Below are 53304 nucleotides of genomic sequence, written 5' to 3'. Positions count from 1 at the left end.
CGCGAAGCCGGCGCCGGCCCCGAGCACATGGTACGCATGACCTGGTACGTGACGGACCGCGACGAATACAGCCGACGGCTGGCTGAACTCGGTCCTGTGTACCGCGAAGCCATGGGGCGCAATTTCCCGGCGATGACCTGCGTGCAGGTGGCTGCGCTGGTAGAGCACCGTGCCAAGGTCGAGATCGAGGTGACGGCGGTCATTCCCGACTGACCGGAGCTCGAGGCGGGCACATACGCCCTCTGCTCTGCGCTGGCGCGTTTCTGGCCGGAACCCCAGACTGAATTTCACTGGCCGGCAGAACAATAAAAAAGCCCTCGCGAAGAGGGCTTTTTATTTGGATTCATCGACCAAAGAAAAAAGGCCCTTTGAAATTCAAAGGGCCTTTTAAATTGGTTGCGCGAGCAAGATTTGAACTTGCGACCTTTGGGTTATGAGCCCAACGAGCTACCAGGCTGCTCCATCGCGCGGCAAGATGGAATTATACCTTATTCAGCAGCGCCTTGCTCGGCATCTGCTTCTTTAATTTCAGGACGGTCGACCAGTTCGACCAGAGCCATCGGAGCGTTGTCGCCCACGCGGAAACCCATTTTCAGGATGCGCGTGTAGCCGCCCGGACGTGCCGCGAAACGCGGGCCCAGATCGGCGAAGAGCTTGACGACGCTGTCGCGGCTGCGCAGGCGGTCGAAAGCCAGGCGCTTGTTTGCAAGCGTGGGCTTCTTGGCGAGCGTGATCATCGGTTCGATGACGCGGCGCAGTTCCTTGGCCTTGGGGACCGTGGTCTTGATGACTTCGTGCTCGATGAGCGAGTTCATCATGTTCTGCAGCATCGCAAGGCGGTGCGAGCTGGTGCGGTTGAGTTTGCGGAGTCCGTGTCCGTGACGCATGGTGCTTTTCCTTTACTTTATTAAACAGGCAGCCGTATCAGGTACTGCCCGGGCACGAGCCCTCATGGGCTCAATTTAAAAATCAACGCTTGTCGAGGCCGGCCGGCGGCCAGCTTTCAAGCTTCATACCCAAGGTCAGGCCGCGCGAGGCAAGCACTTCCTTGATTTCGTTGAGCGACTTGCGACCCAGGTTCGGGGTCTTGAGCAGCTCGTTCTCGGTGCGCTGGATCAGGTCACCGATGTAGTAGATGTTTTCGGCCTTCAGGCAGTTGGCCGAACGCACGGTGAGTTCGAGCTCGTCGACAGGGCGCAGCAGGATCGGGTCGAATTGCTGTGCGCTGCGCGGTGCAGGTGCATCGAATGCAGCCAGTTCGCCGCCTTCGAGCTGTGCAAACACGGCCAGTTGCTCGACCAGGATTTTAGCCGAGGCGCGCACGGCGTCTTCGGCGGTGATCGCACCGTTGGTTTCGATCTCGACCAGCAGCTTGTCCAAGTCGGTACGCTGTTCGACGCGAGCGCTTTCGACGGTGTAGCTCACGCGCTTCACGGGCGAGAACGAAGCGTCCAGAACGATACGGCCAATCGACTTGGTCGGCTCGTCGGCGTAGCGGCGCATCGTGCCGGGCACGTAGCCGCGACCCTTTTCAACCTTGATCTGCATGTCGAGCTTGCCGCCCTGCGACAGGTGCGCGATCACGTGGTCGGGGTTGATGATCTCGACGTCGTGCGGGGTCTGGATGTCAGACGCCAGGACCGGGCCTTCGCCGTCCTTGCGCAGGCTCAACGTGACTTCGTCGCGGTTGTGGAGCTTGAACACCACGCCCTTGAGATTCAGCAGGATGTTGACGACATCTTCCTGCACGCCGTCGATCGACGAGTACTCATGCAGAACGCCGGCGATCGTGACTTCAGTGGCCGAATAACCGACCATCGACGACAGCAGAACGCGACGCAGCGCGTTGCCGAGCGTGTGGCCGTAGCCGCGCTCGAAAGGCTCGAGCGTGACCTTGGCCTTGTTGGCGGCAAGTTGCTCGACCTGAATGGTCTTGGGTTTCAGCAGGGTGGTTTGCATGCAGACTTCCTCTCAATACCCCCGGCTCGTTACACCGGTAAGGCTGGTGAAGCACCCATCGGAAGTGCCTCCCGATGGGAACAAAAAAATCAAATTCGGGCCGCGAAGGGCGGCCCGTTATCGTCTGTTTAGCGCGAGTACAGTTCGACGATCAACGATTCGTTGATGTCGGCTGCGAATTCGTCGCGATCGGGCACCTTCTTGAAGGTACCTTCGGCCTTGTCGGCGTTCACTTCGACCCAAGCCGGAATACCGACTTGTTGGGCGAGCTGGAGTGCTTCGGCAATGCGGGTCTGCTTCTTCGACTTGTCGCGCACGGCGATCACGTCGCCGGTCTTGACCAGGTACGACGGAATGTTGACCGACTGGCCGTTCACCGTGATCGCCTTGTGCGACACGAGCTGGCGTGCTTCGGCGCGCGTCGAGCCGAAGCCCATGCGGTAGACCACGTTGTCCAGGCGCGACTCGAGGATGAACAGCAGGTTGGCGCCGGTGTTGCCACGGCGACGGTCGGCTTCCTCGAAGTAACGGCGGAACTGCTTCTCGAGCACGCCGTACATGCGCTTGACCTTCTGCTTTTCACGCAGTTGCAGGCCGTAGTCAGACGTGCGCTGACCCGAAGTGCGGCCGTGCTGGCCGGGCTTGGAGTCGAACTTGGCCTTGTCTTGAATCGAGCGACGGGCGCTCTTCAGGAACAGGTCGGTGCCTTCGCGGCGGGAAAGTTTGGCCTTGGGGCCGAGGTAGCGTGCCACGTGGTTTCCTTTGTGTCATCTGCCGCAGTTGCCTGCGGGAGCCATCGGCGAAAATGCGGATGGCGGTGGGCTTAGTTAAAAAACAAATGCGCAGCCGCTCAAGAGCCGGCTGCGCCTTGCGGACTGACGATCAGATGCGGCGACGCTTCTGGGGACGGCAGCCGTTGTGCGGAACGGGCGTCACGTCGGCAATGGAATTGATCCGGATGCCGAGCGCAGCCAGTGCGCGCACCGACGATTCGCGACCGGGGCCGGGGCCCTTGATCTCGACGTCGAGGTTCTTGATACCTTGTTCGACAGCAGCACGGCCGGCCACTTCGGAAGCCACCTGCGCAGCGAACGGCGTCGACTTGCGCGAGCCCTTGAAGCCCTGGCCACCCGACGAAGCCCACGACAGGGCATTGCCCTGGCGATCGGTGATCGTGATGATGGTGTTGTTGAACGAGGCATGCACGTGGGCGATACCGTCCGCAACGTTCTTGCGAACCTTCTTGCGAACGCGCTGTGCGGCGTTGTTTGCAGGTGCTTTAGCCATGCTGGTCTATCCTTATTTCTTCAGGGACTGCGCAGCCTTGCGCGGACCCTTGCGGGTGCGGGCATTGGTGCGCGTGCGCTGGCCGCGCATCGGCAGGCCGCGACGGTGACGGAAGCCGCGATAGCAGCCGATGTCCATCAAACGCTTGATGTTCATCGTCGTCTCGCGACGCAGATCGCCTTCGATGGTGAACAAGGCGATCTGGTCGCGGATCTTTTCGAGATCGGCGTCAGTCAGGTCCTTGATCTTCTTCGAATATTCGATGCCGCTCGCTTCGCAGATTTGACGGGCGCGCGTGCGACCGATGCCGAAGATGGCGGTCAGGCCGATTTCAGCGTGCTTGTGCGGCGGAATGTTGATGCCAGCAATACGTGCCATGTGCGTCCTCTAATACTCTTCAATCAACCCTGGCGCTGCTTGTGGCGCGGGTCGGTGCAAATCACACGCACCACACCTTTACGGCGGATGACCTTGCAATTACGGCAGATGGTTTTGACCGAAGCCGAAACTCTCATTTCATTCTCCTAAAACTGTTTAACGTGGCGGTACACCGCCCACACCCAATATTCTCAATACTGAAACTCACGGCCCTACGATGTCTTGAAGTTGGCCTTCTTCAGCAGCGATTCGTACTGCTGGGACATCATGTAGTTTTGCACCTGGGCCATGAAGTCCATCGTGACGACCACGATGATCAGCAGGGAGGTACCACCGAAGTAGAACGGGACGTTGTACTTCAGGATCAGGAACTCGGGCAGCAGGCAGACGAAGGTGATGTACACCGCGCCGGCCAACGTCAGGCGAACCAGAATCTTGTCGATATAGCGAGCGGTCTGGTCACCCGGGCGAATGCCAGGAATGAAAGCACCACTCTTCTTCAGGTTGTCGGCCGTTTCCTTGCTGTTGAACACGAGTGCCGTGTAGAAGAAGCAGAAGAAAACGATCGCGGCAGCGTACAGCAGCACGTAGATCGGCTCGCCCGGGCGCAGTGCGCTGGCAATGTCCTTGATCCAGCGGAAACCGCCTTCACCGGTGCTGAACCAGCCGACCACCGTTGCGGGCAGCAGGATGATCGACGAGGCGAAGATCGGCGGAATCACACCGGCCATGTTCAGCTTCAAGGGCAGGTGCGACGACTGGCCGCCATAGACCTTGTTGCCGACCTGGCGCCGCGCATAGTTCACGAGGATCTTGCGCTGGCCGCGTTCGACGAACACCACGAAGTAGGTGACCAGCACCACGATCGCGATGATGAAGAGCGCGATGATCGGATTCATCGCACCGGTCGTCACCAGCGACGCAAGGCCGCCAATGGCGCTCGGCAGACCGGCCGCGATACCTGCAAAGATCAGGATCGAGATACCGTTGCCCAAGCCGCGCTCGGTGATCTGCTCGCCGAGCCACATCAGGAACATCGAACCCGCCGTCAGGCTCACCATCGCGGTCAGGCGGAAGCCGAAACCGGGGGAGTTCACCAGGCCGGCCGACGACTCGAGCGCCACTGCGATGCTGAACGACTGGAACAAGGCCAGGCCGAGTGCGCCATAGCGCGTGTACTGCGTGATCTTGCGACGGCCAGCCTCGCCTTCCTTCTTCAATTGCTCGAAGGTAGGAACCACGTAGGTCATCAACTGCATGATGATCGACGCCGAGATGTACGGCATGATCCCCAACGCGAACACGGTGAAGCGCGACAGCGCCCCGCCCGAGAACATGTTGAACAGGCTCAGAATGCCGCCCTGCTGGCCCTGGAACAACGCAGCCAGCTGGTCCGGGTTGATGCCCGGCACAGGAATGTGCGCGCCGATCCGATAGACCACGAGCGCGAGCAGCAAAAAGACGAGCCGGCGGCGGAGGTCGCCGAACTTGCCTGTTTTTGCGATCGTTGCCGCGTTAGTTGCCACGAAGAACTTCTTTCAGTCCAGTGTGATCAGGCGATGCTGCCGCCGGCTGCTTCGATCGCAGCCTTGGCACCAGCGGTTGCGCCCACGCCCGTCAGCTTGACGGCCTTGGTGAGTTCACCGGTCTTGACGATCTTGACGACCTTGGCGAGCTGGCCCACGAGGCCGGCTTGCTTGAGCGCCAGGATGTCCACTTCGGCCAGGCCGAGCTGCTCGAGGGCAGTCAGCGTGACTTCGGCGTTGAACTTCAGCAGGTGCGACTTGAAGCCACGCTTCGGCAGGCGACGCTGCAGCGGCATTTGACCGCCTTCGAAGCCGACCTTGTGGAAACCGCCTGCGCGCGACTTCTGACCCTTGTGACCGCGACCTGCGGTCTTGCCGATACCGGAGCCGATACCGCGGCCAACACGGCGCTTGGCGTGCTTGGCGCCGGCTGCCGGCTTGATGCCATTGAGTTCCATATCAGTCTCTCTTACAGAACTTTGACCAGATAACTGATCTTGTTGATCATGCCGCGCACCGCCGGGGTGTCTTGCAGCTCGCTCACGCTGTTGAGCTTGCGCAGGCCGAGGCCACGCACGGTCGCGCGATGCGATTCCTTGGTGCCAATCGGGCTCTTGACCAATTGCACCTTGAGGGTTTGTTGTTGCGTCGTCATTTGAATGCTTCCTTCAGCCTTGCGAGAGCTTGCGCTCAGGCGAAGATTTCTTCGACGGTCAGGCCGCGCTTGGCAGCCACTTCGGACGCGGTCGTCGAGTTCTTCAACCCGTCGAGCGTGGCGCGAACCATGTTGTAGGGGTTCGACGAACCATGGCTCTTGGCCACGATGTCGGTAATGCCCATGACTTCGAACACGGCGCGCATCGGGCCGCCGGCGATGATGCCGGTACCCTTCGGGGCCGGGATCATGACCACCGAGGCAGCGCCCCAATGGCCCGTCACGCGGTGATGCAGCGTGCCGTTCTTGATCGAGATCTTGGCCAGGTTGCGGCGAGCTTCTTCCATCGCCTTTTGCACGGCAGCAGGCACTTCCTTCGACTTGCCCTTGCCCATGCCGACGCGGCCTTCGCCGTCGCCCACGACGGTGAGTGCTGCGAAACCGAGGATACGACCACCCTTCACCACCTTGGTGACGCGGTTGATCGCGATCATCTTCTCGCGCAAACCGTCTTCAGGGCCTTCGTTCTGCGTTCTTGCTTGAATCTTTGCCATTTTGAATCTCGTGTCCGGTTAGAACTGCAGACCGGCTTCGCGAGCCGCATCGGCCAGCGCCTTGACGCGGCCGTGGTACGCAAAACCTGCGCGGTCGAAGGCGACCTTCTCGACGCCGGCAGCCTTCGCCTTTTCAGCGATGCGCTTGCCGATGGCCGTTGCAGCGGCGGCATTGCCACCCTTGCCCGAGCCGCCGAGTGCAGCGCGCACTTCGGCTTCGGCCGTCGATGCGGTGGCGATCACCTTGGTGCCGTCGTCGGAGATGACGGTGGCATAGATGTGCAGGTTGGTGCGATTCACCGTCAGGCGAGCCACGCCCTGCGTCGCGATGCGAATGCGGGTCTGGCGCGAGCGGCGAAGACGCTGTGCTTTTTTGGTCAACATCATTTTGCTGCCCCTTACTTCTTCTTGGTCTCTTTGATCACGATCTTCTCGTCCGAATAACGGATGCCCTTGCCCTTGTAAGGCTCAGGCGGACGAACAGCGCGGATCTCAGCGGCGATTTGACCAACGCGCTGACGGTCAGCACCCTTGATCACGATTTCGGTCGGGGTCGCGGTGGCCACCGTAATGCCTTGCGGCATGTCGATGTTGACCGGGTGCGAGTAACCGACTTGCAGGTTCAACTTGTTGTTGGACGCTGCAGCCTTGTAGCCGACGCCGACCAGGTTGAGCTTCTTCTCGAAGCCCTTGGTCACGCCAACCACCATGTTGTTCACCAGCTGACGGATCGTGCCGCTCATTGCGTTCGCTTCACGCGATTCGTTGGCGGGTTCGAAGTTCAGCTTGCCGTCATTGCTGACGATCTTGACCAGTGCATTGCGTGCAAGGTTGAGCGTGCCGCCCGTGCCCTTGACGCTGATCTGGTCTTCCTTGATCGACACATCCACGCCTGCGGGGATGGTGATCGGCATTTTTCCTACTCGGGACATTTCAGTTACTCCTCGATGTCTCGGTTAGGCGACGTAGCACAGCACTTCGCCACCGACACCGGTAGCGCGCGCCTTGCGGTCGGTCATCACGCCCTTGGGGGTCGTGACGATCGCAACACCGAGGCCGTTCTGGACTTGCGGAATGGAAGCACTGGCCTTGTAGACACGCAGGCCGGGACGGCTCACGCGCTCGATGCGCTCGATGACCGGACGGCCAGCGTAGTACTTCAGGGTAATGACGAGTTCGGACTTGCCGGCTTCGGTCTTCACTTCGAAGCCGTCGATGTAGCCTTCGTCCTTCAGGACCTGTGCAATCGCAGCCTTCACCTTGGAAGACGGGATCGACACAGTGGGCTTCGCCACCATCTGCGCGTTACGGATACGCGTCAGCAGGTCGGCAATGGGATCACTCATGCTCATGTTGTTTGCTCCTGCCTGGCTTACCAGCTGGCCTTGGTGACACCGGGGATGTCGCCATTGAAAGCCAGTTCGCGGATCTTGGCGCGGGCCAGACCGAATTGACGGAAGGTGCCACGGGGGCGACCGGTGATTTCGCAACGGTTGCGCTGACGCGTGGGGTTCGCGTTGCGCGGGAGCTTTTGCAGGCCCAGGCGGGCAGCAGCGCGCTCTTCGTCGCTCTTCTTCAGGTCGTTGGAAATTGCCTTCAGTTCCGCGTGCTTCGCAGCGTACTTGGCGACCAGCTTGTCGCGCTTGAGTTCGCGTTGGATCAGAGATTGTTTAGCCACGGTTCGCCTCAGTTCTTGAACGGGAAACGGAAACCAGCGAGAAGCGCCTTGGCTTCTTCATCGGTCTTGGCCGTCGTCGTGATGCTGATGTTGAGACCGCGCAGGGCATCGACCTTGTCGTATTCGATCTCAGGGAAAATGATCTGTTCCTTGACGCCGATGTTGTAGTTGCCACGGCCGTCGAACGCACGGCCGGAGATACCGCGGAAGTCGCGAACACGCGGCAGCGCGATGGTCACGAAACGGTCCAGGAACTCATACATCTGCACGCCACGCAGCGTGACCATGCAGCCGATCGGCTGGTTTTCGCGGATCTTGAAACCGGCGATAGCCTTCTTCGACTTGGTGACCACGGGCTTCTGGCCGGCGATCTTGGTCAGGTCGGCGACAGCGTTGTCGAGAACCTTCTTGTCGGCGACAGCTTCACCCACGCCCATGTTGAGCGTGATCTTGGTGAGGCGGGGGACCTGCATCGGCGACTTGTAGCCGAACTTTTCCGTCAGGTCTTTCGCGATCTTTTCGCGATAGTGTTGTTGGAGACGTGCCATGTGAGTACCTCTTAGGCGAACTTGATTTCGTCGCCGCTGGACTTGAAGACGCGAACAGCCACGCGCTTGCCGTCAGCACCCTGGGTGATCTTGATGCCCACGCGATCGGCCTTGCCGGTCGCGGCATTGAAGATCGCCACGTTGGATTGGTGGATGGGCATGGTCTTCTCGACGATGCCGCCGGTCGTACCCTTGAGGGGGTTCGGCTTGGCGTGCTTCTTGACGATGTTCACGCCCTCGACGACGAGGTGCGAATCGTCCTTGCGCAGCGAGACGACGCCGCGCTTGCCTTTGTCGCGCCCGGCCAACACGATGACCTGGTCGCCTTTGCGAATCTTGTTCATGGCGTTGTTGTCCTTACAGAACTTCGGGGGCCAGCGACACGATCTTCATGAACTTTTCGGTGCGCAGCTCGCGCGTCACCGGTCCGAAGATGCGGGTGCCGATCGGCTCCAGCTTGGCGTTGAGCAACACAGCTGCGTTGCCATCGAATTTGACGAGGGAACCGTCGGCGCGACGGATGCCCTTGGCGGTGCGGACCACCACTGCGCTGTAGATCTCGCCCTTCTTGACGCGACCACGCGGAGCGGCTTCCTTGATGCTGACCTTGATGACGTCGCCCACGCTGGCATAACGCCGCTTGGAGCCACCGAGCACCTTGATACACAGGACGGACTTCGCGCCTGTGTTGTCGGCCACTTCGAGCCGGGATTCAGTTTGGATCATTGCTAGTAGTTCCCAACTTGTACCGATGCGCCTCCAGGAGGGAGACGCTGCGGTCAGTCTTGGGCCCGTCGTCTGCACCTCGAACCACTCGAGGCACTTCCGCTTTGGGCTGAAAGCTTCGCCTTTTTGAAGCGAAGCCAGCGATTGTGGCACGCAGGCAAAAGGCTGTCAACAGCCTTCTGGCCCGGAAATGCGCTGGAACTAGACTTGGCGGCGTGCGCACCTTTATTCCAGCCCCTCAGGAAACCACGTCGCCCGGGCGTCGCCGGCTGCTGCTGGCTGGCGCAGCCGCCGCCTTTATGGGCTCGGGACTCTGTGGCTGCGGGAGCCCGGTGGTGCCGGTGCCAGGGGCGGGAAGGCTGCGCCGCATTGCGGAAGCCCACTGGCCGCACCGGCTGAATATACAGGGCACAACCGCGGGCGGCCTTTCGGGCATCGACTACGACGCAGATGGAAGCGAGTACTTGCTCCTATGTGATGACCGATCTGACTTGAGCCCCGCACGTTTCTATACCGCCTCCTGGCGCCCGCCCTGGACGCAGGCGCCAGCGCCGGGAGATGTGGTGCAGCTGCAACGACCCGGCGGAGGCTCTTGGCCTGACCGGCGCCGCGCCGAGCCGGGCACCCCGGTGGCAGACCCCGAATCGCTGCGCCTGCGGCCAGGGACCGGCACCCTTCTCTGGGTGAGCGAAGGGGACGTGTTGCGCGGGTTCGGCCCAAGCTTTTATGAATCGGCGCGCGATGGTCGCCTGCTGCGCGAATTCGCGCTCCCGGCCATGTTCACTCCCGATCCGGCCCGGCAGCGCGGTCCGCGCGACAACCTGGGTTTCGAAGGCCTCGCAGTGACGCCGGACGGCCGCCATGCCTGGCTTGCGATGGAGAACGCCCTGGTCCAGGACGGCCCGGTGCCCACCACCCAGGCGGCCGGGGGCCCATGCCGCCTGACTCAGGTCGACCTGGAAACCGGCCACACCGTTCGCCAGATCGCCTACGTTCCCGACCCGATTCCTCTGCGGCCGCTCCTTCCCGGCAGCCATGCCGACAACGGCATCAGCGAGATCCTGATGCTCGACAACGATCGCATGCTGGTGCTCGAGCGCGCCTACGCCACTGGCGCCGGAAACTCGCTGCGCCTCTACGAGATCGAAACCCGCGACGCGACCGATGTGCTGAATACCGGCGTGCTCGCGGCAGGCAGCCACCGACCCGCCGCGAAAACGCTGGTTGCCGACTTCGCCTCGCTCGGCCTTTCGCGACTGGACAACACCGAAGGCCTTTGCTGGGGCCCGGCATTGCCGGGCGGCAAGCGCATGTTGGTCGTGGTGAGCGACGACAATTTCAACCCGCTGCAGACAACCCAGTTCGCGGCATTCGAATACACCGACCGACCATGACCATCGCAGTCACTTTCCTGCCCCGCACCGCGCCGGCACCGCTTCCTCCCGTTGCCTTCATCGGCGGCGGCAACATGGCCAGCGCCATCATCGGCGGCCTCATCAAGCAGGGCACGCCCGCCGACGCGTTCGAGGTGGTCGAACCCTTCGAAGAGGCCCGCCAGAAGCTGGCGCAATCCTTCGGCATCACCGCGCAGGCCGAGGCGAGCGAGGCTCTCTCGCGCTGCGCCGTGGTGGTGTGGGCGGTCAAGCCGCAGACCTTTGCGGAAGCCGCCCGCCCGGTGCGCGCCTTTGCCGAAGACGCCTTGCACTTGAGCGTCGCCGCGGGCATTCCGTCGGGCAGCATCGCACGCTGGCTCGGCAGCGAGCGCGTGGTGCGCGCCATGCCCAACACGCCCGCGCTGGTCGGACAGGGCATGACAGGCCTCTACGCACGGGCCGGCGTGGACGCCGCCGACCGGGCACTGGTCGCGCAACTGCTGGCCCCGACCGGCGAACTGCTCTGGGTCGACGACGAAGCCGCGCTGGACGCAGTCACGGCCATGTCCGGCTCGGGCCCTGCCTATGTGTTCTATTTCATCGAGGCGATGGCCGAGGCCGGCGTCGAGATGGGCCTTTCGTCCGACCAGGCCCTGCGGCTGGCGATCGGCACCTTCACCGGCGCCTCGGCGCTGGCGCACAGCGCCACCGAGCCGCCCTCGGTGCTGCGCGAGCGCGTGACGTCGAAGGGCGGAACCACCTATGCGGCTCTCACGTCGCTCGAGGGCGCCGACGTCAAGGCAAAGTTCAAGACCGCCATTCGCGCGGCCCAGCAACGCGCCGCTGAACTGGGCGAAGAATTCGGCAAGGCCTGAGCGGCCCCGCTTCACGATCGCTCTATCTCAGCGCATAACCGGCCGCGATGCCGGCGAACACGGTGAACCCCAGCCAGTGGTTCAGCCGGAAGGCCTTGAAGCAGCCGTCGCGGGTGCGGTCGCGAATCAGCCGCCAGTGCCAGCCCGCCTGCACCGCGGCAATGGCAATGGCGGCGAAAAACACCACGCCGAGCCCCCGGCTGGCGCCAGCCCAGGCCCAGACGGCCAGGAACAGGCCATAACTCGCCATGACCGCGGCCACGTCGAAGCGGCCGAAGGTGATGGCCGAGGTCTTCATGCCGATCTTGAGGTCGTCGTCACGGTCGACCATGGCGTATTCGGTGTCGTAGGCCAGCACCCAGAACAGGTTGCCGGCAAGCAGCCAAGCGGCGAATACCGGCACAGTGGATTGCACCGCCGCAAACGCCATCGGAATGCCAAAGCTGAAGGCAATGCCGAGCACCGCCTGAGGAACAGAAACGAAGCGCTTGGCGAACGGATAGACCAGCGTGATGGCCAGCGCTGCGAACGACCACAGCACCGTCACCCGATTGGTCGTGAGCACCAGCGCAAAGGCCAGCAACGCCAGCACCGCGCCGAGCACCAGCGCCTCCCTGACCGAGACCGCACCGCTGGTCACCGGCCGCTGCGCAGTTCGTTTCACATGGCGGTCGAAGTCGCGATCCGCCACGTCGTTGACACAGCAGCCCGCGCTGCGCATCAGGATGGTGCCCAGCACGAACACGGCCAGCAGGTGCCAGCCCGGCCACCCCTCGGCCGCAAACCAGAGAGCACCCAGCGTCGGCCAGAGCAGCAGCAGCCAACCGGCGGGGCGGTTCCAGCGAATCAGGTCGAGATAAAGCGCAAAACGGCGGGCAAGCATGCGGCGGGCAAAAAAAGAGCGGCCATTGTGCCGCTCTCGGGGTCCGGGTTCGCGCCCGCTCAGTCTTCGAGCAGCGAACGCAGCATCCACGCGGTCTGGTCGTGCACCGTGCAGCGCGCGGTCAGCATGTCGGCCGTCGGGTCGTCGCCGGCCTCTTCCGCCACCGGAATGAACTCGCGCGCGATGCGGGACACGGTTTCGTGGCCCTTCACCAAAATGCGCACCATCTCCATTGCCTTGGGCGGGGTCTGCGGCACATCCGGCACGGTGGCGATCTTGCTGAACTCGGCATAGGAGCCCGGCGCATAGTGACCCAGCGCGCGAATGCGCTCGGCAATGATGTCGGTCGCGCCCCAGAGCTCGGTGTACTGCGTCATGAACATGGCGTGCAGCGAGTTGAAGTGCGGCCCCGTCACGTTCCAGTGAAAGTTGTGCGTGGTGAGGTAGAGCGTGTAGGTGTCGGCCAGCACGCGGCTCAGGCCCTCGGCAATGGCGGCACGGTCCTGGCGCTCGATGCCGATGTTGATGATCGGCGCATTGCGGCTGCCCGACTCCTGGGCCACCAGGGCGTCTCCCTTCTTGGGCACCTTGCCCGATGAAGAGGACGACGACGCTTTCTTCGAATCCTTTGCCATGGCGTGAAACTCTTTCTTCAAGTTTTAGGGACACCGTTATTTTGAAAGCCGACCCGCGGCTTCGCAACAGCGTCACTCTATCCCAGCGATGAATGAATTCGAATGGCCTCCACGTAGGCCAAGTTCGCGAGTTTGCTCTCTCCTGCGGCAGCCTTATGACAGCCGCTTGACGCCCGGCAGCTCGCACGCATAAATGGCATTGCGCAACGCGGCGATGGCCTCGTAGCGCGTGAAGGTGCGGCGCCAGGCCAGCACCACGCGCCGCGTGGGCGGGTCGCGGTCCTGCGCGTCGCGCACCGGCAGGTAGCGCACCATCTGCTCGGGCTCCTTGCGTCCCTTGACCTTGGGCTTGAGCGCTTCGGCCGGCACCGAGAGGCGCGGCACCAGCGTCACGCCCATGCCGGACGCCACCATGTGCTTGATGGTTTCGAGCGACGAGCCCTCGAAGCTTTTTCGAATGCCCTCGGCATTGCTCGAGAAGCGGGCGAACTCGGGGCACACCTCCAGTACATGGTCGCGGAAGCAATGGCCGGTGCCCAGCAGCAGCATGGTTTCGTTCTGCAGCTCGTCGGAGGTCACCGATTCCCGGTCCGCGAACTTGTGCTTCACGGGCAGCGCCGCCATGAACGGCTCGTCGTAGAGCGGTGCCATGGCCAGGCCCGTATCGGGAAACGGCTCGGCCATGATCGCGCAGTCGATCTCGCCGGCTCGCAGCATTTCGAGCAGCTTGGCGGTGAAATTCTCCTGCAGCACCAGCGGCATCTGCGGCGTGCGCGCAATCACCTGGCGCACCAGATCGGGCAGCAGGTACGGGCCGATGGTGTAGATCACCCCCAGGTTCAGGGGCCCGGCCAGCGGGTCTTTTCCGCGCTTGGCAATTTCCTTGATGCTGGCGGCCTGGTCGAGCACGCTTTGCGCCTGCTGCACGATCTGCTCGCCCAGCGGCGTAACGGTTACTTCGCCCGCGCTGCGCTCGAAGAGCTTGACCTCGAGCTCGTCCTCGAGCTTCTTGATGGCCACCGACAGCGTCGGTTGGGAGACGTAGCAGGCCTCTGCCGCCTTGCCGAAGTGCCGTTCGCGGGCTACTGCGACGATGTATTTGAGTTCTGTGAGAGTCATAGCTTGCGTCAATTATGCGCAAGGGTGTGTGACCGGGCGCGGTCTGGGGTCGCCTTTCGGGCAAGGAGGCCGCATCGGCTGCCCGCCGGCGCCGCAAACCGCCCTATGCCTTCAGGTACTCGGCCTTGGTGCCGAGCCAGCGGTCGATATGCCGCTGCGCCAGGTCCGGGTGCTTTTGAAGCATGACCGGCGCCAGTTCGCGCGCCCAGTCGAGCAGCATCACGTCGGTGGTCAGGTCGGCAAAGCGCAGCAACGGTGCGCCCGACTGGCGCGCACCCAGAAACTCGCCCGGGCCGCGAATCTCGAGGTCGCGGCGCGCTATTTCGAAGCCGTCGCTGGTTTCGGCCATGGCCTTGAGCCGGGCCCGCGCCGCCTCGCCCACCCGCCCGCTGTCGCCCGGCGCATAGAGCAGCACGCAGGCCGATGCCGCAGCGCCGCGTCCGACCCGGCCGCGCAGCTGGTGCAGTTGCGAGAGGCCGAAGCGCTCGGCGTGCTCGATCACCATCAAGGAGGCGTTCGGCACGTCTACCCCCACCTCGATCACCGTGGTGCTCACCAGCACCTGAATCTCGTTGGCCGTGAAAGCCGCCATCACGGCCTGCTTCTCGGCGGTAGGCATGCGCGAATGCAGCAGCCCGACGTTGACCGCGGGGCCCAGTGCATCGGCCAGCTCGTCGCGCGTCTCGGTCGCGTTGCGCAAGTCAACCGCCTCGCTTTCCTCGATGAGCGGGCACACCCAGTACACCTGCCGCCCCTGCTCGACCTGCACCTGGATGCGGTCGATCACCTCGTCGCGACGGTGATCGGCCACCAGCTTGGTGACGATGGGCGTGCGGCCCGGCGGCAGTTCATCGAGCGTGGAGACATCCAGGTCGGCGTAATAGCTCATCGCCAGCGTGCGCGGGATGGGCGTGGCGCTCATCATCAGCAAATGGGGTTCGAGATGGCCACCAGCCTTGCCGCGCAGAGCGAGCCGCTGGGCCACGCCGAAACGGTGCTGCTCGTCGATGATCGCGAGCGCCAGGTTCTTGAAGCGCACCTTTTCCGAAATGACCGCATGCGTGCCGATCACCAGGGCCGCTTCGCCGCTTTCCACCGCGGCCGACATGGCGTCGCGCTCCTTCTTCTTCTGGCTGCCCGTGAGCCAGGCCACGCGCAAGCCCCGCTCGGCCAGCAACGGATCGAGCCAGCCCACCAGCTTGCCGAAGTGCTGGGCCGCAAGAATTTCGGTCGGCGCCATCAATGCGCACTGAAACCCCGCGTCGATGGCCCGCGCCGCGGCAAGCGCCGCCACCACGGTTTTTCCCGAGCCCACGTCGCCCTGCAGCAAGCGGTGCATCGGAATCTCGCGGCCCAGGTCGCGCGTGATTTCTTCGCCCACGCGCTGCTGCGCGCCGGTCAGGCCGAAGGGCAGCACCGCGAGCAATTGCGCATGCAGCGAGCTCGGCTCCGGCTCGGTCGAAGAAGGCAGCGCCGGTGCGCGCTGCGCCGCCCGCTCCAGCCGCGCCTGCAGCTGCGAAAGCTGCTGCGCCAACAACTCCTCCGCCTTGATGCGCTGCCAGGCGGGATGGCTGTGGTCTTCGAGCGTGGCCATGGCCACGTCGGGCGTGGGGTAGTGCAGAAAGGTCAGCGAACTGCGCAGGTCCCAGGCGCCTCGCAGCCCAATCTGCACCGGAATCGTCTCGTCGAGCACCGCACGTGCCAGGCCCGAACGCACCTCGCGCCGGAGCACGGGCTGCGGGAGCCCGGCCACGGTCGAGTACACGGGCGTGAGCGCCTCGGGCAGCGAAGTGCCGGCCGCCTTGACGGTCGGATGCATGATCTGGCGCCCGACGAAGCCGCCGCGCACCTCGCCCCGCACGCGCACGCGCGCACCCACCGCAAGCTGTTTCTGCTGCGAAGGGTAGAAGTTGAAGAAGCGCAGTTGGCAGGTGTCGCTGCCGTCGTCGATGGTGGCAATCAATTGCCGGCGGGGGCGGAAGACCACCTCGCATTCGGTCACCACGCCCTCGACCTGCGCCATGTCGCCGTCGCGCGTGTCGGCCAGCCGCACGATGCGAGTCTCGTCCTCGTAGCGCATTGGCAGGTAGAGCGCGAAATCGATGTCGCGCACCAGGCCGAGCTTGCGCAGCGAGCGCTGCACGGCGCTCAGGCCGGCACCGGGCGGTTGTGCCGGCGCGGCGGGGGGAGTCGGTTCTTTCTTGGCGGGCACGGGCAAGGCTTCTAGCGTGGACGGCAAAGGTCCGTCAAGGCGCTGCGGGCATCGGGAAACATGAACTGGAAGCCGGTGCGCAGCAGCTGCGCCGGCACTACGCGCTGGCCTTCGAGCAGCAGGTCGGCCTGCTCGCCCAGCAACCACTTCACGGGCGCGGCGGGCGTGGGCATCCAGCAGGGGCGATGCAACACACTGGCCGCGACGCGGGTGAAGGCCTCCTGGCCCAGTGTGCCCGGCGCGGTGACGTTGAAGGCCTGCGCGGTGACGGGGCCGGTGGCAGATTCGGTCGCGGTCCACACGTGTGCGACGGCGCGAATCAGGTCGTGCACATGCACCCACGAGAGCCACTGCCGCCCGCTGCCCAGGCGCCCACCCATGCCGAGTTGCACCGGCATCAGCAACTGCGGCAGCGAGCCCTGGTGGCCCAGCACGAATCCGAAGCGCAGGCAGGCGACGCGAACGCCGTGCGCCACTGCCGCGCGCGCCGCCTGCTCCCAACGCTGGCACAGCGTCGACATGAAGATGTCTTGCGGCGGCGCGTCTTCGGTGAGTTCAGTGGCGTCGCCCTGCGGCTGCACGCCGTAGTAGCCGATGGCGGAGCCCGAGAGCAGCAGCCACGGCTTGCGCGGGCGCGCTGCGATCCATGCGACGAGTTGCTGCGTCAGCCCCTCGCGGCTTTGCAGCAGCTGCTGCTGGCGCCGCGCGCTCCAGCGCTGGCCGAGGATGCGCGCGCCCGCAAGGTTGACGATGACATCGACGGCGTCCGCCGCAGGAATCTGGTCGAGCGACTCCACGCAGCGCACCGCGCCGCCGAAGCCCCAGGCGGCGGCGCGCGCGTTGCGCGTCCACACCGTTACTGCGTGGCCATCGGCCAGCAGGTGCCGCACGAGGATCTGGCCGATGAAGCCGGTGCCGCCCGTCACCAGCACCTGTTGCGGCTTCGTGCCGAAGTGCACCGGTGCCTGGGCGCCGCGCGCCTGCGCCTGCTTCTGTTGTTTGAACAGCGCGCGCGCCGCAAAGCCGTCGCGCATGCCCGAGATGCCGACGCCCACGCCGCACAGCGCGAGGAAGGCGCTGAGCCAGCCGTGCGGCTGCCAGACCATCGCGGTCGGTTGCGCGGCCCAGCCGACCGCGCTCATCGCCAGCAATGCGATGAACGCGCCGGCGTTAATGGCCAGCACCGTGTGCGTCACGCGTTCGGTCGGCGGCAGCAGGCGGCTGCCGTCTTCGACCACGAAGTCCCACAGCGTGAGCACGATCTCGACGCCGAACACCGCGAGCAACACCCACGCCCACGCGCCGTGCCAGGCCCACGCAGACAGCCCGAGGAACAGCAGGCAATAAATAGACGAACGCGTGGCGTGGATCGCCAGTTCGTGCCCCGCCGTGCCGCGGCGCGGCAGGGCTTCTGTGCCTTCGTGGTGGTAGAGCGTGTCGAAGGCGCCCAGCGCGCCCTGCACCGCCATGAGCTGCAGGGCCAGCAGGTGCGTGTCGATCATGCGGCCACCGCCTGCGGCTGCGTCACTTCTTCGAACACGCCGACCTGCGTGAAGGTGGTGCCCATGAGGCAGTGGCGAATCTCGATGCGGATGTTGAAGCGCTCGGGCGTCTCGTTGTGGTGCCACAGAAAAGTCTTGCCCGGCGTGAAAAGGCCCGGCAGCGGAATGCGCCAGCCGAACAGTTCCCAGAAATAGCCGTCGCTCTGGAAATGCAGGCTGCCGTTGGCTTCCACGCTCAGCACCAGCTTCATGCCTAGCCCCATGCCCACGTACTCCAGCACCTCGCCGCGTTCACTCTCTCGCATGAAGCTGGTGAACTGGATGGGTTGGCGCCCATGCAGGCGATAGATGCGCTGCTTGTAGATGGCCGGGTCGCCGGGCCGGGCGTAGACCTGGATTTCGACCGGAAAGTGGCTGTCGCTGTAGGGGATCAGCGCGCCCTGGATCATCGGCTGCGTGAGGTGCCCCAGCAGCTTGCCGAAGCGCGAGCAGCGCAGTTCGCTGAGCGCGCCCAGGTAGTGCAGCGCCTTGCCCGGCAAGGGGTTCTTGTCGAAGCGCCGGCGGATGTCGGGGTGCAGGCCCATCCAGGCACCGCCCAGGATCTTCTTGAAGAGCTCGCCTTCGGAAGGAGGAGCGGGGGACGGCGTGACACGCACGACAGAGGAATCGACCATGCGTCGATTCTGCCTCGGCAACCCCGGGCCAACCCCTGAGCGGTGCTGTGATTCCGGGCCATGGGACAATCGCCGCTCTCCGCCTTTTTCTCTTCCCATGCCTCCTTGGCACGGGCCCGTCCGGCCCTCAAGCACCATGCGCGCCTTTACGCTTTCCGATTTCGATTTCGACCTGCCCCCCGAACTGGTGGCGCAGCACCCGGCCACCGAACGCACTTCTTCCCGCCTGCTCGACGGCACCGGCAGCGAGCCGGCCGACCGCATCTTCAAGAGCCTGCCTTCGCTGCTGCGCGAAGGCGATCTGCTGGTCTTCAACGACACGCGCGTGGTCAAGGCTCGCCTCTTCGGCGAGAAGCCGACCGGCGGCAAGCTCGAACTGCTGGTCGAACGCGTGCTGCAGGGCAACGAAGTCGTCGCACACATGAAGGTCAGCAAGAAGCCGCCGGTCGGCACCACGCTGCAGATGGTGGGCGGATTTCGCGCCACGCTGCTGGGGCGCTGGCCCGAGGAAGATGGCGCGCTGTTCCGGTTCGGCTTTGAGAGCGACGCCGGCGAAGACCCCTACGCACTGATGGCCCGCTGCGGCCACGTGCCGCTGCCGCCCTACATCACCCACACCGATTCGGCCGACGACGAGAGCCGCTACCAGACCGTGTTCGCGCGGGTGCCCGGCGCCGTGGCGGCACCCACGGCGGCGCTGCATTTCGACGAAGGGCTGCTGGACGAACTGGAAGCCCGCGGCGTGCAGCGCGCCAACGTCACGCTGCACGTGGGCGCCGGCACTTTCCAGCCCGTCAAGACCGAGAACATTGCCGAGCACACGATGCATGCCGAGCGCTACGAGGTGCCCGAAGCCACGCAGCGCGCGATTGCCGAATGCAAGGCACGCGGCGGCCGCGTGGTCGCGGTCGGCACCACCACCGTGCGCACGCTCGAATCGTGGGCCAAGAGCGGTGAGGTCAGCGGCGACACGCGCATCTTCATCACGCCGGGTTTTGCCTTCGAGCACGTCGACCTGCTGGTCACCAACTTCCATTTGCCGAAGAGCACGCTGATGATGCTGGTCTCGGCCTTTGCAGGCTACGAGCGCGTGATGGCGCTGTATGCCCACGCCATTGCGCATCGATACCGCTTCTTCAGCTATGGAGACGCCATGCTGCTGGCGCGCGCCGCGCCATGAAGACCGGCGCCCCGCGCCTTTGGCTGGCCGCACTCGGGTGCGCGATGCTGCTGCCGACGGCCGGCCATGCGCGCGGCTACACGCCGCAGGGGCTCTGCGGCGACTATGCGCGGCTCGACGTCGGCAGCCCCGCAGGCACCTGCGTCGCGCTGCTGGCCGACGAGGCACAGGGCCTGCGCGCGCCCCGGCGCATCCTCGAGGTCGCGCCCGGCCGCTACTGGGTGGTCGACATGGGATCGTGGGAACCGCGCCGCGGCCGCCTGCTCGAGATGGTGCTGCCCACCGACGGTCCAGCACCGCGGCGCGCGCGCTTCAGCGTTCTGGCCGAGCAGCTGGACCGGCCCCTGGGGCTCGTTGCCGGACCTGACGGCAAGATCTACATCGGCGAGTCGGGCACGGTCTGGCGCACGGCTATTCCTTCGCCCGGCGGCGCACTGCAGCGCGAAACGGTGATCGACGGGCTGCCGGGCGACGGCACGCATCCGCTCAAGGAACTCGCGTTCGGACCCGGCGGGCGTCTTTACGTGAACGTCGGCTCCGATTCCGATGCCTGCCGCGATACCTCGTCGAAGCAATACCCGCTGCCCTGCCCCGACCTGGCCGGACCGAAGCCGCGCGCCGCGGTGTACGAAGCCGTGCTCTCCGGGCCGGACTACAAGCTGCAGAGCTTCAAGCCCTTTGCCACGGGCCTGCGCAACTCGGTCGCATTGACGGTGCTGCCGGACGGCCCGGCCAAGGGCACCGTGCTGCAGGGCGAGAACTCCATCGACTACGAAGACGTGGGACAACCACCCGAAGAGTTGAACCGGCTGCGGGCCGGGCGCGACTATGGCTGGCCCTACTGCGTCGGCAACCGCCGGCCCGCGCGCGGCTACGAGAACCGGCACGACTGCAAGACCACCGAGGCTCCGCTGATGCTCTGGCCGGCGCACGTTGCGCCGCTGCAGATGATCGTCGGGCCCGTGGGCAGCCGCTTCGCGGGCCAGTTGCTGGTGGCATGGCGCGGCCACCAGGCGCCCGGCCACCGCGTGGTGGGCTACAAGCTCGATGCGCGGGGCCTGCCCTCCGGCAAGCCCATCGAATGGCTCGCCGGCTGGAGCCCCAAGCCCGGCGTGCGCCCCATGGGCCGCCCCACCGGCATCACCGTCGACCGGCAGGGCCGCCTGCTCGCCGTCGAAGACTTCAACCGTACCATCCTGATGCTGCTGCCGGACCCCGGCGCCGCCACCCAGAAATGACCGACACCACGTCCCTGCCGCGCCTGAAGTTCGAACTTCTCAAGACCGACCCCGACAGCCACGCGCGCCGGGCCACGCTCACGCTCAACCACGGCGTGGTGCAAACGCCGATCTTCATGCCCGTGGGCACCTATGGCACCGTCAAGGGCGTGATGCCGCGCAGCCTCGAGGAGATGGGCGCGCAGATCATCCTGGGCAACACCTTTCATCTGTGGATGCGCCCCGGCCTGGACGTGATGGCGAGCTTCGGCGGGCTGCACCAGTTCGAAAAATGGAACAAGCCCATCCTCACCGACTCGGGCGGCTTCCAGGTCTGGTCGCTGGGCGCAATGCGCAAGATCAGCGAAGAGGGCGTCAAGTTCGCCTCGCCCGTCAACGGCGACAAGCTGTTCCTTACGCCCGAGGTCTCGATGCAGATCCAGACCATCCTGAACAGCGACATCGTGATGCAGTTCGACGAGTGCACGCCCTACGACACCAAGGGCCACATCACCACCGAAGCCGAGGCGCGCATTTCGATGGAACTGAGCCTGCGCTGGGCCAAGCGCTGCCAGCATGAATTTGCGCGGCTCGAAAACCCGAACGCGCTCTTCGGCATCGTGCAGGGCGGCATGTTCGAGAACCTGCGCGAAGAGTCGCTCGCCGCGCTGGTGGACATGGACTTTCCGGGCTACGCCATCGGCGGCGTGAGCGTGGGCGAGCCCAAGGAAGAGATGCTGCACATCATGGGCCACACGCCGCACCGGCTGCCGGCCGACAAGCCGCGCTACCTGATGGGCGTGGGCACGCCCGAGGACCTGGTGCAGGGCGTGGCGGACGGCGTGGACATGTTCGACTGCGTGATGCCGACCCGCAATGCGCGCAACGGCACGCTGTTCACGCGCTTCGGCGACCTGAAGATGCGCAATGCGCGCCACAAGAACGACCCGCAGCCCATCGACCCGAGCTGCACCTGCCATGCCTGTGCGGGCACCTTGGGTGTGAGCTGGAACGACGGCGGACGCGAGGGCTTCAGCCGCGCCTACCTGCACCACCTGGACCGCTGCGCCGAGATGTTGGGGCCGATGCTCACCACCATCCACAACCTGCACTACTACCTGAACCTGATGCGCGAAATCCGCGAATCGCTCGAGGCGGGCACTTTCACGGTTTTCAGGGCGCGCTTCAAGGCCGACCGCGCACGGGGCGTGTAGCCGCCCGCTTGTCTACTTCGCGGCAGCCGGCGCCTTGACGGCAAGCGGCGTGGTGTAGGGCTCGATGCGCAGCAGCTCGCTCTTGAAGACGGCCACCTGGCGCAGCGGCGCCTGAATGAGCGCGCCCCCCGCGTCTTTCTGCGATGCGTATTGCCACAGCGTGAGCTGCCCCTTGGCCGCGAGCAGCTCGGCCAGGCGCTGCACGCCGGGGCCTGAACCCGTGCCGAGTTGCGCCGCCTCCACCCCGACGATGATCTCGTCTTTGGGCGAAACCAGCTTGAAGAGTTGAATGGGCGCTGGCGCTTGCGCGCGCGCGGGCCGCACGGCGGCTGCCAAGGGTAGAAGCGCCAGGACGGCAAAGCCGCTCAGCGCGCGGCGACGATAGGAAATGTTCATGGCATCAAGCCTACCCACGCAGGCGCCCGCTGCCCACATGCCGGAAGCCATACGCCACGTACACCGGAGGTACGCAGGAGTAAACCGGGTTCGCCTGCAGATGTACATCCGCTACGCTAAACGCCATGACCACCGCTTCTTCATCATCACCTACCGCATACACCGCCCGCTATCCCTCGCTGGCTGGCCGCGCCGTGTTCATCTCTGGCGGCGCCACCGGCATCGGCGAAGCGCTGGTGCGGGCCTTCCACAACCAAGGCGCGAAAGTTGGCTTCTGTGACCTCGATGCCGCGGCAGGCCGTGCGCTCGCGGCCCAACTCCAGGGCGGCAGCCCCGTGCTGTTCTGCGAGTGCGACGTGACCGACACTGCGGCGCTGGCCGCCGCCATTGCCGCGGTGCGCGCGCAATTCGGCCCTATCGGCGTGCTGCTGAACAATGCGGCCAACGACCGCCGCCATGAAATGGCCGACGTGACCAGCGAAGATTTCGACCGGCTCGTGGCCGTCAACTTCAAGCACCAGTTCTTCGCCGCGCAGGCCGTGGCCGACGACATGCGCGCACTGGGCGGCGGCTCGATCATCAACTTCGGCTCGATCAGCTGGATGATCAAGGGCCGGGGCTACCCCGTCTACCAGGCCTGCAAGGCCGCGGCGCGCGGACTCACGCGGTCGCTGGCGCGAGACCTGGGCAAAGAGAACATCCGCGTCAATTCGATCGTGCCGGGGTGGGTGATGACCGAACGGCAGATCAAGCTGTGGGTCAAGCCCGAGTCCGGCGCCGAGATCGATGCGGCCCAGTGCCTGCCGGGCCGCGTGATGGCCGAGGACATTGCCGCCATGGCACTGTTCCTGGCCGCCGACGATTCGAAAATGTGCACCGCGCAAGACTTCGTGGTGGACGCCGGCTGGACCTGAAGCAAAAAAGCCCGGCATGCCGGGCTTTTTGCTGGGTCGACAACGAAGATCAGTCGCGCAGTTCGGCCGGCACCTTGCCGCCGTTGGCAGCCAGCTTGGTCATGACCTGGCGGTGCAGCCAGATGTTCATCTTCGCGCTGTCGCTGGTGTCCGCGCCATAGCTGAGTTCGGCCGCGAGCTGCTTGCGCGCGTCGAGGCTGCTGTCCAGGCCCAGCAGCTTCATCAGGTCGACGATGGAAGTGCGCCAGTTCAGGCTGCTTGCGCCGGGCATGCCGTCGAGCAGGGCCTCGACGTCCACCACGGTGATGGCTGGCGGCGGTGCCGCAGCAGCGGGTGCGCCGGCGGGCGCCGGTGCTGCCGGAGCAGCAGGGGCGGTGGCGGCGTTCGCGGACGGGAAAATCTTGGAAAGAATGCTGCCGAAAATGCTCATGCGTGTGCTCCGTCAATGTTGAGAACTGAAAACTTGCGGCAACAGTTGTGTCGCCGCCGGACGTTGTAGCACGGCCCTGCGGCGCTCCCGCTACACGGCGGGCCGAACCGCCGCGCCGGATGTGAACGAATCCGCAGACTCCGCGGCCGATGCGAGCGGCACCTGCGCCGCGGCGGACGTACCGCAGGCATGGCAGAACTTCGAGAACGCGCTCTTGCGGGTTTCGCACTGGCCGCAATGATCGAACAGGCCGATGCCGCAATGCGGGCAAAAGTCGATCTCGTTGTTCTTCAGGTCCACCGGCCGTTCGCAACCGGGGCACACGTTCTTGCCGAGCCGCGTGAGCGCGGTGTCGTAGCTGAGCTCTTCGCGCCGCACCTGGTCGGGCTGCTGCTCGGCCAGCTTCTGGCGGGCAAGGTAGCGGTTCAGCGCGACGATGGCGTAGCGCCCCACGAGCACCGTGACCAGGATGCCCACCACGTAGCGCACGTAGCCGCCGTAGCTCGGCATGTAGGGCACCAGCTCGACGAAGAAAGCAAACAGCGCAAAGAAGATGAAGCCCCAGACAAAGGGCCAATAAGTGCCCTTGCGCTTCTTCACGAACAACCAGCCCGCCACCGCCAGCAGGGGCAGCGTGAGCGCAAGCCTGTAGCCGAACACGCGCAGCTCGACGCGGCGGTACTCGGCCTCCAGCTTGTCCTGGGCGGCGCGCTCCAGCACGGCGAGCGATTCGCGGGCACGCTGCTCGCCCTGCCGCGCGTCGAGCACGATCTGGTGCTGCGCATTCACCTGCCGTTGAACCTCGTCTTCCTTTTGCTTGAAGGAGTCGAGCGCCTTGGTGCGCGCAATGAGTTCCGTGTCCTGGTCGGGCTGCGCTGTGGCGCGCCGCGTGGCTATCCAGTTGGCGAAGGTTTCGCGGGCGTTGGCACTGGCCTGCTGCGCGGCGCTGAGCTGCAGGCGAACCTGCTCGAGCTCCCGTGTTGCGACGAGCTCGGTCTGTTCCGCCGCCTTGATCGTGTTGCGCAGCGGCTCGGCCGCGGCACGGTCGATGAAGTCGTCCAGCTCCAGCGCCCGCTCGACCTGCGGCAGGTCACCCACGACGGTGCCGCCAAGCCCGATCAGGAAGCTTGCGAACACCAGGGCCACCAGCCACAGCCCGCGGCGAAACCACTTTTCGGACAGGCGCAATGACTTGCTCATTTTTTTCTTCCTCGTTTTCGTTTCGAAGCGCTAAGGCTCCGTTTGCAACTACAGCTTGAACGCTACCGGCGCCGCACCCAACCCCGCGCGCGGCAGCCACGCGAATACCGAATCGACCGTGACCGTTTCGATGCGGTCCGAAAACCGCTTGTCGTTCGGGTGATCGTCGAACGCCACATTGGCGGACCCCACGCGGCCGCCCAGACGAGTGAGCGGGCCGAGCCGCAGTGCCGTCGGTTCGTAGCCCTTGAACTGCATCCACGCCTGCGCCTGCCCGCGGCTGCCAATGGTGGCGGGCTCCATGGCCGCGGCCAGCGTCTCGACGGCCCACTGGTTCGACTGCTGGTACTTCTGCCCCCAGACGTAGCTCACGATGCTGTAGGGCGCCACGTTCAGCCGCACGATGCGGGACGGCGGCTCTTGCAGCGCGGCCAGCAACTGCGCCTGCACCTGCGGAGCCGGCACTACCCAGGCCGCCTCGTAGCGCCAGAGGTCGTCAAGAAAGAACTCGCCGAGCCCCTGCCGGTAGACCGCGGCCACGGCCGTGCCGCACTGGTTGAGCTTATGCACTACGCGCCATGGACCTTGCTCGGTCTTGTAGGCGATGCCCAGGTGCGAATAGCGCAGGCCGTACTTGCCCAGGTCTTGCCCGGCACGGGCAAGCAGCACGACGCGGGCGCCGCTCGCATCCAGCTGCTGCGACGTACGCTCGGCCAGCTGCATGCCCTTGACGATCAACTCGGCGGTCGGCTTGGCCTGCTCGCAGGAGCGGCCGGCCTGCGCTTGCAGCGGCAGCGCCGCTGCAAGCGCCAGGAGCGCCGGAAAAACCGCCTGGACGAGAGTGCGCTTCATGACAGCCTCTCGTTGTGCAACAGCGCGCGGCCGATGGCATTGGGCACAAAGGCCAGCACGTCGCCCGCGGCCGACAGCACGATGCCGGTGCCGATCACGCTGACCAGCACGCCCGTGCCGACCGAGGCGGACACGCCGTTGGCGGCGCGGCCCATGACCTTGACACTGGCGCGGGCGCCATCGGACGCACGCTCCAGCACGTAGACGGTGCCGTCGGCCGAAGCCTCGGCCGCCACCACGGCGAGCACCGAGCCGCCCACCGAAAGCGCGGCCGGCACCGCGACCACTGCCGTAGCCGAAGCCCCGACGGCGGATGCAGCCCCCACCACCGAGGCCACCGGCAGCAGCGAGAGGGCGGCCGAAGCCTCCGAAGCGTGGTTCTGGGCCTGGGCATGAAGGGGAAGCGCGGCGCCGGCGAACGCGGTGCAGGCAGCGACGAGGAGAGCAGCAATCGACTTTTTCATGACGGTCTTTCGTTGGTTGAAGTGCGGGTCAAAGCAAAGTGAAGGAGCCGCGCTCATTCGGCCGAGCCGGCAGCAGCTGCTTCCTGGCGGGCGGCACGGCGGCCTTGCAGGCGCGCTTCGACCAGGTCGGCTTCGTGGCGGTCTCGCAGCGTCTTGGCCAGCGTGAAGGCCGAGCTGATCAAGAACAGCCAGCTCACGCCCAGGAAGGCCTTGTAGGCATCGTTGATCTCCATGCGCACCAGGCCCCAGCCGGTCAGGCCCATGGCGGTGAAAAAGCTGCCCCAGACCACCAGGCGCCACATCGGCACGTCGCGGCTTGCGCTGCCACCGGCGTCCGCATGCTGGTTGTCGCGGATGAACTTGGCCAGCATGAAGGCGGTGCTCAGGCAGAACACATAGCCCATCACCATGAACGCACGGTCCAGCGCCTCGCCCGGCAGCCAGCTCAAGCCGGTGGCGCACAGGAACACGGCAATGGCGAAAGAAGCCCAGACCTGCAGCTGCCAGGCCCGCGTATCGCGCTGGATCGAAACAGTGGTGGAAGGGAAGGTTTGCATGAATGCCTCGCGGCGTAGTGAAGGTGGGCGAATGATGGTTCGCCCCCGCACCGCGAGGATCAAATGCTTCGGCCAGTTCCGGTTTGAGCCGCTACTGGTATCCCGAAAAGATACTTTCCGGCGCCTTGCGCGCCGGCGAGGCCTTGCCTCTGCGCGTCAGGCTGCCAGCAACCCGCTCACGCGCTGCTGCAACGCCTCGGGCTGCACTTCGACCGGCGGCACCGCGTGGCCGACGTTCAGCCCCACGCGGCTGAAGAAGCCGCGGCGGAAAGGCTTGGCCATGGCCACGTTCTGGCCGCCGCGCAACTCGATGCGGCTGAAGTACGAGCCCCAGAGGTTGGTCAGCGCCATCGGGATCACCGGCGGCTCGAGGCCTTCGGCGCGCGCGCTTTCGATGATCTTCATCACGCCGCCCTTGAACGGCTGCAGCTTGCCGTCGCGGGTGATGGCGCCTTCGGGAAAGATCGCCAGCAGGTCGCCCTCGCGCAGCACCTGCAGCGCCCGGGCAAAGGCGGCTTCATAGGCGGCGGGGTCTTCCTTCTGCGGCGCGATGGGGATGGCCTTGGCCAGCTTGAACAGCCAGCCGAGCACCGGTACCTTGAAGATCCGGTGGTCCATGATGAAACGGATGGGCCGTGGGCTCGCCGCCATCAGCAAGATGGCGTCGATGAAGCTCACGTGGTTGCACACCAGCACCGCCGCGCCTTCGGTGGGAATGTGCTCGTCGCCCTTGATCTCGAAGCGATAGACGAAGTGCGACAGCATCCACGCGATGAAGCGCAGTAGGTACTCGGGCACCAGCATGAAGATGTAGAACGCCACCAGCGCGTTTGCAATGCCGGTGAACAGGAAGATCTGCGGAATGGTGAAGCCGGCGCCGAGCAATGCGCCCGCGAGCACCGAGCTGCCGATCATGAACAGTGCGTTGAGGATGTTGTTGGCCGCAATGATCCGCGCGCGATGCGTGGGCTGGCTGCGCAGCTGGATCAGCGCATACATCGGCACGCTGTACAGCCCCGCGAAGAGCGACAGCAGCGCCAGGTCGGCCATCACGCGCCAGTGCGCAGCCTGGCTCACGAAGGCGCCCAGCCCCATGACCGCCGAGGCGGCATGAGCACCCGCCGCCGCGGGTGCGGGCGGCAACCCGCGCGATGCAAAGTACAGGTCGATGGCGAACACGCTCATGCCGATGGCGCCCAGCGGCACCAGCCCGATTTCGACCTGCCGGCGGCTCAGCGTCTCGCACAGCAGCGAGCCGATGCCGATGCCCACCGAGAACACCACCAGCAGCAGCGAGGCCACCTGCTCGTCGCCATGCAGCACTTCCTTCGCAAAGCTGGGGAACTGGCTCAAGAAGACCGCGCCGAAGAACCACATCCACGAAATGCCCAGCAGCGAACGGAACACCACGATATTGCCGTGCGCGAGCTTGAGGTTGCGCCACGTCTCGCTGAACGGGTTCCAGTTGATCACCAGCCCCGGGTCGGTGGCCGGTGCCTGCGGAATGGCCTGCGCCACGCCGCGTCCGACCAATGCCAGCAGCACGCAGGCCACCGCCACCGTGGTGTGGCCGATTTGCGGCAGCGCCACCAGCAGCCCGCCCGCCACCTGCCCGAGCAGGATGGCGACGAAGGTGCCCATCTCGACCATGCCGTTGCCGCCCGTGAGCTCGCGCGAGTCGAGCACCTGCGGCAGGTAGGCGAACTTGACCGGGCCGAACAGCGTGGAATGCAGGCCCATGAGGAACACGCAGCCCAGCAGCACCACCGCATCGGCGCGCATGAAGCCCCATGTCGCAATCAGCATGATCGCGATCTCGAAGTTCTTCACGAACCGGATGATCTTCGTCTTGTCGAACTTGTCGGTGAGCTGCCCCGCCGTGGCCGAGAACAGCAGAAACGGCAGGATGAACAGCGCACCGATCACCAGGCCCGCCATGGCCGGCGGCATCCAGCTCAGCTGGAGCTGGTAGGTCACCATGACGGTAAAGGCGAACTTGAAGAGGTTGTCGTTCGCAGCACCCGCGAACTGCGTCCAGAAGAAAGGCGCGAAGCGGCGCTGCTTGAGAAGCGCGAACTGGTTGGCGTGCGCGTTCGCCTCGTGGGGCGCGGTGGCGGCAGTCGCAGCAGCGGCGGGGGTTGTCATTCGAAGAATTCTCCTCAGGCCGTCAGGGCGGCTGCGTCGGGATTGTGCCGCAGCAGGGTGCCGCGCCAGCTCACGTCGAGCTTCCTGAGCGCCGCCAGTACCGGCAGGCCCGCCAGCGCCGCCACCAGGTGCTTGAGGCTGTGGCCGGAGATCAGCTGCCCGGACGCTTCATAGACCTGGTGGTCCGCCAGCTCGAAAGCCTTGGCCGCCGCGTAGAAGAAGATCACCCAGCCTAGCTTGAGGCCGACCGCGCCGCGCATCGGCGTGGCCAGCGCAAGCGTCAGCACCAGCGCCATGCCGCCGAACTGCACCAGGGCCCAGGGCAGGACATTGCCGGTCTCCTGGACCACCTCGGCCGCGAGCAACCCCGCCGTCAGCACGAACCAGGCCGCCGGCCAGCCCGCACGCTGGCTCACGCGCTCGCAGACCGCAATGCCGATCAGCCCGGCAAAGGCCACGGCCATGCCGGCGCGGTCGGCCGCAAGGCGGGGCGCGTCCGGCAGCAGGTGATAGAAGGCCGAGCCCGCGGCGGTGGCGATCAGGCCCGCGAAGAACAGCCAGGCGCAATCGAGCGTGTTGTCCGGCGGGTCGCTGGCCGGGGGTGCCAGGGGAAACTGGGCCAGCGCCTGCTGATGGGCCCGGTCGATGCGGTTGAGCCGGTACAGGCCCCAGCAGCCGATCAGCAGAAACGGCAGGTTGCTCAGCACGTCCATCGCATTGGGCAGGCCTTGCCAGGCGCGGTTGTCGGCAAACACCGAGGCAATTGCCACGTCGGCCGCGGGCAGCGCGGGGCCGAACAAAGCCACCAGCGCGAGCAGCGCAAAGGTGAAAAGCAGCCCGCGTTCGCGGCGGCTGAGAGTGGGCAGGAACATGGCGGACCTCGTTGGTTGGGTGGTACGAGCCGCGGAATTTAGTTGCCAGCCTCTCTGTAGGCATCGAGAATCGATACGAGGCATTAATTCACACCTTTCGGTATCCTTTTTCGATACCCCTCTCCGCACAAGCCATCTTTCATGAGCACCACCGTCGACCTCGTCCAAGCCCTCAAGAATGAACTCAAGAGCGCCCGAATGACCTATGCCGACCTGGCGCGGTCGCTCGACATGGCGGAATCCAGCGTAAAGCGCATGCTGGCCAAGAGCGACATGCCGCTGTCGCGCGTCGACGCGATCTGCCGTGCGCTCAAGATCGACTTTGCCGAGCTGGCCCGCCGCGTGGCCGACGCCCAGCCGCTGTTGAAGGAGCTCACGCAGGAGCAGGAAAGGGCGGTGGTCAAGGACAAGAAGCTGCTGCTGGTGGCCATCAGCGTGCTGAGCCAGTGGACTCTGGAGCAGATCGTGGCTTCGTACCGGATCACCGAGGCGGAATGCATCGGCTTCCTGGCGCAGCTGGACCGCATCGGCATCATCGAACTGCGGCCGCTCAACCGCTACCGGCTGAAGCTGGCCAAGACCTTCCGCTGGCGGCCGCACGGCCCGGTGATGGAGTTCTTTCGCGAGAACGTGGTGCTCGACTACTACCGCGGCGGCTTCGACGGCCCGGCCGAGGGGCTGCTGCTGGTGCACGGCTCCATCAGCCGCTCATTGGCGCCGGCGTTTTTGGAGCGCCTGCAGCGCGTGGCGCAAGACTTTGCGCAGCAGCACCAGACGGACCAGAAGCTCTCGGCCAAGGACCGCGAGGGCTACACGCTGCTGCTGGGCATGCGGAATTGGGAGTTCGAGGCCTTTACCCGGCTCCGCCGCGCCTGAACCTCAGGTTTCAGGGCTTCGCAGCTTCGAGAGCGTCGCGCGTGGTGCGCGCGGCCTTTTTAGCCGCCTCGGCGAAATCGTCGCCAGAGGAGGCGTAGATGATGGCGCGCGACGAGTTCACGATGATCGGCGCATCGGCGCGCCAGCCAGCGCGCACCGTGGCCACCGCATCTCCGCCCTGGGCGCCGACACCCGGAATCAACAGCGGCACCGTGGGTGCGAGCTCGCGCACGCGCTCGATCTCGGCCGGATAGGTGGCGCCCACCACGAGGCCGAGCTGCCCGTTGAGGTTCCACGGGCCCTGCGCGAGCTTGGCGACGTGCTCATAGAGAAAGGGCTGGCCCTCGATGTCCGCAAGGCGCTGGCCCTGCAGGTCGGAGCCGCCGGGGTTGCTTGTGCGGCACAGCAGAAAGGCGCCTTTGCCTTCGTGCTTGAGGTACGGCGCCACCGAGTCGAAGCCCATGAAGGGCGACAGCGTCACGGCATCGGCGCCATAGCGTTCGAAGGCCTCGATGGCGTACTGCTCGGCGGTGGAGCCGATATCGCCGCGCTTGGCGTCCAGGATGACGGGCACATGGGGCGCGTTGCGGCGCATGTGCTCCATCAGTTGCTCCAACTGGGCTTCGGCGCGGTGGGCCGCGAAGTAGGCAATCTGCGGCTTGAAGGCAATCACCAGGTCGGCCGTCGCATCGACGATGCGGGCGCAGAAGTCATAGATGCGGCTCGCGTCGCCCTTGAGTTGCCCCGGGAACTTGGCTGGCTCCGGATCGAGCCCCACGCAGAGCAACGAACCGTTTTTTTGCTGTGCGGTGGCCAGCTTGTCGAGGAAAGTCATGGGGCCCGATTTTAAGGACCCGCCGGCCGCCGCTTAATTCGACGGCGTTTGCTGGTCGGCTGCCAGGCACAGGTCGGCCCAGGCGCGCGCCTTGTCGGCGGGGTTTCGCAGCAGGTACGCCGGGTGGTAGGTGGCCACCACCGGCACGCCGTTGACCGAATGCAGCGGCACGGCGCGGCCGCGCAGCTTGCCGAGCGGGTCGGCGCTTTGCATCAGGCTTTGCGCGGCCAGCGGGCCCATGGCGAGCACCATGCTGGGCGCCAGCGCGGCGGCATGCTCCTCGAAAGCCTCGGCCATGGGACGCGGGCTGCCGGGCTGGCCGGCGGCCACGCCGCGGTGCGTGCGCATCAGGTGCACCGGCGTCTTGCCATCGTGCAGCTTGAGGGCGCGCAGCATGTTGTCGAGCAATTTGCCGGCGTCGCCCGCAAAGGGCTCGCCGTGGCGGCCGTCGGCTTCGGGCGGCATGTCGGCCACGACCAGCCAGCCGCCCTGGGCCGGTCCGGTTCCGGCGTCGGCGTACAGGCGGCGGGGCGTTTCGACCAGCACGGCGGCGCCATGGGCGAGCGGTGCTGCAGCAGCGGGGCGTGCCACCGGCGGCTGCGCCGCGGCGGGCCGCGCGGCCAGTGCATGCGCGGGCGAGGCAACGGGCGCCACCGGCGTTTCGGCGACGTACGGCTCGCGCGCATCGGCAGGCGGCGGCTCCGCCGTCACCGCTTGTGCTTCTGCAACGACGGGGGTCGCCTCGACGGCTTCGGGCATCGGCCACCAGACCTTCACGCCCATTTCGTCGAGCATCGCGCGCTGGCGCGCATCGAGCTTCAGTGTCTGTACCGCACTCATCGCAAGGCTCCCCAGGCGGAGCCTGTTTCGTTCAATCTCAGGCTCATGACCACGGCGTCCTCGCGCTTGCCCTCGTGCGCCGGGTAATAGCCCTTGCGCACGCCGACGCTGCGAAAACCCTGGCGCACATAGATGTCGAGCGCGCGCTGATTGCTTTCGCGCACCTCGAGCCACAGCCACTGCGCGCCTTCGCCGCGAGACCACCCGGTCAGCGCCTCGAGCATCAACGGCGCCCAGCCCTGGCGCTGGAAGGCCGGCGCCACAGTGATGTTGAGCAGATGCACCTCGTCGACGCCTTTCATGGCGACGTAATAGCCGATCAGCGTTTCGCCGAGGCTGGTGACCGGCGTGGCCAGGTTCGGCAGCGAGACCGGCGCGAGCAGGCATTGGCACTGGTAGCCAACCGCCATGGAATCGATGAAATTCCCGCGCGTCCAGGGATGGCTGTAGGCCGTCTGCTCCACCGCGCACACAGCCTCGAGCCGCTCGATGGTGAGCGGTTCGAGTCGGGCTTCGACGGGTTGAAGAACGGCACTCATGGGTTGGTTACCGGTGAAATCGCAACCGCGGCCGCCTTGATGGCGGCGCGCTCTTCCGTGGTTTGCGCCACTTTATCGCGAACATAGAGCGGCCAGGCATGTGCCGCATCCACCGTGCGCCCGGCGGCCAGCAGTGCCGGAGCCAACCGGAGCATGGCGGTGGCGGTCGGCAGCACCTCGTGGCGCGCCGCAGCCGGCGCCAGGCGCGGGCCGTAGGCGGCAAAGGCATTGCCGGCGAGCGCCCAGCCGGCGGGCACTTCGAGCGCCTCGGGGGCCAGCAGCAGCGGTTCGTTGTCGTTGCCTTGCAACGCACCGAGTTCGCCCCCGCCTTCGAAGTCGTAGCGGGCGGCATACAGCTGGTCCATGCGCGCGTCGAGCACCGCGACCACCTGGCGGGCGCCGAAGGCATGGCGCGCTTCCTCCGCCACGGCCAGCAGCGTATCGACCGGCAGCAACCGCACGCCGGAGCCGAAGGCCAGGCCCTGTGCCACCGAGCAGGCGGTGCGCAAGCCCGTGAAGGAACCCGGTCCGCGGCCGAAAGCGATGGCGTCGAGCGCGGCCAGTTCGATCCCCGCCTCGGCCAGCAATTGCAGGATGAGCGGGATCAGCGTGCTCGACGCCTGCGCGCCGCCTGCGCCGCTGTGCGTGAACAGGCGCTCGCCGTGGCGTACCGCGACCGACAGGTGTTCGGTGCTGGTGTCGAAGGCCAGGAGCTTATGCATCGCGGCGTCCCACGGCTGCGGCCACCGGTACCGCGGGCATTGCGGCATTGCGCGCTCCAGCGGCTTTCTGCACGCCGAACAGGATGCCGGCGGTCACCAGCAGCAGGCCGGCAACCAGGTTCCAGTAGAGCGGCTCGTCGAGCCAGATCACCGCGCCGAAGGCCGAGAGGCCGGGCACCAGTGCCGTGATCATGGTGCTGCGCACCGGCCCGAAATATTGAATCATTTTCGTGAAGGTAATGCCCGAGATCACCACCGAGCCGATACCCTGGAACAGCATCTGGAACGCCACCTCGCCCCACGGCGCGGAGCCGATGTGGCTCACGACCGCACCGCCCGCCACCAGCAGGCTGTACACCGGCACATAGGTCAGCAACGCGAACACGGTGATGGCGATGGTCGCGCGAACCGCATCGAGCCCATGGCGGCGTGCCACCACGCTGTAGCAGGCCCAGCAGAACGCTGCGCCCATGAAGAGCAGGTCGCCCTTCCAGACCTCGCCGCCCTCGAAGGCGTGCAGCAGGCTGCGCCCGCCGACCATGAGGTCGCCGGCAACGATCAGCGCCAAGCCGAAAGCGCGGCCCGGGGTGATGCGGTCGCGCAGCACCAAAGCGGCCAGCAGCGTGGTCCACAGCGGCAGGCTGCCCGGCATCAGCACCGCGGCATGGCCCGCGGGCGCAAAGAAGAAGCCGCTGTACGCGAGCATGGCGTAGGCGAGCCCGCCGAAGACGCCGGCGGTGGCGGTGACGCGCAGGGAAAGAGGCGAGAGCCCGAACAGCGAGGAGGCCGTGCCCTCTTGCTGTTCGCGGCGGCTCTTCATGACCAGCCACGCACCCCATGGAACCAGCACCATACTGGCGCCGCAGATGCGCGCCAGGGCCAGGTCGAAAGGCGTGAGCGAGCGTCCGGCCGAGGCCCGGGCGATGACGATGAAGGCGGTCCAGACCAGCACGGTGACCACGGCCGCGCCGATGCCGAGCGTGCGGGGCGAGAAACGGGGCGTGGCAGGCATCCCCCGATTATCGAGGGCCCGCCGTCGCCCCGCCGGCCAGGGGCGAATCAGCCACCGTCGCTGCGCAAGACGGCCAGCCCCGCCTTGCGCAGCGACGCTAGCGCCGGGGCCGGCGCCTCCGGCGACACCAGCAGGCTGGTGGCGGCGGAAACCGGGTTGATCACCCAGGCCGAAGCAGCGCCGATTTTTTCCGAAGAGGCCAGCACCACCGTCTCGGCCGCCGCCGCCATCAGCGCGCGCTTGATCGCGGCCTCCTCGTCATCGCCGGTAGTCAGCCCGGCCTCGGCCTGTACGCCGGTCACGCCCATGAAGAAGGTGTCGGCATGGATGCGCGAGATGGCGTCCATGGCCGCGGCGCCCACCGCCACCATCGAATGCCTGAAAAGGCGCCCGCCAATCAGCACCACCTCAATGTCGGCGTGGCCGACCAGCTCAACCGCCACCGACGGGCTGTGCGTGACCACGGTGGCGCGCAGGCTCCTTGGCAAGTGCCGCGCCATCTGCACGGCTGTGGTGCCGCCGTCGATGAACACCACCTGCCCCGGCCGTACCAGCCGCGCGGCGGCGCGGCCGATGGCCACCTTCTCCGCGGTTGCCAGCTGCTGGCGGCCTGCGAAGTCGGCTTCGGCCCTGGCAAGCGGCAGCGCACCGCCATGCACGCGCTGCAGCAGGCCCTCGGCGGCAAGCTCGCGCAGGTCGCGGCGAATGGTGTCTTCAGACAGCGCGAGTTCCTCGCCGAGCGACTTCGCCACGACATTGCCGTCGCGCTGCAGGACCGAGAGGATGTGTTGCTTGCGCTGGCGGGTGAGCATCTTCCGATCGTATCCGGCCAAGCCGCAGATTGCACGAATTTTCTTGTTTTTGCACGAATCTGCGCATATGCTTTTGCACCATGACCCTTCAAGACCGCGTCCGGGTGCACGAAGCCACCCTGCTTTCCGACAACTGGTACACGCTGAAGACCACCGCGTTCGACTGGCGCCGCAACGACGGCAAGTGGCAGCGCATGCATCGCGAAACCTACGACCGCGGCAACGGCGCCACGCTGCTCCCCTACAACCGGGCCCGGCGCACGGTGCTGCTGACGCGGCAGTTCCGCTACCCCGCGTTCGTCAACGGCCACGACGACCTGCTCATCGAAGCGGCCGCCGGCCTGCTGGACAACGCGGCCCCCGAGGAGCGCATTCGCGCCGAGGTGGAAGAAGAACTGGGCTATCGGCTCGGCGCGGTGAAGAAGATCTTCGAAACCTTCATGAGCCCGGGCTCGGTGACCGAGAAGCTGCACTTCTTCATCGCCGAGTACGAGCCTTCGATGCGCGTGGGCGACGGCGGCGGCCTGGCCGACGAGGGCGAGGACATCGAGGTGCTCGAACTCGGCATCGACGAAGCGCTGGCCATGGTGGCGGACGGGCGCATTGCAGATGCCAAGACGGTCATGCTGCTGTACCACGCACAGCTGCATGTTTTTCCGCCGAGATAATCGGCCGATGGTTCTTCCTCGTCTCTCCTTCCTCCGGCCCGTCTGCGCGCTGTCCCTTGTCACCCTTTTCGCCTCCGGCGCCTACGCGCAGCAAGCCTTTCCGACCGAAGTAGAGACGGCCCTCGCGCGCGCCAAGGTGCCGCGCGACTCGGTAACCATGCTGGTGGCCGACGCCGAAGGCCTGCGCCCGCCGCGCTTGGCCTGGCGCTCGCAGGTGCCGGTGAACCCCGCATCGATCATGAAGGTGGTGACCACCTACGCGGCGCTCGACCTGCTCGGCCCGGCCTACAGCTGGAACACGCCGGTCTACGTCGACGGCACGGTGAGCAACGGCGTGCTCAACGGCAACCTCTACATCAAGGGCCAGGGCGACCCCAAGCTGGTGCTCGAGCGCGTGTGGCTGCTGCTGCGCCGCGTGCAGGGCCTGGGCATTACCACCGTGAGCGGCGACATCGTGCTGGACCGCAGCACTTTCGAGAACACGGCCGAGAACGACCCGGCCGCCTTCGACGGCGAGCCGCTGCGGCCCTACAACGCCTCGCCCGACGCGCTGCTGGTCAACTTCAAGTCGGTCAACATGACCTTCACGCCCGAGCGCGGCGGGCAGCTGGCGCGCATCAACTACGAGCCCCCGCTCGCCAGCGTGTCCATGCAGCCCACGATTGCACTCGCGCCCGGCGAATGCGGCGACTGGCGCGCGGCAATCCGGCCCGACTTCAGCGACCCGAACCGCATCCGGTTCAATGGCACCCTTCCGGCGGCCTGCGGCGAGAAAAGCTGGGCCGTGGCCTATGCCGACCCGCGCACCTACGGCCTGCGCGCCGTCGGCGGCATGTGGGCCGAGATGGGCGGCCGCGTCGGCGGGCAGATGCGCGACGGCCGGGTGCCGCCGGGCTTGAAGCCGGTGTTCGAGTTCGGCTCGCCGCCGCTGGCCGAGGTGATTCGCGACATCAACAAGTACAGCAACAACGTGATGGCGCAGCAGGTGTTCCTCACGCTCGGACTCACGCAAAAGAACCGCGGCACGTTCGAAGCTTCGCGCAATGCGCTGGGCCAGTGGTGGCGCGACCGCATCGGCACGGGCGAGGGGCAGCCGGTGTTCGACAACGGCTCGGGCCTGTCGCGCGAAGAGCGCATCAGCGCCGCGGCGCTCGGCAAGATGCTGCAGGTGGCGTGGCGTTCGCCGGTCATGCCCGAGCTGGTGTCGTCGCTGCCCGCCTCGGGTGTGGACGGCACGCTCAAGCGGCGCGCGCTGCGCTCGGGCGGCGCGGCGCACCTGAAGACCGGCACGCTGCGCGACTCGTCAGGCGTGGCCGGCTACGTGCATGGCGCGAGCGGGCGGCGCTACGTGCTGGTGGCCATTGCCAACGGCGAGAACGCGGGTGCGGCGCGCGCGGCGTTCGACGCGCTGGTCGACTGGGCTTACCAGGACAACTAGGCGCTCGGCCGCCCGCCCGGCCAGGGGCACCGTGTACTGAAAACTTCTGTAGGTAATAGCCGCTTGCGCGCGGCTGGGGCGCTGCACAGAATCGGACGCCCGTTCGATTCCACACCCGTGCAACACAGGAGATACGCCTTGAAGACACCCCAACAATCTTCCCGCCTCTCGATGCAAAGAAGGGCGGCATCGGCGGCGCTCGCCGGCGCCGCGCTGCTGTTGTTGGCGGCCTGTGGCGGGGGAGGCGGTGGTGGCGGAGGCGGCATCGGAATCGGCCTTCCTCCGCCCACGGCGGATACCGGCCGGGGGTCCGTGGTGACTGACCCGCCCGAGCAGGCGTCGAAGCTGACCGCCGACCAGTTCAGGTCGCTGCTCGAGGCCGATGCTTCGGGCAGGGCGCTGCTTCAGGTGACCGGCACGCCCAAGTGCGGCATCGAGACGCGCTATCTCGAATACCGCACCATCGGCGGCAAGAACGAAGCCACCAACGCCACGGCCGCGGTCATGGTGCCCTCGGGGGCGGACGTGGCCTGCAACGGCGCGCGGCCGGTGGTCCTGTATGCCCACGGCACCACCGCCGCGCGCAACTTCAACATGGCCAAGTGGACCGAAGCCGGCCAGCCCGCGGCCGGCGAGGGCCTTTTGGTTGCCGCCATGTTCGCGGCGCAGGGCTACCTCGTGGTGGCGCCCAACTACGCGGGCTACGACAAGTCGACGCTGCCCTATCACCCGTACCTGAATGGCGACCAGCAGGGCAAGGACATGGTCGATGCGCTCACCGCGGCGCGCAAGACCTTCTCGGGCATCAACGCGAATGATGCGGGCTCGCTGCTGATCACCGGCTATTCGCAGGGCGGCTATGTGGCCATGGCAGCGCACCGCGAGATGCAGGCCACGGGCAAGGCGGTGACGGCGTCGGCGCCGCTCTCGGCGCCATCGGCCATCGGGCTGCTGGCGGACTACACCTTCCAGGGCTGGCCGGCGCTGGGCAGCACGCTGTTCGTGCCGCTGCTCTCGGCCAGCTGGCAGCAGCAGTTCGGCGACGTCTACGGCAGCACCGGCGACATCTACGAATCGCAGTACGCCGCCGGCATCGACACCCTGTTGCCGAGCCTGACGCCCGTCACCACGCTTTTTGCCAATGGAAAGCTGCCGCAGCTGGCGCTCTTTCCGGCGGGCGCCACGCCGGGGCCGGTGAGCCCCGACCTGTCGATCTTCTATGGCGCCAACAACCTGATCCGCCAGAGCTACCTGACGCAGGCGGCCAGCGACATCCAGGCGAACCCCTGCCCCGGCAATGCGCTGCCTCCCACGGCGGCTTCACTCAGCACGACTTCGCCGCTCGATTGCAGGCCGGCCGTGGGCTTCAGAAAGGCGGCGCGCGCCAACGACCTGCGCAACTGGCTGCCGACCCGGCCGGTGCTCATGTGCGGCGGCGCCAACGATCCGACCGTTAACTTCCTGAGCACCCGCGCCACCGCCGGCTACTTCCGCGCCCGTGGCATGCCCGCCGCCGCGCTGACCGTGGTCGACCTGGAAGACACCGCCACCACCGACGCCTATTCCGCCGCGCGCGCCGGCTTTGCGCAGGCCAAGAGCACCCTGGCGCAGAACAGTCCGGGCAGTGACGCCGACAAGGCGCGGGCGGTCACCCTGGCCTATCACGGCACGCTGGCACCGCCGTTTTGCCTGGCCTCAGCGCGCGGCTTCTTCCAGGGCGTGCTGGCCGCCGGCGGCTAGCCCTTGGGGGTCAGCCCATGGATGCGCGTTGAAGGCGGTCGCGCACGCCTTCCCATTCGGGCGTGTCCGGCGGCGTCTCGACCCAGATCAGCTTGACGCCCTGCGCGTCGAACTCGCGCAGCACCGCGAACAGCTGGTGCGCGCTGGCCGCCGCGTCGTCGGGCATGCGCCGCTGCAGCACGCGTTGCGAATGGCTGCGCACTCCCGTGCGCGTCCACACCGCGATGTTCGCGGCGCCGGCGCCGAGCACGTCGAGCCCGGTCTGGATGGCCTTGGCGTCCATCAGCCGCAGCTTGGCGTTGGGGGCGTAGTGCGCCTCCAGCGTGCCCGGGGCGCGCGGATCGGGCGTTTCGAGCACCTCGCGGTCGCTCAGGCGCTCGCCCAGCGCGGCCTCGACCTGCGCTCGCGTGATCAGACCCGGCCGCAGCAGCACGGGCGCGCCGCGGCTGCAGTCGATGATGGTCGATTCGATGCCCACCTCGCAGGCGCCGCCGTCGACCACCGGCAGCGAATCGCCGAATTCGTCGAACACATGCTGCGCAGTGGTCGGGCTCACGCGGCCGAAACGGTTGGCGCTGGGCCCGGCAAGGCCGGGAACGCCCTGCTCGGCACAGGCTTCGAGCAGCGCCTGCGCCACCGGATGCGAGGGGCAGCGCAAACCGATGGTGTCCTGCCCGCCCGCCGCCGCAGCCGCGACGCCGGGCTGGCGCGTGACGATCAGCGTCAGCGGGCCGGGCCAGAAGGCCTGCACCAGCTTCTGCGCAAAGGGCGGAAGCGGCTGCGCAAAGCGCGACAGCGCCTCGGTGCCCTTGATGCCCGCCGCCACATGAACGATCAGCGGATGGTCCGAAGGCCTCCCCTTGGCCTTGAAGATGCCGGCCACCGCCATGTCGCTGGTGGCATCGGCGCCCAGGCCGTAGACGGTTTCGGTCGGGAACGCGACCAGCCCGCCCGCGCGCAGCACGCGCGCGGCCTCGGCAATGGCCTGGGGAGACTGGCCGTCGAGAATCATGCGAAGTCGGCCGCCGTGAGCGCCGGCAGGCCGAGCAGGGTGGCGGCCTGCGATGCCGCGGCGCGCACGCCTTCGAGCGTGGCGCCGGTGAAGGTGAGGTGGCCCATCTTGCGGCCACGGCGCGGTTCGACCTTGCCGTAGAGGTGCAGGTGTGCGCCGGGCAGCGCGAGCACGTCGCTCCAGCGCGGCGTCACCGGCTTGTCGCCGCCCTCGGCGGTGAACCACAGGTCGCCGAGCAGGTTCAGCATGACCGCCGGGCTGTGCTGGCGCGGCGGGGCCAGCGGCAGGCCTGCCAGGGTGCGCACCTGCAGTTCGAACTGCGACACGTCGCAGGCTTCCATGGTGTAGTGGCCGCTGTTGTGCGGCCGCGGCGCCATTTCGTTCACGACCAGCGAGCCGTCTGTCAGCACGAAGAACTCGACGCACAGCACGCCCACGTAGTTGAGCCCGGTGGCAATGCTCTTTGCCGAGTTGATGGCGGCCTGCGCCACGGTCTTGGGCATGTTCTGCGCATGCACCTCGGTCAAGGCCAGGATGCCGCCCCGGTGCAGGTTGCGCTGGGGCGGAAAGTGCACGATCTGCCCGTCACGGCCGCGCGCCACGATCACCGAGCATTCGAATTCGAGCGGCAACAGCTTTTCGAGCACGCACGGCACGCAGCCCGCGGCCTGCCAGGCGTCGATCAGCTCGGCCCGTGTGGACACGCGCTGCTGGCCCTTGCCGTCGTAGCCGAGGCGGGCGGTCTTGAGAATGCCGGGCAGCAGCCCGTCGTCACCGGCGGCCAGCTGCGCCGCCGTTTCGATGACGCCATACGGCGCACAAGCCACGCCGCAGCGCGTGAAATGGGCTTTTTCGGCGATGCGGTCCTGCGCGATAGCAATGGCCGCCGCGTCGGGTGCCACGGGCCGGGCGACCGACAACTTGTCGAGCGACGGCGCGGGCACGTTCTCGAACTCCGTCGTCACCGCATCGGCCAGGCCCGCGAGCCGTGCCAGGCCGTCCACGTCGGCGTAGTCGGTATGGATGTGGTGATGGCTCACGCGGCCGGCCGGGCTGTCGGCGTCGGGGTCGAGCACCGCCGTGAAGTAGCCCATGCGCTGGGCTGCGTGGGCGAACATGCGGCCCAGCTGGCCGCCGCCGAGCACGCCCAGCGTGGCGCCCGGAAGAATGGGAAGGTCGTTCTTGCTCACAGTGCACCCCCGCCTTGCGGCGAAAAAGGCGAGACCGCGCCCGCCTCCGTCGCGGGAGGCGGCGGCAGCGTCATGGCCTCGGCCGCAGCGGTTTGCGCGGTGCGGAAGGCGTCGAGCCGGGCGCGCAGCGCCGGGTCGTTCACCGCCAGCATCGCCACGGCGAACAGCGCGGCGTTGGCCGCTCCCGCATTGCCGATGGCAAAGGTTGCCACCGGAACGCCCTTGGGCATCTGCACGATGCTGTAGAGCGAATCGACCCCCTGCAGGTGGCGGCTGGCCACCGGCACGCCCAGCACCGGCACGGTGGTCTTGGAGGCCAGCATGCCCGGCAAGTGGGCCGCGCCGCCCGCGCCCGCGATGATGGCGGTGAGCCCGCGCCCGGCGGCGCTTTCGGCATACGCGAAGAGCGCATCGGGCATCCGGTGGGCCGAGACCACCTTCGCTTCGTGCTTGATTCCGAATTGCTGGAGAATCTCGACCGCGTTGCGCATCGTCTCCCAATCGGAGCTCGAGCCCATCACTACACCGACCTGAATGGTTTCGTTCATGGTTTCAATTTTACGTTTCACCCCCAGCTGGTTCCGATGATCGACATCACTCTCGAAAATTTTCAGGCCGAACTGATCGAAGGCTCGGTCGCCACGCCGGTGCTGCTGGACATCTGGGCCGAATGGTGCGGCCCGTGCAAACAGCTTGGCCCGGTGCTCGAAAAGCTCGAAACCGAGTACGCCGGTCGCTTCACGCTGGCCAAGCTCGACGCCGACAAGGTGCCGCAGATTTCGTCGCAGCTGTCCGAAATGTTCGGCGTGCGCAGCATTCCGTTCTGCGTGATGTTCAAGGACGGCCAGCCAGTCGACGGCTTCGTCGGCGCCATTCCGGCCGACAAGATCCGCGAATTCCTGGACAAGCACGTGCCCGGCGCCGAAGAGGTCGAGGCCGCCTCCGAGGAAGCCGCAGCCCAGGAAGCGCTGGCCGAGGGCGACACCGAAGGCGCCCTCGAGCGGCTGCAGCATGCGGTGGCCACCGACCCCGCCAACGACGATGCGCGCTTCGACTACATCAAGCTGCTGCTGCAGCAGGGCCGCATCGACGACGCCAAGGTGGCTTTTGCCCCGGTCATCGCCAAGACCACGCTGGTGCGCCGCTTCGATTCGCTCCAGCGCTGGATGGACGCCATCGATTTTGCGGCGCCGGCCTCCGGAGCCGCGCCTTCATTGGCCGATTTCGACGGCAAGATTGCCGCCGGCAAGCGCGACTTCGACGCCCGTTTCGGCCGCGCCCGCCTGCTGATGGCCGAGCAGCGCTGGACCGACGCGATGGACGAACTGCTCGAGATTTTGATGCGCGACAAGAGCTGGAACGAAGAACTCGCGCGCAAGACCTACATCGCGATCCTCGACCTGATCGAGCCGCCGAAGGTAAAGGTGGCCGACGGGCAGATTCCGCCGGACGATCCGGTGGTAGCCACCTACCGCCGCCGGCTCAGTAGCGTGGTGTTGAGCTGACCGCCGGTTGCGCATGGAAGTGCGCAACTGCATGAAAAGCGACCTTCGGGTCGCTTTTTTATTGTGCGGCGGGCCCGGGCGCCGTCGAATACGATTGGCGGCGATTCAACTTGTTGCAATTGAGAAGGAAAATCCGGCCATGCGTTTCCTCGCCCGCCACCGCGCCCGCCTTGCGCTTCCCGTTTTTGCGACCGTCATCCTCGGGGCCGCGCTGTCCGGTTGCGGTAGCGGCATCAGCCTGGACGAGCCGATCGAGGGGCCGGTGTGGCGCCTCGCGCAGCTGGGCAACGAGCCGGTGGCGCCCGGCGGCGACGCGCAAATCCAGTTCGACCGCAGCAGCGGCCGCGTCAGCGGATCGGGCGGCTGCAACCGTGTGTCGGGATCGTTCACGCGCAGCGGCAGCACGCTGCGCATCGGCCAGTTGGCCTCTACCCGCATGGCCTGCACGGACCCGGTGCGCGGCGCCAACGAAGCGCAGTTCATCTCGGCGCTGCAGACCACCGCCACCTATCGGCTGGCCGGCCCGGGACGGCTTGCGCTGCTCGACGCGAGCGGGCGGACGGTGGCGACCTTGAACTCGGCGAGCCGCTGAGGCGGCTGGAGCCAGCTACCCAGCGACCTCAGCCGGTGAGGCGCTCCAGTGCCTCGCGGTACTTGGCCGCGGTCTTCTCGATGACCTCGGCCGGCAGGCGGGGCGCCGGCGGCGTCTTGTCCCAGGGCTTGCCATTGATCTTGGTGGCTTCGAGCCAGTCGCGCACAAACTGCTTGTCGTAGCTCGGCGGGTTTGCGCCAGCGGCCAGCGCGGCTTGGTAGCCCTCGACCGGCCAGTAGCGCGAGCTGTCGGGCGTCAGCACTTCGTCCATCAGCACCAGCGTGCCGGCCTCGTCCAGGCCAAACTCGAACTTGGTGTCGGCAATGATCATTCCCTTGGTGAGAGCGATCTGCGCGGCGGTTTCGTAGATCTCCAGGCTGGTCTCGCGAATCTGCTGCGCCAGCTTGGGGCCGACGATCTCGACCACGCGGTCGTAGCTGATGTTCTCGTCGTGCTCGCCGGCGGCCGCCTTGGCGGCGGGCGTGAAGATCGGGCGCGGCAGCTTGCTCGCGTTGGTGAGCCCTTCGGGCAGCGGCACGCCGCATACGGAGCGGCTTTCCTGGTATTCCTTCCAGCCGCTGCCGGCCAGGTAGCCGCGCACCACGGCTTCGACCGGAATCGGCGTCAGGCGCTTGACCAGCATCGAGCGGCCGGTGACCTGCGGCACCTCATCGGCGGTGACCACGCTCTCGGGCGCTTCGCCCGTCAGGTGGTTGGGACACAACTGGCCGAGCCGGTCGAACCACCACAGCGCCATTTGCGTGAGGATTTCGCCCTTGCCGGGAATCGGCTCGCCCATGATCACGTCGAAGGCGCTGAGCCGGTCGCTCGCGACCATCAGGATGCGGTCTTCGCCGACGGCGTAGTTGTCGCGCACCTTGCCGCGCGCAAGCAGGGGCAGGCTCTGGATGGAGGAGGTGTGGACGGTGGTCATGGGGCGATGCTGTGCGGAAACGGGTGACGGGAAAAACGGATTGTGCGCGCAGAAAAAAGCCACCGCGAACGGTGGCCTGCGAATCGCGGAAAAAGTTTCTTCTTCAGACCACTTCTTGCGCGAGCTCGCCCTTGGCGTACTTGGCGGCAACCACTTGCAGCGTCTCGCCCTTGATCTTGGCGCCCTGGCCTTCGCAGCCGAACTCGATGTAGCGCTGCTTGCAGATCTGCTTGGCGGCTTCGCGCGCGGGCTTGAGCCATTCGCGGGCGTCGAACTTCTCGGGGTTCTCGGCCAGGAACTTGCGCACCGCGCCGGTCATGGCCAGGCGGATGTCGGTGTCGATGTTGATCTTGCGCACGCCGTGCTTGATGGCTTCCTGGATTTCCTTCACGGGCACGCCGTAGGTTTCCTTCATATTGCCGCCGTACTGGCGAATGATGGCCAGCAGCTCCTGCGGCACGCTCGACGAGCCGTGCATCACCAGGTGGGTGTTGGGAATGCGGCGGTGGATTTCCTTGATGCGATCGATCGCCAGGATGTCGCCGGTGGGCTCGCGCGTGAACTTGTAGGCGCCGTGGCTGGTGCCGATGGCAATGGCCAGTGCGTCGATCTGGGTGCGCTTGACGAAGTCGGCGGCCTGCTCGGGGTCGGTGAGCAGCTGCTCGCGCGTCATGGTGTCGTCGGTGCCGTGACCGTCTTCCTTGTCGCCCTTCATGGTCTCGAGCGAGCCCAGGCAGCCGAGTTCGCCTTCGACGGTCACGCCCAGGCGGTGGGCCATGTCCGACACCTTCTTGGTGACGTCCACGTTGTAGTCGTAGCTGGCAATGGTCTTGCCGTCGGCCTCGAGCGAGCCGTCCATCATCACCGAGCTGAAGCCCAGGTCGATGGCGCCCTTGCAGACGTCGGGGTTCTGGCCATGGTCCTGGTGCATCACCAGCGGAATGTTCGGGTATTGCTCGATCGCGGCCTGGATCAGGTGCTTGATGAAGGCTTCGCCGGCATATTTGCGGGCACCGGCGCTGGCTTGCAGGATGACGGGCGCGCCGGTTTCCTTGGCGGCCTCCATCACGGCCTGGACCTGTTCGAGGTTGTTGACGTTGAAAGCCGGAATGCCGTAGCCGTTGGCGGCTGCGTGGTCCAGCAGTTCGCGCATCGAGACGAGTGCCATGGGAAATACCTCGCGGAAATAGGGGGAAAAGAAGGCGGAAAGACAGGAGAAAACTGCCGCAATTCTATCGAGCCCCCTTGTGGGACGGCACTGACAGGTACCCCAAGGGAATGAGCCCGGCAATGGCGGGCGCCTCTAGATCGGCAATTGCGTGGTCGACAGCACCTGCTTGAGCACCACGAAAGTCCGGATCTGCCGCACCCCCGGCAAATACAGCAGCTGCTCCGCGTGCAAGCGATTGAAGCTGTCGTTGTCGCGCGTGCGCACGAGCATGAAGTAGTCGAACTCGCCCGTGACCACGTGGCATTCGAGGCAGCCGGACACCTTTTGCGCGGCTTTTTCGAAATCAGCAAAGGAGTCGGGCGTGGAGCGGTCGAGCACCACGCCGATCATCACCAGCATGCCGAGCTCGAGCGCGTCGGCATCAAGCAGCGCCACAATGCCCTTGATGAGCCCCGCGGCCTTGAGCCGCTCCACGCGGCGCAGGCAAGCCGGCGCGCTGAGGTTGACCTTGGCGGCCAGCGCCACGTTCGACACCGAGGCGTCGCGCTGCAGGGCGCGAAGGATGGCGCGATCGGTACGGTCCAGCTCCGCTGCAGACTCGGCCGCCTGTGCGGACGTCGGCGTGACACGCAACTTTGTTGTGCTCATCTCTTCCTTTGCAAACTTTAAGCCATCGATCTGGCGATCTTGTCTTTTTTTGGCTCGTATTTCCACCAAAGTTTGCAACCACGTTTCGGCAGCTTCTTTCTACGATCGATGTCATTCCTCCTTTCCATTTCCGCTGGAGCAGCATCGATGAACCTGAAGAAATTTCCCCGCCACGCACTCACCTTCGGCCCCACGCCGATTCACCCGCTCAAGCGCCTGAGCGCCCATCTGGGCGGCGAGGTCGAGCTCTATGCCAAGCGCGAGGACTGCAACAGCGGCCTGGCCTTCGGCGGCAACAAGACGCGCAAGCTCGAATACCTGATTCCCGAGGCGCTCGAGGGCGGCTACGACACGCTGGTGTCGATCGGCGGCATCCAATCGAACCAGACCCGGCAGGTGGCGGCCGTGGCCGCGCACCTGGGCCTGAAGTGCGTGCTGGTACAGGAGAACTGGGTCAACTACTCCGACGCGGTGTACGACCGGGTCGGCAACATCGAGATGTCACGCATCATGGGCGCCGACGTGCGGCTCGACGCCGCGGGCTTCGACATCGGCATCCGCAAGAGCTGGGAAGAGGCGATGAACGACGTGCGCAAGGGCGGCGGCAAGCCCTTTCCGATTCCGGCCGGCTGCTCGGAGCATCCGCGCGGCGGCCTGGGCTTCGTCGGGTTCGCTGAGGAGGTGCGGCAGCAGGAGGCCGAGTTGGGCTTCAAGTTCGACTACATCGTGACCTGCTCGGTCACGGGCAGCACGCAGGCCGGCATGGTGGTGGGCTTTGCGGCCGATGGCCGGGCCGACCGCGTGATCGGCATCGACGCCTCGGCCAAGCCGCAGCAGACCTTCGAGCAGATCGTGCGCATTGCCAAGGGCACGGCCGAACTGGTCGAGCTGGGCCGCGACATCACCGACAAGGACGTGGTGCTCGACCGCCGCTTCGGCGGACCCGAATACGGCCTGCCCAACGAAGGCACGCTGGAAGCGATTCGCCTCTGCGCACGGCTCGAAGGCATGCTGACCGACCCCGTGTACGAGGGCAAGTCGATGCACGGAATGATCGAGAAGGTGCGGCTGGGCGAATTTCCGGCGGGTTCGAAGGTGCTGTACGCGCACCTGGGCGGCGTGCCTGCGCTGAACGCTTACAGCTTCCTGTTCAGGAACGGCTAAGCGGGCTCAGCTGGCCCGGCAGATCTTGAGCATATTGGTGCCGCCCGGGGCGCCCATCGGCTCGCCGCAGGTAATCGCGTAAACGTCGCCGGTCTGCACGATGCCGCGCTTCTTCAGGTGGGCTTCGGCCTGCTCGAGCGCGGTGTCGCGGTCGCTTTCGGAGTCCATCAGCAGCGGGCGCACGTTGCGGTAGAGCGCCATGCGGCGCTGCGTGGCGAGGCGCGAGGTCAGCGCGTACATCGGAATGTGCGCGCGGTGGCGGCTCATCCACAGCGGCGTGGAGCCCGACTCGGTGAGCGCCACGATGGCCTTGGCGCCCAGGTGGTGCGCCGTGAACAGCGCGCCCATGGCAATGGACTGGTCGATGCGGCTGTAGGTCTTGCCGCTGAAGTCGGCGTCGAGCGTCTTGTCTTCGGCCGATTCGGCGGCTTCGCAGATGCGGCTCATCTCCTGCACGGTTTCGAGCGGGTAGCGGCCCGAGGCAGTTTCGGCAGAGAGCATCACCGCGTCGGTGCCGTCGAGCACGGCGTTGGCCACGTCGCTCACTTCGGCGCGCGTGGGCACGGGGTTGGTGATCATCGACTCCATCATCTGGGTCGCGGTGATGACCACCTTGTCCATGTCGCGCGCCATGCGGATCATTTTTTTCTGCAGCGCGGGCACAGCGGCGTTGCCGACTTCAACGGCCAGGTCGCCGCGCGCCACCATGATGCCGTCGCTCGCGCGGAGGATTTCTTCCAGCTTGGGAATGGCCTCGGCGCGCTCGATCTTGGCGATGAGCCCGGGCTTGTGCCCGTACTCGGCCGCCGCCACGTTGCACAGCTGGCGCGCCATTTCCATGTCGGTGGCGTTCTTTGGAAAGCTCACCGCCACGTAGTCGGCCTGGAAGCTCATCGCGGTCTTGATGTCTTCCATGTCCTTGGCGGTGAGCGCCGGCGCCGTGAGGCCGCCGCCCTGCTTGTTGATGCCCTTGTTGTTGGAGAGCTCGCCGCCCAGCTTGACGGTGGTGTGCACCGCCTCGCCGCGCACGGCGTCGACCGTGAGCACGATGAGGCCGTCGTTCAGCAGCAGCCTGTCGCCGGGACGCACGTCGCGCGGCAGGTCCTTGTAGTCGAGGCCGACGGCATCGGCGTCGCCCGGTTCGGTGCGCGAGGCGTCGAGCACGAACTTGGCGCCCGGTTCGAGCCAGACCTTGCCCTGCGCGAACTTGCCGACGCGGATCTTGGGGCCTTGCAGGTCGGCCATGATCGCCACTTCGCGGCCGATCTTGCGCGCGGCTTCGCGCACCATGGCGGCGCGGTCGATGTGGTCCTGCGCCGTGCCGTGGCTGAAATTGAGCCGCACCACGCTGACCTTGTTCAGGATCATCTGTTCCAGCAGCTCGGGCGTATTGGAAGCCGGGCCGAGCGTGGCGACGATCTTGGTGGCGTGGCGGGGAAGGCGATCCGTGATCATTGAGCTAGTCTCCATTTTGTATCCGCTACTGTATACACTTTGTGTGGCAACAGGAAGCGGGCACCGCGGCGCGGGCGCGAAAAATCAGCCGGCGGCACGCTTGGCAAGGATTTCGAAGGCCGGGAGGGTCTTGCCCTCGAGCACCTCGAGGAAGGCGCCGCCGCCGGTCGAGATGTAGCCGACCTGCTTTTCGATGCCGTACTTGGCAATGGCCGCGAGCGTGTCGCCGCCGCCGGCAATCGAGAAGGCGCTGCTTTCGGCGATGGCCTGCGCGATGGCCTTGGTGCCGCCCGCGAACGCGTCGAACTCGAACACGCCTACGGGGCCGTTCCAGACGATGGTGCCAGCTTCGCGCAGTTGCGCCGCGAGCTGGGCCGCCGTCTTGGGGCCGATGTCCAGGATCAGGTCGTCATCGGCCACGTCGTTCGCGTCTTTCACGGTGGCGGGCGCGTCGGCCGCAAAGGTCTTGGCGGTGACCACGTCCACCGGAATCGGCACGTCGGCGCCGCGTGCGCGCATGGATTCGATCACTTCCTTGGCCTGGTCGACAAGGTCGGGCTCGGCCAGCGACTTGCCGATCTTGAGGCCGGCCGCAAGCATGAAGGTGTTGGCGATGCCGCCGCCGACGATCAGCTGGTCGACGTTGGCCGACAGGCTCTTGAGGATGGTGAGCTTGGTGCTCACCTTGGAACCGGCCACGATGGCCACCAGCGGCCGCTTGGGCAGCGCCAGCGCCTTGGAAATGGCATCGAGCTCGGCCGCCAGCAGCGGGCCGGCCGCAGCCACCTTGGCGAACTGCGCGATGCCGTAGGTGGTGGCTTCGGCGCGGTGCGCGGTGCCGAAGGCGTCGTTCACGTAGATGTCGGTGAGCGCGGCCAGCTTGCGGGCGAGCGCTTCGTCGTTCTTCTTCTCGCCCTTGTTGACGCGGCAGTTCTCGAGCAGCACGACCTGGCCGGGCTTCACGTCGACGCCGTCGACCCAGTTGGCCACCACCGGAACCTCGCGGCCCAGCAGCTCGCCCAGGCGCTTGGCGACGGGGGCCAGCGAATCTTCGGGCTTGAACTCGCCTTCGGTCGGGCGGCCCAGGTGCGAGGTGACCATGACGGCGGCGCCGGCGTCGAGCGCCAGCTTGATGCAGGGCACCGAGGCGCGGATGCGCGTGTCTTCGGTGATGTTGCCTGCGTCGTCCTGCGGCACGTTGAGGTCGGCACGGATGAAGACGCGCTGGCCGGCGGCCTTGCCCTGCGCGCAGAGGTCGGTGAATCGAATGACGTTCATGGGTCTGTGTGTGGTGGAAGACAAGTCGCCTTGCATTGTAGGTTTCGCTCAGCGGTGGCTCTACACCGCCTCTTGCGGCTTTCCGATGCTTTTCGTCAACCCTTCGGCTGCGTCTTGGCGAAGCGTTCGAGGACTTCGACAAAGCTCGCGGCGGCAGGCGACAGCGCCCGCCGTGCGGCGCTGTAGATGCACACCTCGCGATGGAAGTCGGGCGACTCCAGCCGCACCATCTGCAGCCCGTGGGCCCGCACCAGCGGCGCGGAGTAGGTGGGGCACACGGTCAGCCCCAAGCCCGAGGCCACCATGCCGAGCGCGGTGGTCATGTACGACACCTCCTGCGTGCCGGGGCGCAGCATGTAGTCGCGCTCGGCCGGGGCCAGCTCGGGCAGCACGCGCTGGCGAAAGTCGCGCGTGGGGGCAATGAAGGTGTACGGCCCGAGTTCATGCCAACGCACCTTGCGACGCCTGGCGAAGGCGTGGTCCGGCGGGCAGATCAGCCAGTGCCTGTCGCGCAGCAGCGTACGGCGTTCGATGGCTGCATCGACGGCCACGTCCTGCCCTACCGCAAGCTCCACGTCGCCCGCCGCAACGCCGGCGAGCAGGTGTTCGGGCAGCGTGTCGGCAAGCCGAACGTCGACGTCGGGATAGGCCTCGCGATAAAGCGCGATCACCCGTGGCATCAGGGTGCAGGCCATGATCTGGGGTGCTGCAAGGCGCAACACTCCTTTCTTCTTGTCACGCAAATCCGTCACGCCGGCCACCGCGCTCGTCAGGTCGCCGAGCAGCCGGTGCACTGAGGGCAGGAACTCGCGTCCCGCTTCGGAAAGCTGCACGCGCCGGGTGTGGCGGTCGAGCAGCTTCACGCCCATCTCGCGCTCGAGTTCGCGCACCAGCACGCTGAGCGCCGATTGCGTGAGATGCAACTGCTGCGCCGCAGCAGTGAAGCCGCCCGTTTCGGCCACCGCAGCAAAGGCGCGCAATTGGCGCAGGGTCAGATTCATATGTCTATTTCATCAATCGATGAATTAATTTCGATTGCATCATAAGACGCGGCGTCGCCCAATAACGGCTCACCGGAGACAAGAAGCCATGCCGACCACCGCCCACACGGCGCCCCCACCCGCACCGCCAGTGCGCGGACTGCACCACTTTGCCTGGCGTTGCCGCGACAGCGAGGAGACCCGCTGCTTCTACGAAGACCTGCTGGGCCTGCCGCTCGCGCACGTGATCAAGAGCGACCACGTGCCGAGCACGGGCGAGTACTGCCCCTACGTGCACATCTTTTTCCAGATGCGCGACGGTTCGTACATCGCCTTCTTCGACCTGGGCGACGACGTGGCGGCGCAGCCCTCGCCCAACACGCCAGCGTGGGTGAACCACATCGCGCTGCGGGTGGATTCGGTGAGCGACCTGCTCGCCGCCAAGACGCGGCTGGAGAACGCCGGCGTTGAAGTGCTGGGCGTGACCGACCACCACATCATCGAATCGATCTACTTCTTCGACCCCAACGGCATTCGCGTGGAGCTGACCACGCCGACCGTGCCGCAGGCCGAGATGGAAGCGCATGCGCTGCGCGCTCGCGCGGACCTCGACGCGTGGACCGTGCGCAAGGCTGAACTTCGCACCGCGAGGGGCACTGCCAATGTCTGAGCTGCAACTCGCCGTCATCGATGTGAAGCCTGGTGCTGCGATGGAGAGCCAGTCGGGCCTGCAGATGCTGCGTCCCCGCATCTACGGCGCCTTTCGCGCGCCGCAAGGCCCGAAGAAGATTGCGGCCATCGTGATGCACCCGACCAGCAACTTCATGGGGCACTATCTCATTGGCCCGCTGGCTGAGCGCGGCATCTGCTGCATGGGGCTGAACTCGCGCTACGTGGGCAACGACACGGTGCTGCTGATGGAGCGCGCCATCCAGGACCTGGGGGCCGGCGTGCAGTACCTGCGCGCGGCCGGCTACGAGCAGGTGTTCCTGGTCGGCAACTCGGGCGGCGCTGCGCTTGCGAGCTTCTACCAGGCGCAGGCCGAGAAGCTCACGGCCACGCATTTTCCGGACGGCGACCCGACGCACCTGCACCCGAACGACCTGCCACCCGTGGACGGCCTTGCCCTGTGCGCAGCACACCTGGGCCGCACGCGATTGATGCGCGACTGGATCGACCCTTCGGTCACCGACGAGCATGACCCGCTGTCGGTGGACCCCGAACTCGACATGTACGACCCGCGCCACCGCGTGCCCTACGAACCCGAATTTCTCGCACGCTTCAGCGCGGCGCAAAAGGCGCGGCTGGACCGCATCGAGCAATGGTGCATCGACCGGCTCGCGCTGCTGCGCGGCACACCGGGCGCGCCGCGCGACCAGACCTTTGTCGTCTATCGCACGCATGCCGACCCGCGCTGCGTGGATCTTTCGCTCGATGCCAACGACCGGCTGCCGGGCAGCGTGTGGGGCGATGCGCGGCAGGTGAACTACTCGGCCAATGCTATGGGGCGCACCACCTCGCTCACGGCGTTTCTTTCGCAGTGGTCTTCGCGGTCGCAAGCCGACGGGCCCACCAACCTTGCGCGCACTTCCGTGCCCAAACTGCTGCTCACGTACACGGGCGACCAGTCGACCTTTCCGAGCACACGGGATGCGTGGATGGCTGCCGGCGGCGCGCGCATCCGCAATGTCGACATCGTCGGCGGCAACCACTATCTGGCGGGGCAGCCTGAACTGGTTCCGAAGGCGGCGGACGCGATCGCCGAATTTGCCCACGCGCTGTAGACCGGACATGGAAACCTTTGCATTTGCGCCGGCGTACGAGCTGCCGAGCTGGCCTTTCACGCCGCCGCCCGAAATAGGCGGCAC

The 53304-nt window shown here is 66.3% G+C and carries 63 protein-coding genes and 1 tRNA gene (2 of these 64 running past the window's edge); 17 read left to right on the top strand and 47 right to left on the bottom strand.

From position 1 onward, the window contains the following. Positions 1-213, top strand: the 3' portion of a protein-coding gene (locus V9L21_RS06055; protein ID WP_126748520.1) for a RidA family protein. The gene continues 186 nt to the left of window position 1, outside the view; the window shows 213 of its 399 coding nt (coding positions 187-399); the start codon falls outside the window, past its left edge; its stop codon occupies positions 211-213. Between the two features lie 180 nt (positions 214-393). Here the strand turns inward: V9L21_RS06055 and V9L21_RS06050 are convergent. From V9L21_RS06050 to rplN, 18 genes are all read right to left on the bottom strand, one after another. Then, positions 394-470, bottom strand: a tRNA-Met gene (locus V9L21_RS06050). Between the two features lie 18 nt (positions 471-488). Then, positions 489-887 (bottom strand): 50S ribosomal protein L17, encoded by a 399-nt coding sequence (rplQ, locus tag V9L21_RS06045; RefSeq protein ID WP_337310008.1) that lies wholly within the window; start codon positions 885-887, stop codon positions 489-491. A gap of 82 nt (positions 888-969) precedes the next feature. Beyond that, positions 970-1959 (bottom strand): DNA-directed RNA polymerase subunit alpha, encoded by a 990-nt coding sequence (locus V9L21_RS06040; RefSeq protein WP_009124827.1) that lies wholly within the window; start codon positions 1957-1959, stop codon positions 970-972. A 128-nt stretch (positions 1960-2087) separates the two neighbouring features. Further along, entirely contained in the window at positions 2088-2711 is a 624-nt protein-coding gene (rpsD, locus tag V9L21_RS06035) for a 30S ribosomal protein S4 (protein ID WP_013544104.1), read from the bottom strand. A 130-nt stretch (positions 2712-2841) separates the two neighbouring features. Continuing rightward, complete coding sequence (gene rpsK / locus V9L21_RS06030) at positions 2842-3246, bottom strand: 30S ribosomal protein S11 (RefSeq protein WP_009124825.1); 405 nt, start codon at positions 3244-3246, stop codon at positions 2842-2844. A gap of 12 nt (positions 3247-3258) precedes the next feature. Further along, entirely contained in the window at positions 3259-3624 is a 366-nt protein-coding gene (gene rpsM, locus V9L21_RS06025) for a 30S ribosomal protein S13 (RefSeq protein ID WP_013544105.1), read from the bottom strand. A 23-nt stretch (positions 3625-3647) separates the two neighbouring features. Next, positions 3648-3761: a 50S ribosomal protein L36 gene (gene rpmJ, locus V9L21_RS06020; RefSeq protein ID WP_013544106.1), complete on the bottom strand. Its 114-nt coding sequence runs from the start codon at positions 3759-3761 to the stop codon at positions 3648-3650. A 75-nt stretch (positions 3762-3836) separates the two neighbouring features. After that, positions 3837-5150 (bottom strand): preprotein translocase subunit SecY, encoded by a 1314-nt coding sequence (secY, locus tag V9L21_RS06015; protein WP_258502853.1) that lies wholly within the window; start codon positions 5148-5150, stop codon positions 3837-3839. 26 nt (positions 5151-5176) lie between these two features. Further along, complete coding sequence (rplO, locus tag V9L21_RS06010; protein WP_062364115.1) at positions 5177-5608, bottom strand: 50S ribosomal protein L15; 432 nt, start codon at positions 5606-5608, stop codon at positions 5177-5179. Between the two features lie 11 nt (positions 5609-5619). Next, positions 5620-5805: a 50S ribosomal protein L30 gene (gene rpmD, locus V9L21_RS06005; protein ID WP_009124818.1), complete on the bottom strand. Its 186-nt coding sequence runs from the start codon at positions 5803-5805 to the stop codon at positions 5620-5622. A 35-nt stretch (positions 5806-5840) separates the two neighbouring features. Further along, the gene (gene rpsE / locus V9L21_RS06000; protein WP_028258414.1) at positions 5841-6359 is read right to left on the bottom strand and encodes a 30S ribosomal protein S5; all 519 of its coding nucleotides are present in this window, start codon (positions 6357-6359) and stop codon (positions 5841-5843) included. 18 nt (positions 6360-6377) lie between these two features. Continuing rightward, a complete protein-coding gene (rplR, locus tag V9L21_RS05995; protein WP_021012927.1) occupies positions 6378-6743 on the bottom strand; it encodes a 50S ribosomal protein L18 in 366 nt (121 codons plus the stop codon). Between the two features lie 14 nt (positions 6744-6757). Next, positions 6758-7291 (bottom strand): 50S ribosomal protein L6, encoded by a 534-nt coding sequence (gene rplF, locus V9L21_RS05990; protein WP_009124809.1) that lies wholly within the window; start codon positions 7289-7291, stop codon positions 6758-6760. Positions 7292-7315: 24 nt separating this feature from the next. After that, a complete protein-coding gene (rpsH, locus tag V9L21_RS05985) occupies positions 7316-7711 on the bottom strand; it encodes a 30S ribosomal protein S8 (RefSeq protein ID WP_093020602.1) in 396 nt (131 codons plus the stop codon). Positions 7712-7731: 20 nt separating this feature from the next. After that, the gene (gene rpsN, locus V9L21_RS05980; protein ID WP_015867798.1) at positions 7732-8037 is read right to left on the bottom strand and encodes a 30S ribosomal protein S14; all 306 of its coding nucleotides are present in this window, start codon (positions 8035-8037) and stop codon (positions 7732-7734) included. Positions 8038-8045: 8 nt separating this feature from the next. Beyond that, positions 8046-8585, bottom strand: coding sequence for a 50S ribosomal protein L5 (rplE, locus tag V9L21_RS05975; protein ID WP_013544114.1), 540 nt, complete (start codon positions 8583-8585; stop codon positions 8046-8048). Between the two features lie 11 nt (positions 8586-8596). After that, positions 8597-8929 carry a 50S ribosomal protein L24 gene (gene rplX, locus V9L21_RS05970; RefSeq protein WP_126748524.1) on the bottom strand — a complete coding sequence of 111 codons (333 nt, stop codon included), beginning with the start codon at positions 8927-8929 and terminating at the stop codon, positions 8597-8599. A gap of 13 nt (positions 8930-8942) precedes the next feature. Further along, a complete protein-coding gene (gene rplN / locus V9L21_RS05965) occupies positions 8943-9311 on the bottom strand; it encodes a 50S ribosomal protein L14 (protein ID WP_009124801.1) in 369 nt (122 codons plus the stop codon). A gap of 299 nt (positions 9312-9610) precedes the next feature. Here rplN and V9L21_RS05960 point away from each other — a divergent pair, with 299 nt between their 5' ends. Further along, positions 9611-10705 carry an esterase-like activity of phytase family protein gene (locus V9L21_RS05960; protein ID WP_337310095.1) on the top strand — a complete coding sequence of 365 codons (1095 nt, stop codon included), beginning with the start codon at positions 9611-9613 and terminating at the stop codon, positions 10703-10705. Then, on the top strand, positions 10702-11559 hold the full coding sequence (gene proC / locus V9L21_RS05955) for a pyrroline-5-carboxylate reductase (RefSeq protein ID WP_337309989.1): 858 nt from the start codon (positions 10702-10704) through the stop codon (positions 11557-11559). Before V9L21_RS05960 ends, proC begins: the two co-directional genes overlap by 4 nt. A gap of 22 nt (positions 11560-11581) precedes the next feature. Here the strand turns inward: proC and ubiA are convergent, their stop codons facing one another. The 6 genes from ubiA to V9L21_RS05925 form a co-directional block, all read right to left on the bottom strand. Beyond that, on the bottom strand, positions 11582-12442 hold the full coding sequence (gene ubiA / locus V9L21_RS05950; RefSeq protein ID WP_337309987.1) for a 4-hydroxybenzoate octaprenyltransferase: 861 nt from the start codon (positions 12440-12442) through the stop codon (positions 11582-11584). A 59-nt stretch (positions 12443-12501) separates the two neighbouring features. After that, entirely contained in the window at positions 12502-13077 is a 576-nt protein-coding gene (locus V9L21_RS05945) for a Dps family protein (RefSeq protein ID WP_274708769.1), read from the bottom strand. Between the two features lie 153 nt (positions 13078-13230). Continuing rightward, complete coding sequence (locus V9L21_RS05940) at positions 13231-14196, bottom strand: LysR substrate-binding domain-containing protein (protein WP_337309985.1); 966 nt, start codon at positions 14194-14196, stop codon at positions 13231-13233. Between the two features lie 103 nt (positions 14197-14299). Further along, positions 14300-16408: an ATP-dependent DNA helicase RecG gene (recG, locus tag V9L21_RS05935; protein ID WP_337309983.1), complete on the bottom strand. Its 2109-nt coding sequence runs from the start codon at positions 16406-16408 to the stop codon at positions 14300-14302. 11 nt (positions 16409-16419) lie between these two features. Continuing rightward, positions 16420-17910, bottom strand: coding sequence for a TIGR01777 family oxidoreductase (locus tag V9L21_RS05930; protein WP_337309981.1), 1491 nt, complete (start codon positions 17908-17910; stop codon positions 16420-16422). Beyond that, a complete protein-coding gene (locus V9L21_RS05925; protein ID WP_337309979.1) occupies positions 17907-18584 on the bottom strand; it encodes a DUF4166 domain-containing protein in 678 nt (225 codons plus the stop codon). Before V9L21_RS05925 ends, V9L21_RS05930 begins: the two co-directional genes overlap by 4 nt. 136 nt (positions 18585-18720) lie before the next feature. Between V9L21_RS05925 and queA the strand changes: the two genes are divergently transcribed. Genes queA through tgt form a run of 3 tightly spaced genes read left to right on the top strand, consistent with a single transcriptional unit; the run spans position 18721 to position 22195 of the window. After that, the gene (gene queA / locus V9L21_RS05920; RefSeq protein ID WP_337309977.1) at positions 18721-19764 is read left to right on the top strand and encodes a tRNA preQ1(34) S-adenosylmethionine ribosyltransferase-isomerase QueA; all 1044 of its coding nucleotides are present in this window, start codon (positions 18721-18723) and stop codon (positions 19762-19764) included. After that, positions 19761-21002: a PQQ-dependent sugar dehydrogenase gene (locus tag V9L21_RS05915; protein ID WP_337309975.1), complete on the top strand. Its 1242-nt coding sequence runs from the start codon at positions 19761-19763 to the stop codon at positions 21000-21002. The genes queA and V9L21_RS05915 overlap by 4 nt, the downstream gene beginning before the upstream one ends. Next, positions 20999-22195 (top strand): tRNA guanosine(34) transglycosylase Tgt, encoded by a 1197-nt coding sequence (tgt, locus tag V9L21_RS05910; RefSeq protein WP_337309973.1) that lies wholly within the window; start codon positions 20999-21001, stop codon positions 22193-22195. The genes V9L21_RS05915 and tgt overlap by 4 nt, the downstream gene beginning before the upstream one ends. Before the next feature lie 12 nt (positions 22196-22207). On the opposite strand, the gene V9L21_RS05905 is transcribed toward tgt, so the two are convergent. Then, the gene (locus tag V9L21_RS05905) at positions 22208-22591 is read right to left on the bottom strand and encodes a hypothetical protein (protein WP_337309971.1); all 384 of its coding nucleotides are present in this window, start codon (positions 22589-22591) and stop codon (positions 22208-22210) included. Between the two features lie 125 nt (positions 22592-22716). Between V9L21_RS05905 and V9L21_RS05900 the strand changes: the two genes are divergently transcribed. Continuing rightward, positions 22717-23505, top strand: a complete 789-nt coding sequence (locus V9L21_RS05900) for an SDR family NAD(P)-dependent oxidoreductase (protein ID WP_337309969.1) — start codon at positions 22717-22719, stop codon at positions 23503-23505. A gap of 49 nt (positions 23506-23554) precedes the next feature. Here the strand turns inward: V9L21_RS05900 and V9L21_RS05895 are convergent, their stop codons facing one another. The 7 genes from V9L21_RS05895 to V9L21_RS05865 all read right to left on the bottom strand — a co-directional run bounded on the left by V9L21_RS05895 (position 23555) and on the right by V9L21_RS05865 (position 30025). Beyond that, positions 23555-23935, bottom strand: coding sequence for a DUF3597 domain-containing protein (locus V9L21_RS05895; RefSeq protein WP_157616330.1), 381 nt, complete (start codon positions 23933-23935; stop codon positions 23555-23557). Positions 23936-24025: 90 nt separating this feature from the next. Beyond that, positions 24026-25135 carry a zinc ribbon domain-containing protein gene (locus V9L21_RS05890; protein WP_337309966.1) on the bottom strand — a complete coding sequence of 370 codons (1110 nt, stop codon included), beginning with the start codon at positions 25133-25135 and terminating at the stop codon, positions 24026-24028. A 48-nt stretch (positions 25136-25183) separates the two neighbouring features. After that, positions 25184-25987, bottom strand: coding sequence for a DUF2145 domain-containing protein (locus V9L21_RS05885; protein ID WP_337309964.1), 804 nt, complete (start codon positions 25985-25987; stop codon positions 25184-25186). Beyond that, positions 25984-26451: a hypothetical protein gene (locus tag V9L21_RS05880; protein ID WP_337309962.1), complete on the bottom strand. Its 468-nt coding sequence runs from the start codon at positions 26449-26451 to the stop codon at positions 25984-25986. The genes V9L21_RS05885 and V9L21_RS05880 overlap by 4 nt, the downstream gene beginning before the upstream one ends. A 53-nt stretch (positions 26452-26504) precedes the next feature. Next, entirely contained in the window at positions 26505-27008 is a 504-nt protein-coding gene (locus V9L21_RS05875; RefSeq protein ID WP_337309960.1) for a YiaA/YiaB family inner membrane protein, read from the bottom strand. Positions 27009-27164: 156 nt separating this feature from the next. Beyond that, positions 27165-29153, bottom strand: a complete 1989-nt coding sequence (locus tag V9L21_RS05870; RefSeq protein ID WP_337309958.1) for an MFS transporter — start codon at positions 29151-29153, stop codon at positions 27165-27167. A 14-nt stretch (positions 29154-29167) separates the two neighbouring features. Then, complete coding sequence (locus V9L21_RS05865) at positions 29168-30025, bottom strand: hypothetical protein (RefSeq protein ID WP_337309956.1); 858 nt, start codon at positions 30023-30025, stop codon at positions 29168-29170. A 141-nt stretch (positions 30026-30166) separates the two neighbouring features. Here V9L21_RS05865 and V9L21_RS05860 point away from each other — a divergent pair, with 141 nt between their 5' ends. Continuing rightward, complete coding sequence (locus V9L21_RS05860) at positions 30167-30901, top strand: helix-turn-helix domain-containing protein (RefSeq protein ID WP_258502883.1); 735 nt, start codon at positions 30167-30169, stop codon at positions 30899-30901. 10 nt (positions 30902-30911) lie between these two features. Here the strand turns inward: V9L21_RS05860 and pyrF are convergent, their stop codons facing one another. Genes pyrF through V9L21_RS05830 form a run of 6 tightly spaced genes read right to left on the bottom strand, consistent with a single transcriptional unit; the run spans position 30912 to position 35661 of the window. After that, positions 30912-31736 carry an orotidine-5'-phosphate decarboxylase gene (pyrF, locus tag V9L21_RS05855; protein WP_337309954.1) on the bottom strand — a complete coding sequence of 275 codons (825 nt, stop codon included), beginning with the start codon at positions 31734-31736 and terminating at the stop codon, positions 30912-30914. 33 nt (positions 31737-31769) lie between these two features. Then, positions 31770-32576, bottom strand: coding sequence for a uracil-DNA glycosylase family protein (locus V9L21_RS05850; protein WP_337309952.1), 807 nt, complete (start codon positions 32574-32576; stop codon positions 31770-31772). After that, complete coding sequence (rimI, locus tag V9L21_RS05845; protein ID WP_337309950.1) at positions 32573-33115, bottom strand: ribosomal protein S18-alanine N-acetyltransferase; 543 nt, start codon at positions 33113-33115, stop codon at positions 32573-32575. Before rimI ends, V9L21_RS05850 begins: the two co-directional genes overlap by 4 nt. Then, on the bottom strand, positions 33112-33837 hold the full coding sequence (tsaB, locus tag V9L21_RS05840; RefSeq protein ID WP_337309948.1) for a tRNA (adenosine(37)-N6)-threonylcarbamoyltransferase complex dimerization subunit type 1 TsaB: 726 nt from the start codon (positions 33835-33837) through the stop codon (positions 33112-33114). The genes rimI and tsaB overlap by 4 nt, the downstream gene beginning before the upstream one ends. Next, the gene (locus V9L21_RS05835; protein ID WP_337309946.1) at positions 33830-34849 is read right to left on the bottom strand and encodes a DMT family transporter; all 1020 of its coding nucleotides are present in this window, start codon (positions 34847-34849) and stop codon (positions 33830-33832) included. The genes tsaB and V9L21_RS05835 overlap by 8 nt, the downstream gene beginning before the upstream one ends. Before the next feature lie 47 nt (positions 34850-34896). Beyond that, a complete protein-coding gene (locus V9L21_RS05830) occupies positions 34897-35661 on the bottom strand; it encodes a DeoR/GlpR family DNA-binding transcription regulator (RefSeq protein ID WP_337309944.1) in 765 nt (254 codons plus the stop codon). Between the two features lie 80 nt (positions 35662-35741). On the opposite strand from V9L21_RS05830, the gene V9L21_RS05825 reads away from it, so the two are divergent. From V9L21_RS05825 to V9L21_RS05815, 3 genes are all read left to right on the top strand, one after another. Next, positions 35742-36329: a GDP-mannose pyrophosphatase gene (locus V9L21_RS05825; RefSeq protein ID WP_337309942.1), complete on the top strand. Its 588-nt coding sequence runs from the start codon at positions 35742-35744 to the stop codon at positions 36327-36329. A 7-nt stretch (positions 36330-36336) separates the two neighbouring features. After that, positions 36337-37767: a D-alanyl-D-alanine carboxypeptidase/D-alanyl-D-alanine endopeptidase gene (dacB, locus tag V9L21_RS05820; RefSeq protein WP_337309940.1), complete on the top strand. Its 1431-nt coding sequence runs from the start codon at positions 36337-36339 to the stop codon at positions 37765-37767. Positions 37768-37938: 171 nt separating this feature from the next. Then, complete coding sequence (locus V9L21_RS05815; protein ID WP_337310093.1) at positions 37939-39507, top strand: alpha/beta hydrolase family protein; 1569 nt, start codon at positions 37939-37941, stop codon at positions 39505-39507. Positions 39508-39517: 10 nt separating this feature from the next. On the opposite strand, the gene V9L21_RS05810 is transcribed toward V9L21_RS05815, so the two are convergent. Genes V9L21_RS05810 through purE form a run of 3 tightly spaced genes read right to left on the bottom strand, consistent with a single transcriptional unit; the run spans position 39518 to position 42257 of the window. Continuing rightward, positions 39518-40519, bottom strand: a complete 1002-nt coding sequence (locus tag V9L21_RS05810) for an L-threonylcarbamoyladenylate synthase (RefSeq protein WP_157616346.1) — start codon at positions 40517-40519, stop codon at positions 39518-39520. Then, complete coding sequence (locus V9L21_RS05805) at positions 40516-41709, bottom strand: 5-(carboxyamino)imidazole ribonucleotide synthase (protein WP_337309938.1); 1194 nt, start codon at positions 41707-41709, stop codon at positions 40516-40518. The genes V9L21_RS05810 and V9L21_RS05805 overlap by 4 nt, the downstream gene beginning before the upstream one ends. Beyond that, the gene (gene purE, locus V9L21_RS05800; RefSeq protein WP_337309937.1) at positions 41706-42257 is read right to left on the bottom strand and encodes a 5-(carboxyamino)imidazole ribonucleotide mutase; all 552 of its coding nucleotides are present in this window, start codon (positions 42255-42257) and stop codon (positions 41706-41708) included. Before purE ends, V9L21_RS05805 begins: the two co-directional genes overlap by 4 nt. A gap of 36 nt (positions 42258-42293) precedes the next feature. Between purE and V9L21_RS05795 the strand changes: the two genes are divergently transcribed. Both V9L21_RS05795 and V9L21_RS05790 read left to right on the top strand, forming a co-directional pair. Then, positions 42294-43214 (top strand): tetratricopeptide repeat protein, encoded by a 921-nt coding sequence (locus V9L21_RS05795; protein WP_337309935.1) that lies wholly within the window; start codon positions 42294-42296, stop codon positions 43212-43214. Positions 43215-43353: 139 nt separating this feature from the next. After that, a complete protein-coding gene (locus tag V9L21_RS05790; RefSeq protein ID WP_337309933.1) occupies positions 43354-43806 on the top strand; it encodes an META domain-containing protein in 453 nt (150 codons plus the stop codon). 28 nt (positions 43807-43834) lie between these two features. Here the strand turns inward: V9L21_RS05790 and V9L21_RS05785 are convergent, their stop codons facing one another. The 3 genes from V9L21_RS05785 to V9L21_RS05775 all read right to left on the bottom strand — a co-directional run bounded on the left by V9L21_RS05785 (position 43835) and on the right by V9L21_RS05775 (position 46559). Further along, the gene (locus V9L21_RS05785) at positions 43835-44740 is read right to left on the bottom strand and encodes a phosphoribosylaminoimidazolesuccinocarboxamide synthase (RefSeq protein ID WP_337309931.1); all 906 of its coding nucleotides are present in this window, start codon (positions 44738-44740) and stop codon (positions 43835-43837) included. 103 nt (positions 44741-44843) lie between these two features. Then, a complete protein-coding gene (gene fba / locus V9L21_RS05780; RefSeq protein WP_337309930.1) occupies positions 44844-45908 on the bottom strand; it encodes a class II fructose-bisphosphate aldolase in 1065 nt (354 codons plus the stop codon). A gap of 135 nt (positions 45909-46043) precedes the next feature. Further along, positions 46044-46559: an Lrp/AsnC family transcriptional regulator gene (locus V9L21_RS05775; protein ID WP_337309928.1), complete on the bottom strand. Its 516-nt coding sequence runs from the start codon at positions 46557-46559 to the stop codon at positions 46044-46046. Positions 46560-46706: 147 nt separating this feature from the next. Here V9L21_RS05775 and V9L21_RS05770 point away from each other — a divergent pair, with 147 nt between their 5' ends. After that, complete coding sequence (locus V9L21_RS05770) at positions 46707-47723, top strand: 1-aminocyclopropane-1-carboxylate deaminase (RefSeq protein ID WP_126748561.1); 1017 nt, start codon at positions 46707-46709, stop codon at positions 47721-47723. Between the two features lie 6 nt (positions 47724-47729). On the opposite strand, the gene pyk is transcribed toward V9L21_RS05770, so the two are convergent. The 3 genes from pyk to V9L21_RS05755 form a co-directional block, all read right to left on the bottom strand. Then, the gene (gene pyk, locus V9L21_RS05765; RefSeq protein ID WP_157616358.1) at positions 47730-49178 is read right to left on the bottom strand and encodes a pyruvate kinase; all 1449 of its coding nucleotides are present in this window, start codon (positions 49176-49178) and stop codon (positions 47730-47732) included. An 84-nt stretch (positions 49179-49262) separates the two neighbouring features. Continuing rightward, positions 49263-50456: a phosphoglycerate kinase gene (locus V9L21_RS05760; RefSeq protein ID WP_337309923.1), complete on the bottom strand. Its 1194-nt coding sequence runs from the start codon at positions 50454-50456 to the stop codon at positions 49263-49265. 95 nt (positions 50457-50551) lie between these two features. Continuing rightward, the gene (locus V9L21_RS05755; RefSeq protein WP_337309920.1) at positions 50552-51457 is read right to left on the bottom strand and encodes a LysR family transcriptional regulator; all 906 of its coding nucleotides are present in this window, start codon (positions 51455-51457) and stop codon (positions 50552-50554) included. 88 nt (positions 51458-51545) lie between these two features. Here V9L21_RS05755 and V9L21_RS05750 point away from each other — a divergent pair, with 88 nt between their 5' ends. The 3 genes in view from V9L21_RS05750 to V9L21_RS05740 are tightly spaced (at most 7 nt apart) and all read left to right on the top strand, a layout consistent with a single transcriptional unit that may run on beyond the window. After that, positions 51546-52106 carry a VOC family protein gene (locus tag V9L21_RS05750; protein WP_337309918.1) on the top strand — a complete coding sequence of 187 codons (561 nt, stop codon included), beginning with the start codon at positions 51546-51548 and terminating at the stop codon, positions 52104-52106. Beyond that, positions 52099-53220, top strand: coding sequence for an alpha/beta hydrolase family protein (locus V9L21_RS05745; RefSeq protein WP_337309916.1), 1122 nt, complete (start codon positions 52099-52101; stop codon positions 53218-53220). The genes V9L21_RS05750 and V9L21_RS05745 overlap by 8 nt, the downstream gene beginning before the upstream one ends. Before the next feature lie 7 nt (positions 53221-53227). Next, positions 53228-53304 carry the 5' portion of an FAD-dependent oxidoreductase gene (locus tag V9L21_RS05740; protein WP_337309914.1) on the top strand. It continues 1573 nt past the right edge of the window, so 77 of the gene's 1650 nt are visible here — the first part of the coding sequence; its start codon is at positions 53228-53230; its stop codon lies beyond the right edge, outside the window.

It is taken from the genome of Variovorax sp. CCNWLW235 (assembly GCF_037204085.1).
GTDB lineage: Bacteria > Pseudomonadota > Gammaproteobacteria > Burkholderiales > Burkholderiaceae_C > Variovorax.
Note: the sequence above shows the minus strand (reverse complement) of the source record. Positions and strands in the feature narration are given on the sequence as shown.

Coding starts and splice junctions, on each gene's coding strand:
- rplQ (WP_337310008.1), bottom strand. CDS start 887: ATGCGTCACGGACACGGACTCCGCAAACTCAACCGCACCAGCTCGCAC.
- V9L21_RS06040 (WP_009124827.1), bottom strand. CDS start 1,959: ATGCAAACCACCCTGCTGAAACCCAAGACCATTCAGGTCGAGCAACTT.
- rpsK (WP_009124825.1), bottom strand. CDS start 3,246: ATGGCTAAAGCACCTGCAAACAACGCCGCACAGCGCGTTCGCAAGAAG.
- rpsM (WP_013544105.1), bottom strand. CDS start 3,624: ATGGCACGTATTGCTGGCATCAACATTCCGCCGCACAAGCACGCTGAA.
- rpmJ (WP_013544106.1), bottom strand. CDS start 3,761: ATGAGAGTTTCGGCTTCGGTCAAAACCATCTGCCGTAATTGCAAGGTC.
- rplO (WP_062364115.1), bottom strand. CDS start 5,608: ATGGAACTCAATGGCATCAAGCCGGCAGCCGGCGCCAAGCACGCCAAG.
- rpmD (WP_009124818.1), bottom strand. CDS start 5,805: ATGACGACGCAACAACAAACCCTCAAGGTGCAATTGGTCAAGAGCCCG.
- rpsE (WP_028258414.1), bottom strand. CDS start 6,359: ATGGCAAAGATTCAAGCAAGAACGCAGAACGAAGGCCCTGAAGACGGT.
- rplR (WP_021012927.1), bottom strand. CDS start 6,743: ATGTTGACCAAAAAAGCACAGCGTCTTCGCCGCTCGCGCCAGACCCGC.
- rplF (WP_009124809.1), bottom strand. CDS start 7,291: ATGTCCCGAGTAGGAAAAATGCCGATCACCATCCCCGCAGGCGTGGAT.
- rpsH (WP_093020602.1), bottom strand. CDS start 7,711: ATGAGCATGAGTGATCCCATTGCCGACCTGCTGACGCGTATCCGTAAC.
- rplE (WP_013544114.1), bottom strand. CDS start 8,585: ATGGCACGTCTCCAACAACACTATCGCGAAAAGATCGCGAAAGACCTG.
- rplX (WP_126748524.1), bottom strand. CDS start 8,929: ATGAACAAGATTCGCAAAGGCGACCAGGTCATCGTGTTGGCCGGGCGC.
- rplN (WP_009124801.1), bottom strand. CDS start 9,311: ATGATCCAAACTGAATCCCGGCTCGAAGTGGCCGACAACACAGGCGCG.
- V9L21_RS05960 (WP_337310095.1), top strand. CDS start 9,611: ATGGGCTCGGGACTCTGTGGCTGCGGGAGCCCGGTGGTGCCGGTGCCA.
- proC (WP_337309989.1), top strand. CDS start 10,702: ATGACCATCGCAGTCACTTTCCTGCCCCGCACCGCGCCGGCACCGCTT.
- ubiA (WP_337309987.1), bottom strand. CDS start 12,442: ATGCTTGCCCGCCGTTTTGCGCTTTATCTCGACCTGATTCGCTGGAAC.
- V9L21_RS05945 (WP_274708769.1), bottom strand. CDS start 13,077: ATGGCAAAGGATTCGAAGAAAGCGTCGTCGTCCTCTTCATCGGGCAAG.
- V9L21_RS05940 (WP_337309985.1), bottom strand. CDS start 14,196: ATGACTCTCACAGAACTCAAATACATCGTCGCAGTAGCCCGCGAACGG.
- V9L21_RS05930 (WP_337309981.1), bottom strand. CDS start 17,910: ATGATCGACACGCACCTGCTGGCCCTGCAGCTCATGGCGGTGCAGGGC.
- V9L21_RS05925 (WP_337309979.1), bottom strand. CDS start 18,584: ATGGTCGATTCCTCTGTCGTGCGTGTCACGCCGTCCCCCGCTCCTCCT.
- queA (WP_337309977.1), top strand. CDS start 18,721: ATGCGCGCCTTTACGCTTTCCGATTTCGATTTCGACCTGCCCCCCGAA.
- V9L21_RS05915 (WP_337309975.1), top strand. CDS start 19,761: ATGAAGACCGGCGCCCCGCGCCTTTGGCTGGCCGCACTCGGGTGCGCG.
- tgt (WP_337309973.1), top strand. CDS start 20,999: ATGACCGACACCACGTCCCTGCCGCGCCTGAAGTTCGAACTTCTCAAG.
- V9L21_RS05905 (WP_337309971.1), bottom strand. CDS start 22,591: ATGAACATTTCCTATCGTCGCCGCGCGCTGAGCGGCTTTGCCGTCCTG.
- V9L21_RS05900 (WP_337309969.1), top strand. CDS start 22,717: ATGACCACCGCTTCTTCATCATCACCTACCGCATACACCGCCCGCTAT.
- V9L21_RS05895 (WP_157616330.1), bottom strand. CDS start 23,935: ATGAGCATTTTCGGCAGCATTCTTTCCAAGATTTTCCCGTCCGCGAAC.
- V9L21_RS05890 (WP_337309966.1), bottom strand. CDS start 25,135: ATGAGCAAGTCATTGCGCCTGTCCGAAAAGTGGTTTCGCCGCGGGCTG.
- V9L21_RS05885 (WP_337309964.1), bottom strand. CDS start 25,987: ATGAAGCGCACTCTCGTCCAGGCGGTTTTTCCGGCGCTCCTGGCGCTT.
- V9L21_RS05880 (WP_337309962.1), bottom strand. CDS start 26,451: ATGAAAAAGTCGATTGCTGCTCTCCTCGTCGCTGCCTGCACCGCGTTC.
- V9L21_RS05875 (WP_337309960.1), bottom strand. CDS start 27,008: ATGCAAACCTTCCCTTCCACCACTGTTTCGATCCAGCGCGATACGCGG.
- V9L21_RS05870 (WP_337309958.1), bottom strand. CDS start 29,153: ATGACAACCCCCGCCGCTGCTGCGACTGCCGCCACCGCGCCCCACGAG.
- V9L21_RS05865 (WP_337309956.1), bottom strand. CDS start 30,025: ATGTTCCTGCCCACTCTCAGCCGCCGCGAACGCGGGCTGCTTTTCACC.
- V9L21_RS05860 (WP_258502883.1), top strand. CDS start 30,167: ATGAGCACCACCGTCGACCTCGTCCAAGCCCTCAAGAATGAACTCAAG.
- pyrF (WP_337309954.1), bottom strand. CDS start 31,736: ATGACTTTCCTCGACAAGCTGGCCACCGCACAGCAAAAAAACGGTTCG.
- V9L21_RS05850 (WP_337309952.1), bottom strand. CDS start 32,576: ATGAGTGCGGTACAGACACTGAAGCTCGATGCGCGCCAGCGCGCGATG.
- rimI (WP_337309950.1), bottom strand. CDS start 33,115: ATGAGTGCCGTTCTTCAACCCGTCGAAGCCCGACTCGAACCGCTCACC.
- tsaB (WP_337309948.1), bottom strand. CDS start 33,837: ATGCATAAGCTCCTGGCCTTCGACACCAGCACCGAACACCTGTCGGTC.
- V9L21_RS05835 (WP_337309946.1), bottom strand. CDS start 34,849: ATGCCTGCCACGCCCCGTTTCTCGCCCCGCACGCTCGGCATCGGCGCG.
- V9L21_RS05830 (WP_337309944.1), bottom strand. CDS start 35,661: ATGCTCACCCGCCAGCGCAAGCAACACATCCTCTCGGTCCTGCAGCGC.
- V9L21_RS05825 (WP_337309942.1), top strand. CDS start 35,742: ATGACCCTTCAAGACCGCGTCCGGGTGCACGAAGCCACCCTGCTTTCC.
- dacB (WP_337309940.1), top strand. CDS start 36,337: ATGGTTCTTCCTCGTCTCTCCTTCCTCCGGCCCGTCTGCGCGCTGTCC.
- V9L21_RS05815 (WP_337310093.1), top strand. CDS start 37,939: ATGCAAAGAAGGGCGGCATCGGCGGCGCTCGCCGGCGCCGCGCTGCTG.
- V9L21_RS05810 (WP_157616346.1), bottom strand. CDS start 40,519: ATGATTCTCGACGGCCAGTCTCCCCAGGCCATTGCCGAGGCCGCGCGC.
- purE (WP_337309937.1), bottom strand. CDS start 42,257: ATGAACGAAACCATTCAGGTCGGTGTAGTGATGGGCTCGAGCTCCGAT.
- V9L21_RS05795 (WP_337309935.1), top strand. CDS start 42,294: ATGATCGACATCACTCTCGAAAATTTTCAGGCCGAACTGATCGAAGGC.
- V9L21_RS05790 (WP_337309933.1), top strand. CDS start 43,354: ATGCGTTTCCTCGCCCGCCACCGCGCCCGCCTTGCGCTTCCCGTTTTT.
- V9L21_RS05785 (WP_337309931.1), bottom strand. CDS start 44,740: ATGACCACCGTCCACACCTCCTCCATCCAGAGCCTGCCCCTGCTTGCG.
- fba (WP_337309930.1), bottom strand. CDS start 45,908: ATGGCACTCGTCTCGATGCGCGAACTGCTGGACCACGCAGCCGCCAAC.
- V9L21_RS05775 (WP_337309928.1), bottom strand. CDS start 46,559: ATGAGCACAACAAAGTTGCGTGTCACGCCGACGTCCGCACAGGCGGCC.
- V9L21_RS05770 (WP_126748561.1), top strand. CDS start 46,707: ATGAACCTGAAGAAATTTCCCCGCCACGCACTCACCTTCGGCCCCACG.
- pyk (WP_157616358.1), bottom strand. CDS start 49,178: ATGATCACGGATCGCCTTCCCCGCCACGCCACCAAGATCGTCGCCACG.
- V9L21_RS05760 (WP_337309923.1), bottom strand. CDS start 50,456: ATGAACGTCATTCGATTCACCGACCTCTGCGCGCAGGGCAAGGCCGCC.
- V9L21_RS05755 (WP_337309920.1), bottom strand. CDS start 51,457: ATGAATCTGACCCTGCGCCAATTGCGCGCCTTTGCTGCGGTGGCCGAA.
- V9L21_RS05750 (WP_337309918.1), top strand. CDS start 51,546: ATGCCGACCACCGCCCACACGGCGCCCCCACCCGCACCGCCAGTGCGC.
- V9L21_RS05745 (WP_337309916.1), top strand. CDS start 52,099: ATGTCTGAGCTGCAACTCGCCGTCATCGATGTGAAGCCTGGTGCTGCG.